At 63.8% G+C, this 57,274-nt stretch carries 48 protein-coding genes and 1 riboswitch (2 of these 49 only partly in view); of the genes, 19 read left to right on the top strand and 29 right to left on the bottom strand.

Annotated elements, in window-relative coordinates:
• Positions 1-717, bottom strand: partial view of a DMT family transporter gene (locus IF10I1_RS08810; RefSeq protein ID WP_186392509.1) — the 5' portion only. The gene continues 192 nt to the left of window position 1, outside the view; only the first 717 of its 909 coding nucleotides appear in the window; it begins with the start codon at positions 715-717; its stop codon lies beyond the left edge, outside the window.
• Between the two features lie 131 nt (positions 718-848).
• Here IF10I1_RS08810 and IF10I1_RS08815 point away from each other — a divergent pair, with 131 nt between their 5' ends.
• Entirely contained in the window at positions 849-1,286 is a 438-nt protein-coding gene (locus IF10I1_RS08815; RefSeq protein ID WP_050471022.1) for an Lrp/AsnC family transcriptional regulator, read from the top strand.
• 141 nt (positions 1,287-1,427) lie between these two features.
• Here the strand turns inward: IF10I1_RS08815 and IF10I1_RS22835 are convergent, their stop codons facing one another.
• A complete protein-coding gene (locus IF10I1_RS22835; RefSeq protein ID WP_208977212.1) occupies positions 1,428-3,860 on the bottom strand; it encodes a methyl-accepting chemotaxis protein in 2,433 nt (810 codons plus the stop codon).
• Positions 3,861-4,134: 274 nt separating this feature from the next.
• Positions 4,135-4,650, bottom strand: a complete 516-nt coding sequence (locus IF10I1_RS08825; RefSeq protein ID WP_050471020.1) for a hypothetical protein — start codon at positions 4,648-4,650, stop codon at positions 4,135-4,137.
• A gap of 274 nt (positions 4,651-4,924) precedes the next feature.
• Between IF10I1_RS08825 and IF10I1_RS08830 the strand changes: the two genes are divergently transcribed.
• The gene (locus IF10I1_RS08830; protein ID WP_208977680.1) at positions 4,925-5,176 is read left to right on the top strand and encodes a hypothetical protein; all 252 of its coding nucleotides are present in this window, start codon (positions 4,925-4,927) and stop codon (positions 5,174-5,176) included.
• Positions 5,177-5,325: 149 nt separating this feature from the next.
• Positions 5,326-7,359 (top strand): methyl-accepting chemotaxis protein, encoded by a 2,034-nt coding sequence (locus tag IF10I1_RS08835; RefSeq protein ID WP_186392511.1) that lies wholly within the window; start codon positions 5,326-5,328, stop codon positions 7,357-7,359.
• A gap of 96 nt (positions 7,360-7,455) precedes the next feature.
• Here the strand turns inward: IF10I1_RS08835 and IF10I1_RS08840 are convergent, their stop codons facing one another.
• The 8 genes from IF10I1_RS08840 to IF10I1_RS08875 all read right to left on the bottom strand — a co-directional run bounded on the left by IF10I1_RS08840 (position 7,456) and on the right by IF10I1_RS08875 (position 18,797).
• On the bottom strand, positions 7,456-8,943 hold the full coding sequence (locus IF10I1_RS08840) for an ATP-binding protein (RefSeq protein ID WP_050471017.1): 1,488 nt from the start codon (positions 8,941-8,943) through the stop codon (positions 7,456-7,458).
• Between the two features lie 243 nt (positions 8,944-9,186).
• On the bottom strand, positions 9,187-10,986 hold the full coding sequence (gene atzF, locus IF10I1_RS08845) for an allophanate hydrolase (protein ID WP_186415069.1): 1,800 nt from the start codon (positions 10,984-10,986) through the stop codon (positions 9,187-9,189).
• The gene (uca, locus tag IF10I1_RS08850) at positions 10,983-14,522 is read right to left on the bottom strand and encodes an urea carboxylase (RefSeq protein WP_186415070.1); all 3,540 of its coding nucleotides are present in this window, start codon (positions 14,520-14,522) and stop codon (positions 10,983-10,985) included. Before uca ends, atzF begins: the two co-directional genes overlap by 4 nt.
• Positions 14,522-15,175, bottom strand: coding sequence for an urea amidolyase associated protein UAAP2 (locus IF10I1_RS08855; protein WP_186392514.1), 654 nt, complete (start codon positions 15,173-15,175; stop codon positions 14,522-14,524). Before IF10I1_RS08855 ends, uca begins: the two co-directional genes overlap by 1 nt.
• 14 nt (positions 15,176-15,189) lie before the next feature.
• On the bottom strand, positions 15,190-16,020 hold the full coding sequence (locus IF10I1_RS08860) for an urea amidolyase associated protein UAAP1 (RefSeq protein WP_186415085.1): 831 nt from the start codon (positions 16,018-16,020) through the stop codon (positions 15,190-15,192).
• Positions 16,021-16,056: 36 nt separating this feature from the next.
• Positions 16,057-16,845 (bottom strand): ABC transporter ATP-binding protein, encoded by a 789-nt coding sequence (locus IF10I1_RS08865; RefSeq protein ID WP_186415071.1) that lies wholly within the window; start codon positions 16,843-16,845, stop codon positions 16,057-16,059.
• Positions 16,842-17,660: an ABC transporter permease gene (locus IF10I1_RS08870; protein ID WP_094462176.1), complete on the bottom strand. Its 819-nt coding sequence runs from the start codon at positions 17,658-17,660 to the stop codon at positions 16,842-16,844. The genes IF10I1_RS08865 and IF10I1_RS08870 overlap by 4 nt, the downstream gene beginning before the upstream one ends.
• A 66-nt stretch (positions 17,661-17,726) precedes the next feature.
• Complete coding sequence (locus IF10I1_RS08875) at positions 17,727-18,797, bottom strand: putative urea ABC transporter substrate-binding protein (protein WP_186415072.1); 1,071 nt, start codon at positions 18,795-18,797, stop codon at positions 17,727-17,729.
• Positions 18,798-18,871: 74 nt separating this feature from the next.
• A riboswitch (guanidine-I (ykkC/yxkD leader) is annotated at positions 18,872-18,979 on the bottom strand.
• A gap of 227 nt (positions 18,980-19,206) precedes the next feature.
• On the opposite strand from IF10I1_RS08875, the gene IF10I1_RS08880 reads away from it, so the two are divergent.
• Positions 19,207-19,860 (top strand): hemolysin III family protein, encoded by a 654-nt coding sequence (locus IF10I1_RS08880; protein ID WP_186415073.1) that lies wholly within the window; start codon positions 19,207-19,209, stop codon positions 19,858-19,860.
• A gap of 67 nt (positions 19,861-19,927) precedes the next feature.
• On the opposite strand, the gene IF10I1_RS08885 is transcribed toward IF10I1_RS08880, so the two are convergent.
• Positions 19,928-20,698 (bottom strand): L,D-transpeptidase, encoded by a 771-nt coding sequence (locus IF10I1_RS08885; protein ID WP_123195607.1) that lies wholly within the window; start codon positions 20,696-20,698, stop codon positions 19,928-19,930.
• 226 nt (positions 20,699-20,924) lie between these two features.
• Here IF10I1_RS08885 and IF10I1_RS08890 point away from each other — a divergent pair, with 226 nt between their 5' ends.
• Positions 20,925-21,995, top strand: a complete 1,071-nt coding sequence (locus IF10I1_RS08890; protein ID WP_256387626.1) for a dipeptidase — start codon at positions 20,925-20,927, stop codon at positions 21,993-21,995.
• A 350-nt stretch (positions 21,996-22,345) separates the two neighbouring features.
• A complete protein-coding gene (locus IF10I1_RS08895) occupies positions 22,346-23,044 on the top strand; it encodes a GntR family transcriptional regulator (RefSeq protein ID WP_160318725.1) in 699 nt (232 codons plus the stop codon).
• A gap of 7 nt (positions 23,045-23,051) precedes the next feature.
• On the opposite strand, the gene IF10I1_RS08900 is transcribed toward IF10I1_RS08895, so the two are convergent.
• The 4 genes from IF10I1_RS08900 to IF10I1_RS08915 all read right to left on the bottom strand — a co-directional run bounded on the left by IF10I1_RS08900 (position 23,052) and on the right by IF10I1_RS08915 (position 26,958).
• Positions 23,052-24,437 carry a TIGR03808 family TAT-translocated repetitive protein gene (locus IF10I1_RS08900; protein ID WP_244284682.1) on the bottom strand — a complete coding sequence of 462 codons (1,386 nt, stop codon included), beginning with the start codon at positions 24,435-24,437 and terminating at the stop codon, positions 23,052-23,054.
• Between the two features lie 92 nt (positions 24,438-24,529).
• Positions 24,530-25,528 carry a methylmalonyl Co-A mutase-associated GTPase MeaB gene (gene meaB / locus IF10I1_RS08905; RefSeq protein WP_186392518.1) on the bottom strand — a complete coding sequence of 333 codons (999 nt, stop codon included), beginning with the start codon at positions 25,526-25,528 and terminating at the stop codon, positions 24,530-24,532.
• A gap of 56 nt (positions 25,529-25,584) precedes the next feature.
• On the bottom strand, positions 25,585-26,208 hold the full coding sequence (locus IF10I1_RS08910) for a DUF1131 family protein (protein WP_019962872.1): 624 nt from the start codon (positions 26,206-26,208) through the stop codon (positions 25,585-25,587).
• 168 nt (positions 26,209-26,376) lie between these two features.
• Positions 26,377-26,958 carry a TIGR00730 family Rossman fold protein gene (locus IF10I1_RS08915; protein ID WP_050471004.1) on the bottom strand — a complete coding sequence of 194 codons (582 nt, stop codon included), beginning with the start codon at positions 26,956-26,958 and terminating at the stop codon, positions 26,377-26,379.
• Positions 26,959-27,152: 194 nt separating this feature from the next.
• Here IF10I1_RS08915 and IF10I1_RS08920 point away from each other — a divergent pair, with 194 nt between their 5' ends.
• The 4 genes from IF10I1_RS08920 to IF10I1_RS08935 all read left to right on the top strand — a co-directional run bounded on the left by IF10I1_RS08920 (position 27,153) and on the right by IF10I1_RS08935 (position 32,009).
• The gene (locus IF10I1_RS08920) at positions 27,153-27,839 is read left to right on the top strand and encodes a hypothetical protein (protein ID WP_058900449.1); all 687 of its coding nucleotides are present in this window, start codon (positions 27,153-27,155) and stop codon (positions 27,837-27,839) included.
• An 89-nt stretch (positions 27,840-27,928) separates the two neighbouring features.
• Positions 27,929-28,954 (top strand): hypothetical protein, encoded by a 1,026-nt coding sequence (locus IF10I1_RS08925; protein ID WP_050471002.1) that lies wholly within the window; start codon positions 27,929-27,931, stop codon positions 28,952-28,954.
• Between the two features lie 26 nt (positions 28,955-28,980).
• On the top strand, positions 28,981-30,597 hold the full coding sequence (locus IF10I1_RS08930; protein WP_122519571.1) for a hypothetical protein: 1,617 nt from the start codon (positions 28,981-28,983) through the stop codon (positions 30,595-30,597).
• A gap of 53 nt (positions 30,598-30,650) precedes the next feature.
• The gene (locus IF10I1_RS08935; protein WP_186392519.1) at positions 30,651-32,009 is read left to right on the top strand and encodes a cytochrome P450; all 1,359 of its coding nucleotides are present in this window, start codon (positions 30,651-30,653) and stop codon (positions 32,007-32,009) included.
• Positions 32,010-32,044: 35 nt separating this feature from the next.
• Here IF10I1_RS08935 and IF10I1_RS08940 read toward each other — a convergent pair whose 3' ends face one another.
• Together IF10I1_RS08940 and IF10I1_RS08945 are read right to left on the bottom strand one after the other, a co-directional pair.
• The gene (locus tag IF10I1_RS08940; RefSeq protein WP_122519570.1) at positions 32,045-33,082 is read right to left on the bottom strand and encodes an asparaginase; all 1,038 of its coding nucleotides are present in this window, start codon (positions 33,080-33,082) and stop codon (positions 32,045-32,047) included.
• Between the two features lie 38 nt (positions 33,083-33,120).
• On the bottom strand, positions 33,121-34,302 hold the full coding sequence (locus tag IF10I1_RS08945; RefSeq protein ID WP_019962875.1) for an aminotransferase: 1,182 nt from the start codon (positions 34,300-34,302) through the stop codon (positions 33,121-33,123).
• Between the two features lie 561 nt (positions 34,303-34,863).
• On the opposite strand from IF10I1_RS08945, the gene IF10I1_RS08950 reads away from it, so the two are divergent.
• The 3 genes from IF10I1_RS08950 to IF10I1_RS08960 all read left to right on the top strand — a co-directional run bounded on the left by IF10I1_RS08950 (position 34,864) and on the right by IF10I1_RS08960 (position 38,368).
• Positions 34,864-35,262, top strand: coding sequence for a hypothetical protein (locus tag IF10I1_RS08950; protein WP_186392607.1), 399 nt, complete (start codon positions 34,864-34,866; stop codon positions 35,260-35,262).
• Between the two features lie 187 nt (positions 35,263-35,449).
• On the top strand, positions 35,450-37,282 hold the full coding sequence (locus IF10I1_RS08955) for an adenylate/guanylate cyclase domain-containing protein (RefSeq protein WP_186392520.1): 1,833 nt from the start codon (positions 35,450-35,452) through the stop codon (positions 37,280-37,282).
• A 69-nt stretch (positions 37,283-37,351) separates the two neighbouring features.
• On the top strand, positions 37,352-38,368 hold the full coding sequence (locus IF10I1_RS08960; protein ID WP_186392521.1) for an Ldh family oxidoreductase: 1,017 nt from the start codon (positions 37,352-37,354) through the stop codon (positions 38,366-38,368).
• A 39-nt stretch (positions 38,369-38,407) separates the two neighbouring features.
• On the opposite strand, the gene IF10I1_RS08965 is transcribed toward IF10I1_RS08960, so the two are convergent.
• The 3 genes from IF10I1_RS08965 to IF10I1_RS08975 all read right to left on the bottom strand — a co-directional run bounded on the left by IF10I1_RS08965 (position 38,408) and on the right by IF10I1_RS08975 (position 41,811).
• Positions 38,408-38,965 (bottom strand): GNAT family N-acetyltransferase, encoded by a 558-nt coding sequence (locus IF10I1_RS08965; protein WP_186392522.1) that lies wholly within the window; start codon positions 38,963-38,965, stop codon positions 38,408-38,410.
• 13 nt (positions 38,966-38,978) lie between these two features.
• A complete protein-coding gene (locus IF10I1_RS08970) occupies positions 38,979-40,109 on the bottom strand; it encodes a type III PLP-dependent enzyme (RefSeq protein ID WP_186392523.1) in 1,131 nt (376 codons plus the stop codon).
• A gap of 706 nt (positions 40,110-40,815) precedes the next feature.
• Positions 40,816-41,811, bottom strand: a complete 996-nt coding sequence (locus IF10I1_RS08975; RefSeq protein ID WP_186392524.1) for an EF-hand domain-containing protein — start codon at positions 41,809-41,811, stop codon at positions 40,816-40,818.
• Positions 41,812-42,113: 302 nt separating this feature from the next.
• Between IF10I1_RS08975 and IF10I1_RS08980 the strand changes: the two genes are divergently transcribed.
• Complete coding sequence (locus tag IF10I1_RS08980; RefSeq protein WP_050470991.1) at positions 42,114-42,842, top strand: response regulator; 729 nt, start codon at positions 42,114-42,116, stop codon at positions 42,840-42,842.
• Complete coding sequence (locus IF10I1_RS08985) at positions 42,839-44,338, top strand: ATP-binding protein (protein WP_186392525.1); 1,500 nt, start codon at positions 42,839-42,841, stop codon at positions 44,336-44,338. Before IF10I1_RS08980 ends, IF10I1_RS08985 begins: the two co-directional genes overlap by 4 nt.
• Positions 44,339-44,342: 4 nt before the next feature.
• Here IF10I1_RS08985 and IF10I1_RS08990 read toward each other — a convergent pair whose 3' ends face one another.
• The 4 genes from IF10I1_RS08990 to IF10I1_RS09005 all read right to left on the bottom strand — a co-directional run bounded on the left by IF10I1_RS08990 (position 44,343) and on the right by IF10I1_RS09005 (position 49,653).
• Positions 44,343-45,047 (bottom strand): pseudouridine synthase, encoded by a 705-nt coding sequence (locus IF10I1_RS08990; protein ID WP_094462190.1) that lies wholly within the window; start codon positions 45,045-45,047, stop codon positions 44,343-44,345.
• A complete protein-coding gene (locus IF10I1_RS08995; protein WP_186392526.1) occupies positions 45,044-46,087 on the bottom strand; it encodes a class I SAM-dependent methyltransferase in 1,044 nt (347 codons plus the stop codon). The genes IF10I1_RS08990 and IF10I1_RS08995 overlap by 4 nt, the downstream gene beginning before the upstream one ends.
• A 118-nt stretch (positions 46,088-46,205) precedes the next feature.
• Complete coding sequence (locus IF10I1_RS09000; RefSeq protein WP_186392527.1) at positions 46,206-47,819, bottom strand: methyl-accepting chemotaxis protein; 1,614 nt, start codon at positions 47,817-47,819, stop codon at positions 46,206-46,208.
• A gap of 244 nt (positions 47,820-48,063) precedes the next feature.
• A complete protein-coding gene (locus IF10I1_RS09005) occupies positions 48,064-49,653 on the bottom strand; it encodes a peptide chain release factor 3 (protein ID WP_186392528.1) in 1,590 nt (529 codons plus the stop codon).
• Between the two features lie 260 nt (positions 49,654-49,913).
• Between IF10I1_RS09005 and IF10I1_RS09010 the strand changes: the two genes are divergently transcribed.
• Entirely contained in the window at positions 49,914-50,471 is a 558-nt protein-coding gene (locus tag IF10I1_RS09010) for a DUF2585 domain-containing protein (RefSeq protein WP_050470985.1), read from the top strand.
• 8 nt (positions 50,472-50,479) lie between these two features.
• Here IF10I1_RS09010 and IF10I1_RS09015 read toward each other — a convergent pair whose 3' ends face one another.
• Positions 50,480-51,382, bottom strand: a complete 903-nt coding sequence (locus tag IF10I1_RS09015) for a LysR family transcriptional regulator (RefSeq protein WP_186392529.1) — start codon at positions 51,380-51,382, stop codon at positions 50,480-50,482.
• A 93-nt stretch (positions 51,383-51,475) separates the two neighbouring features.
• On the opposite strand from IF10I1_RS09015, the gene IF10I1_RS09020 reads away from it, so the two are divergent.
• Positions 51,476-52,108 carry a class I SAM-dependent methyltransferase gene (locus tag IF10I1_RS09020; RefSeq protein WP_186392530.1) on the top strand — a complete coding sequence of 211 codons (633 nt, stop codon included), beginning with the start codon at positions 51,476-51,478 and terminating at the stop codon, positions 52,106-52,108.
• A gap of 87 nt (positions 52,109-52,195) precedes the next feature.
• Here IF10I1_RS09020 and IF10I1_RS09025 read toward each other — a convergent pair whose 3' ends face one another.
• A complete protein-coding gene (locus IF10I1_RS09025; RefSeq protein ID WP_050470982.1) occupies positions 52,196-52,900 on the bottom strand; it encodes a ParA family protein in 705 nt (234 codons plus the stop codon).
• Between the two features lie 410 nt (positions 52,901-53,310).
• On the opposite strand from IF10I1_RS09025, the gene IF10I1_RS09030 reads away from it, so the two are divergent.
• Entirely contained in the window at positions 53,311-54,216 is a 906-nt protein-coding gene (locus tag IF10I1_RS09030) for a S9 family peptidase (protein WP_186392531.1), read from the top strand.
• On the opposite strand, the gene IF10I1_RS09035 is transcribed toward IF10I1_RS09030, so the two are convergent.
• On the bottom strand, positions 54,205-55,209 hold the full coding sequence (locus IF10I1_RS09035) for a GlxA family transcriptional regulator (RefSeq protein ID WP_186392602.1): 1,005 nt from the start codon (positions 55,207-55,209) through the stop codon (positions 54,205-54,207). The two genes, IF10I1_RS09030 and IF10I1_RS09035, sit on opposite strands and share 12 nt — an antisense overlap.
• Before the next feature lie 203 nt (positions 55,210-55,412).
• On the opposite strand from IF10I1_RS09035, the gene IF10I1_RS09040 reads away from it, so the two are divergent.
• A complete protein-coding gene (locus tag IF10I1_RS09040; protein ID WP_122521135.1) occupies positions 55,413-56,243 on the top strand; it encodes an alpha/beta fold hydrolase in 831 nt (276 codons plus the stop codon).
• Positions 56,244-56,301: 58 nt separating this feature from the next.
• Here IF10I1_RS09040 and IF10I1_RS09045 read toward each other — a convergent pair whose 3' ends face one another.
• Positions 56,302-57,274, bottom strand: partial view of an ABC transporter ATP-binding protein gene (locus tag IF10I1_RS09045; protein ID WP_186392533.1) — the 3' portion only. The gene runs 89 nt beyond the window's last position; 973 of the gene's 1,062 nt are visible here — the last part of the coding sequence; its start codon lies off the right edge, out of view; the stop codon is at positions 56,302-56,304.

Below are 57,274 nucleotides of genomic sequence, written 5' to 3' on the forward strand. Positions count from 1 at the left end.
CAGTTTCTGAATGGCACCATACAGCAGCACATACATGAACCCGGTATGGATGACGCCCAGCGTGACGATAAGCGCCCAGGCATGAAGGTCCGCCGGCATCTGGCCGAAGTCCGCCAGCGGCGCCAGCGTCAGCAGGCCCGTGGCCAGTTGAATGAATGCAATCAGATGCGGCGGGATGCCCTTGAGCTTCTTGGCAATGATGGCGGCGGCCGCATAAAAGAACGCCGCTCCCAATGACAACCCCACTCCCGCCAGATAGCCGCCTGCCCCGGCCCCGGTCACCGCTCCGGGGCGCCCCTGAATGATTGCGAGCATGCCTGCGAAGGCCATGACCATCCAGCCGAGCCGGGATGCCGTCAGCTTCTCCCCGAAAATGACGGCCGCCATGACCGCCAGCATGAAAGGCTGGGTGTTGTAGACAGCCGTGGCAACGGAAATCGAGGCCCGCGGATAGGCGGCAAACAGCAGGATCCAGTTGATGGCAATGGCCACCCCGCCAAGAGCCGCCAGTCCTGCCTGTGGCAGGCTGATCCGCCTGCGCCGGAACAGCCCCAGGCCCGCGCAAACCGCCAGAAGAACGCCCGCGCCAAAGACGCAGCGCCAGAAGACAATGTTGAGAACCGGCTGACCGGAGAGAACGACGAAGAGGCCGACCGTTCCTGAGATGATCATTGCGGCGGTCATTTCGGCCGTTCCGCGGGCATGAGTGCTTGTCATTGTGGCGCTCCATCCTGAAGGCCATCATGATAAGGGCAGACAGAAGCGCAAAACATGATCTAGAGTAGGCGATATCTCTCCGAAGCCTTATTTACGAAGGTGAAATAGGCAAAAAACCTGATAGAGAACCAATGCTTGACGACACAGACCGCCGGATCATTGACATCCTCACCCGGGACGCACGCGTTTCACTGAAGGAACTGGCGCAGGCCGCCGGTCTGTCATCGCCCAGCACATCGGAGCGTTTGCGCCGTCTTGAGGAGCGCGGCATCATCCGCGCCTTCACGGTAGATCTCTCCCACGAGGCGTTGGGCTATACCTTGCAGGCCATCGCCCGCATCCGCCCCCTGCCGGGCAAGCTGCATATCGTGCAGCAGATGATTGCCGATCTGCCTCAGGTGCTTGAATGCGACAAGGTGACGGGTGACGACTGCTACATTGCCCGCATTGCCGTGCGGTCGATTGATGAACTGGACAAGCTGCTGGACCGGATCGCCGACAAGGCAGAGACCAACACCTCGATCGTCAAGTCACAGCCCGTCAAGCGCCGGAATCCGCCCCTCGGCTGACGCCACCTCTCGATGAGAACGACACATCGAAAGGTGGCTAAGCCCGTGCAGCGCTTGAGCAGTTTCAAGGCATGATGCGTCAGCACCATAGGACTTGGTATGACGCCAGCGCTTGCGGTAGCCGCGCATCACGCCTTGGCATCAGGCCGCCGCGATACCGTTGAGGAACCGCTCCACTTCACTGCGCAGGTCCGAGGTGCGGGCGGCGAGCTTTTCGCTGGCTTCCAGCACCTGGCCTGAAACTTCGCTGGCCTGTTCCACGGTGGCAGACAGGGCGTTCATGTTGCCGCGCACGGCCTGCGTGCTTTCGGCGGCCTTCTGGACGTTGCCGGAGATTTCGCCCGTTGCCGCCCCCTGCTGCGTCACGGCCCCTGCAATGGCCGTGGTGTAGCTGTTGACGTCCGACATGGTGCGGGCAATTCCCGCGATGGCATCGACGGCAGCCCGGGTGGAATCCTGAATGGCGGAAATCTGTCCTGAGATTTCCTCGGTTGCCTTGGACGTCTGCGTCGCCAGTTCCTTCACCTCGGAGGCAACCACCGCAAAGCCGCGGCCGGCTTCACCGGCACGGGCCGCTTCGATGGTGGCATTCAGCGCCAGAAGGTTGGTCTGCTCGGCAATGGCGCGGATCAGGGTCACGACCTCGCCAATGCGGTCGGCCGCTTGCGACAGGCTTTCGACCTTGCGGTTGGTGTCGTCCACGGAGGCGGCTGCCATTTCAACAACCTGGCTGGTGCGCTGAACCTGGGAGCCGATCTCGCCGATGGAGGCGGCCAGTTCCTCGGCAGCGCCTGCAACGCTTTCGACACTGTGGGCCGCAACGCCGCTGACATCCAGCGTATCGCCGGCCTGGCGCGCGCTTTCGCCTGCGATCCCGGCCAGCGCCTGCGCAGTGCCTTCCATGCCGGACGCGGTTTCACCCACAGCCGCCAGCGTTTCCTGCACCCGGTCCCGGAAGCTGGCAATCAGGGCCGTCATCCGTTCCTGCCGCTCCACCTGAGCGCGGGCCTCTTCTTCATTGGCTGCTTCAAGCCGCTGACGCTCGAGAATATTGTCACGGAAGACGCGGATGGTGCGCATCATTCCGCCGAATTCATCCCGGCGCGCCTCCTGCGACAGGTCAATGTCCGTGCGCCCTTCCGCCAGCCGCTCCATCTGCACGCCAATGGCACGCAGCGGCCGGGTGATGAGCATGGCCAGCAGGACCGCAAGGCCGATGCCTGCGGCAATGGCAAGCGCGACCGCACCACCAATGGTGCCCAGAGCGCCGTTGGCGGCGGAAAACGCAGCCTGGGACTGGGCGCTGGCGAGCTGGCTGATCTGCTGGCGCACATCTGCCGACAAGGCATCCAGCGCCGTGGCCGTTTCGGCCAGTTGCTGCAGGGCGCTGGTCAGGCTGGCAAATTCGGCGGCATAGACATCCACCTCGGCCGTAATCGCTTCCACGGCGGGCTTGATTTCGGGAAAGGCACCTGCATCCGCGGCCAGCGTGTTGGCCAGGGTCCGCAGGGATTCCATCCGGTTCAGCACCGGATCGGGCTTGAACGGCCCATCTGCGGCCAGCGTTTCCATCGTGGCCGAGCGCAGCTCCAGCACGGCGCGGGTCAGCTTGTCCACGTTGCTCTTGACCAGATCCACGATCCCTGCCCGGCTCTGGGCAGAGGCTGCCGACTTGCGGGCGTCATCCTGAACTGCGTAAAGGCTCTGCTGCAGGCCGGAGGCCTGCTTGCGCACGCCCTCCAGTTCACCCGCCAGCACAGCCACCGCGGCGCGGCGGCCCCAGGGGTTGTCCATGGCACCCAGCGGCTGCAGACGGGTGGCAAAGGCCGTCAGGCCTTCGGTCAGTGCAGTCAGGCTGGCAGGCTCAATGCCGCTGCCCTTGACCTTGGCAATCGCCCCGGCAGCATCCGTGAGATGTCCACTGAGGGAGACGGCCTCGCCGATCAGAGTGAGATTTCCGTCGCGCCCTGCCCGCAGCAGCGTGATCTCGACCATCAGCAGGTTTTCCAGCATGCCGGACAAGGGCCGCACCACGCGGTCGGCCCGGTCACGTGTGCCGCCAGCCTTCTTGCTTTCGTCAATGGCGGCGCGCTGCGCCTGCTGCATCTGGTCACTGATGGAGGTCACCAGTGTGTCGAGCTTGCCTGCAGAAGCCGTCAGCCGCTCAAGCTGAGCCTGACGGGCAGCGATGGTGCCGACCACTTCGGTGAAATTCACCTGCAGCTCCGCGACAGCGCCCGATGCCGCCTGAGTCGCGGCGCGGGCCTGGCCGTCAGTAAGACGGGACTGGAGCTGGGTGAGCTGGCCCGCCAGTGCCGAAAGCCTGTCTTCTGCCGTTTGCGCAGCTTCCGCGGCAGGCGCTGCCAGATAGGCCTGACTGGCTGCCGACGCCTCCTGAAGCGCGGCAATCGACTCCGTTGCCAGACCGCTGACCGCCTGTTTGTCCTTGAGGTCCAGCACGGCCAGCGTGCCTGCCCCGCCCGCTAGACCCGTCAGGAGGATCATGGCGGCGAAACCGCCCGCCAGCTTGGTGGAAACTTTCAGATGGGAAAAAACCCCGCGCAGCCCCGGCATACTCAACTCCCGTTACCCTTGCAGGAATTACGGGGTATCGGAATAAAAATTCAGTAAATTCCTCCAGGTTAAATAAATCAGGCCTTATGCGCAGCAGAGGGCACAGCTTAAAAACCGCACTCTTCAGCGGATTGACTCTGCTCCGAGCCCGGGGCGGCACAGCCTCGACTCAAGAGAAGGCGCTTGCCCGAAATAAATAACGCAACAGGATTCTGACGGCGGAAGGTTAGGAAGGCCTGCCGCCTGCCATTTCATGACCTCCCGCAAGGGAAGCTTACTGACCTGCGGCAGCGCCCAGTTCCGCCTTGATCGAGAAGGGCGTGCCATCCATCGACAGCACGATGTCATCGACCACCGGCTTGCCGTTCTCGACGATGACCTTGAACAGCGTCTCGTTATAGGCCTGATATTCGGCCTCCTGACCGAAGCAGGTCACGGCCTGAAAACGGGCCTTCACATCTGTCACGGCGCCCTGCGGCGGCGCGGCGGTGATCGTGACATTCTTCAGAGGACAGCCATCCTGACCGTTGACGATCACATCATAATCAAAGGGCGAGCCGCTCTCGCGGGCATATTCGCCCTGCATCGCCTTCTCGTAGCGGGCAGCAAAATCGGAGCTGAACAGCACCTTCAGCCGGCTGGCGTCAAAGATGTCCTGATACTCGGCCCCGCTCTCGGACCAATTCGCTTCCGTCATCCTCATGATCTCGCGCACCGGCGCGGTGGCATCGGCGGCAAGAACGGCCCCCGGCAGGACAAGCCCAATTGCGAACACGGCTGTCTTCAGCATTTCCGGCACTCACCCCATCTGGCGCACCCGGCCTCGCCGGGACTGCAGCATGTTTTAAAGCGGCAGAATCCCTGCCATGCCGCTTTCTCTCTCAGGCGATCATGTCAGCCTTGCGGCAAAGCGCAAGCCGGGAATGGACAGGCATTGATACTGATCCGGCAGGAGCTGATCGGGTGGATCCAGACAGGAGCGGAGACTCCTCTTGCCTGCCTTGAAGGAACGGAGTATAGGAACAAAAAGAGAACGAACCAGAGTCACTGCCATGGACGGACAGATGGATATCAGCATCACCCGCTTCGAAGTGGAAGACGTTGCGCGCTATCTGCGGGCAACGCTCAATCAGGCCAGCCGCATCCGCAGCAACGCCCCGGCCGGAAGCTACCTCGACACAGTGCTCGCCCGCACCATTGAGGGGTTGGAGCTGGAACTGGCACAACTGAAATTTTTACTGGCGGACCCGGAGTTTCCGGTCCCATCGGTGCAGCCATCCTCTCCCCCCATGACACGGATGCGCCGTGCGCAATAAACTGTGGCAGCCCCGTCTTACGCTGAGGAATACTGGACTATATATTCAATAGTCGGCTATCGAATTTATATTTATTCCTGAAGGGTTACACTTTTTTCACCGCACACACGCAGAATTCTGGCACTTGTTCAAGATGTCTGGAGCATTCCATGTCGCTGAAGGGCCGCATCTTCATTTCGGCGAGTGCCGTATTCATCATCGGGTTTGTCGTGGTCATCGCGGTGATCTCGGCAATGATGCAATCGTCTGCCCGCAGGTCAGGCGAAGAGCAGGTTGAACAGGCAACGCTGTCGCTTGCCACACAGGTCAGCAAGACCGTGGCCGAAGCTCAGCTGGCCGCACGCTCTGCCGCAGATGCGATGGAAGGCCTGCTCCATGCCGGAATCACGGACCGCAATGCCTATGGCGCGGTCATGCAGCAGATCATTGCCCGCAACCCGCAGTTTGTCGGCGGCGGCGCCATCCTGGAACCCGATCTCGCCGGCCTTGATGCGGACAACAAGGGAACCGGCTTCTCGGACGGGAACGGCCGTTTCATTCCCTATTTCTATCATGCGGACGGCAAGGTGGCGATGGAGCCGCTGATCTTCGGCGGCGACAGCGGATCGGAGGACTGGTACGACAAGCCCCGCCAGCTGCGGCAGGACACGGTGACCGAGCCCTATCTCTACCCGGTCAACAACGTTGATGTCCTCATGGCCACCGCGTCTTCTCCCATCATCGATGTCAGGGGCAGCGGCGCAGGCGGCGCCACCATCGACGTGTCTCTGGAAGGACTGCAGAAGCAGGTCGCCTCCTTCGATCCCTACAAGACAGGCTACGTCGGCCTGATCAGCGAGGGCGGCGTCTGGGTTTCCCATCCCGACAGCCGCCTGCTGGGCAAGACGGCGGACCAGAGCCTGATCTCCCGCCTTTCGCAGGCTCAGGACGGCATCAGCATGAAGGAGACGGATGGCGTCTATGAAGCAATCCGCGCCATTCCGCTGGTCAACACCAGCCAGAAGTGGTTCGTCATCCTCACCGTTGAGGAAAGCGAGTTGCTGGCAGCCGCCATCACCACCCGCAACACCGCCATCATCCTGGCTCTGGTCATTCTGGCGGCGGGCACGGCATTGATGTGGCTGCTGGGCGGGAATATCTCCCGGCCCATTTCCCAGCTCACCCAGCGCATGCGTGCCCTTGCGGCCGGGGATGTGGACAGCCCCGTTGCACACCGGGAGCGGAAAGACGAGATCGGCATGATGGCCGGCGCCCTCGGCGTTTTCGTGGAAAATGCGATCGAACGGGTGAAGCTCCAGGGCGAAAGCGAGGCAGCGCAGCAGGCGCGCCTTGCCCGGCAGGAGCATGTCGAGGCGCTGATCCAGGACTTTGAGGCAGAGGTCCGCCAGGCCATTTCCGAGGTATCGGCCAACTCGGGCCGGATGGAACAAACGGCAGGTGCACTGACCTCGATTGCCCAGGCGACCTCCAGCAAGGTTTCCACCGTGGCTACCTCCTCTGAAACGGCCCAGATCAGCGTGCAGACGGTTGCCTCTGCGGCGGAGGAACTGTCCGCTTCCATCGGCGAAATCAGCCGCCAGGTGGAGCAGACCAAGGGCGTGGTGGAAGCTGCGGCCCGTGCCGCCGCCCTCTCCAACGAGCGGGTCGGGAGCCTTGATACCGCGGCCCAGAAGATCGGCGAAGTGGTGCAGCTCATTCAGGCCATTGCCGAGCAGACCAATCTTCTAGCCCTCAACGCCACCATCGAGGCGGCCCGTGCGGGCGAAGCCGGACGGGGCTTTGCAGTTGTGGCGGCGGAGGTGAAGGAACTCGCCAACCAGACCGCGAAGGCGACCGAGGAAATCTCGTCGCAGATCAGCGGCATCCAGTCCTCCACCCGCGAGGCGGTTGGCTCGATCCAGGAAATTGCCGAGACCATGGGTGAGGTGAACCAGTTCACCACCACCATCGCCGATGCCATTTCCCAGCAGGGAGAGGCAACGCGTGAAATCACGGTCAACGTTCAGCGCGCCGCAGATTGCACCAGCGACATGAGCGGCAGCGTCGGCAATGTGATGCAGTCGGCCCAGGAGACCAGCGGTTCGGCCAGCGATGTTCTGCAGGCCTCGCAGGATGTGACCCGTCAGGCGGCAAAGCTGGAAGAGACAATCGCGAGCTTCCTGCAGCGCGTGCGCGCCGCCTGACAGGCAACAACCGTCACAAGGAACCGAAGGGGCGCTGCGGCGCCCCTTTTCAAGTCAGGGGAGCGAGGTCTGGCGCGTCAGGCCTTGAGAATGCTCTCAGGCTGCCGCTTCGGCATCGCCCGGGGCTGTCTGCCAGCCCAGGTCCGTCAGCGTGACAATGCGGTTGCCGCGCATGTCGGTGGCGCAGAGCAGGAAGCCCCGCTCCTCCATATGGGCCAGCAGCCAGCGGGCACGGCCCGGCGAGCGGGTGCCATAGGCCTTGGCGATTTCCGCATTCGGCGGGCACGGCGCCTTGGCGAGCGCCGCTTTGGCCAGCAGCAGATAGACCCCGCGCATGTCCTCCGGCAGCTCGGCGGCAATCAGTGCCGCCCGCTCCCAGTCATTGGTGTCCACCTCACCACTGTCGACGCCGGCACGGGCCACCGACAGCTTCTCGCGGAAGACCGACAGATCCGGCACGCCGCCGGGCACCTTGGCGATACGGCAGCGGACCTGAAAGTCCTGATAAAGCGCTGCCACCGGCTGGAAGGCCGCCTCGGGCTCCGCCAGAATTGCCGTCATGATTTCGTCGATTGCCGCATCCCGCTCGGCCGTGTCCACCGGCGGTTCGTCCGGCTGCGGTGCGGGCTGGTTGCGGGCGCTTTCCATGCGGCCCGCAGCCGACAGCTGCGTCAGGATTTCCGCCGTCGAAACCGGCTCCGGCGCACGCGGGCGGATACGCAAGGCCTCATCCGGCATGGGCGTGAAGATCAGGTCCTTGGCATCTTCCGCCGGCTTGTCCGGCAGCGGCGTCAGCTTCGGTCCGCCGCCGCGGCCGGAGGTCTCCACCGGCCCGATGCGCACCGGCACCGGACGGCGCGACATGGCAGGTCCCAGCGCAATGAAATGGCCGCGGTCGAGATTGCGGAAAGCTTCCGCCTGCCGCCGCTCCATGCCGAGGAGATCGGCCGCGCGGGCCATGTCGATGTCCAGGAAGGTGCGGCCCATCAGGAAGTTGGAAGCCTCCGCCGCCACGTTCTTGGCAAGCTTGGCGAGGCGCTGCGTGGCGATGATGCCGGCCAGCCCGCGCTTGCGGCCGCGGCACATGAGGTTCGTCATCGCGGTCAGCGAGCGGCGGCGCGCCTCTTCACTCACTTCACCGGCAGCCGCAGGGGCAAAAAGCTGTGCCTCGTCCACCACCACCAGCATCGGATACCACTGGTCACGATCCGCATCGAACAGGCCGTCAAGGAACGTTGCAGCCGCCTTCATCTGCCGGTCCGCATCCAGACCTTCCAGATTGAGCACGACGGAAACCCGGTGCGCACGCACGCGGGCAGCGATCATCTGCAGGTCACGCTCGGTTCCGGCGGCATCCACGACAACATGGCCGAACTTCTCGGCGAGGCTGACGAAGTCGCCCTCCGGATCGATGATCGCCTGCTGCACCCAGCTGGCGGACTGTTCGAGAAGACGGCGCAGAAGATGCGATTTGCCAGAGCCGGAGTTGCCCTGCACCAGCAGGCGCGTTGCGAGCAGTTCTTCCAGATCCATCAGCGCCTTTGCGCCGCCTGACATTTCGCCGATATCGATGCTGACCGTCATTCCCCGTCCCGTGCCGCTGAAATCCGGTTAGGTCTAAAGACCTCGGGCATGGCATTGCCGCCGCCTGAGACTTGCCGGTCAAACCCGGCCGTCCGGCGGTACTCCCTCAAGGTGGGCAAGGTCAATGCTCTGCGCCGCAAACATAGCGATTTTCAGGCGGGGGTGAAGCCGATTCCCCCGCTCTTCTGCGATCGCCTTGTGGACGAGCGGCAGCAAGGCCCTGCCCTGCCGCCGCCCCTGCGCTCAATTCCTCTGCGCGATATAGGCGCGCCAGCCGCCGAGGCTGGTGATCTCCTGCGCTCCGGCCACGGCATGGCTCTCGCACAGGAAGCCGGAGACGGCACTGCCGTCATCCAGCGTCACCTTGCCGATGCCGAGCGGTGCCGGGATCTTCTGGACGAACCGGCCGAAAGCCTCCGGCGTCACCTTCCACACTTCCACCTCAAGCCCGCTTCCTGCAAAGCCCGGCTCACGGATGAGGCCCGGCTTCGGCGGCGTAGTGCCCGGCAGCACGAAGAGGCGGTAGTCGCCCGCCGTGCGGCAGGTTTTCACCAGCTTGCCGCCCGGCCCGGTCAGCTCGTGATTGAGCGGCATGCCGGTCAGATGCGCGCCAACCACCACAACCGGGACCAGCCCGTCATCGGGCTCCGGCACGCGGCTGGCCTGAGGCAGCTCTGCCGTCTTGTCCTTGCCCATGCCGCAGGCCGCTGCCCGGTGCAGGGCATCGGCGAAGGGAGCGAGCGCATCATCGCTGAAGGCAGGACCGAACAGGGTCACCCCGCCCGGCAGGCCATCCGGGCCGAATCCGGCCGGCACGGCAATGGCGGCATAGCCGAAGAGATTGGCAAAGTTGGTGTAACGGCCAAAGTGGCTGTTTCTGGTGACAGGATCAGCCAGCATCTCCTCGACCGTATAGATCGTGGGCGAGGTTGGCAGCATCAGCACATCCACCTTCGCCCACTCGGCCAGCGTCTTCTGGCGCAGGTGGCCCAGCCTGTACTGGCCCTCGAAAGCGGCAACCGCATCATAGGCCTTCGCCCCTTCGATGATGGCGCGCACCGTGGGGTCGAAGTCTGCCGCATTCGTGGCGATGAAATCCTTCACCGCCGCCAAGCGCTCCGCCACCCAGGGGCCGTTGTAAAGCAGCTCCGCTGCCTGCCGGAACGGCGCATAATCGAAAGGCACGATGACGGCCCCCAGCCCCCGCGCCCGCTCGATGGCTGCATCATAAAGGGCTTCGACGCTGGCATTGCCGAAAAACTCCCGCTCTGGACCTGCCAGCACCCCGACTCTTAACCCGGAGACGGGCAGGCTCACCGGCTCTTCCTTGCGGGAATAAGGATCGCCCGCGTCAAAGCCATCCATCACCTTGCGGATGGCAACGCCATCGCCCACAGTCGCGGCGAACACCGTCACCACATCCACGCTGCGGCAGGCGGGCACGACGCCCGTGTTGGGCACCAGTCCCGGCGTCGGCTTGATGCCGGCGAGATTGTTGAAGGCCGCAGGCACGCGGCCAGACCCTGCCGTATCCGTGCCCAGCGCAAAACTGACAAGCCCCGCCGCCGTAGCAACCGCCGAACCGGAGGAAGAGCCGCCGGAGACATAGTCCTTGTTGAAGACGCAGCGCGGTGCCCCATGCGGAGAGCGGGTGCCGTTGAGCCCGGTGGCAAACTGGTCAAGATTGGTCTTGCCCACCACCAGAGCCCCGGCAGCCTTCAGCCGCGCCACCACCGCCGCATCCGCCTCCGGCTGATAGGCATAGGCCGGGCAGCCTGCGGTCGTCGGCAGGCCCGCCACATCGATATTGTCCTTCACCGCGAAGGGAATTCCCCAGAGCGGCAGGCTGTTGGGCTCCGGCGCCCGCGCCATCAGCGCCATGGCGGCGGCCCGAAGATCCTCGTCCTTCGCACGCGTGATGAAGACCGCCGGATCATCACAGGCATTGCACCGGGCAATCACCTCTTCCACCAGAGCAAGCGGCGTCAGGCCATTCTGGTAGGCCGCCCGCAGGGAGGCAAGGTCAAGCATCACCGGGATCATAGTGCATCCTCCAGTACCACCAGCACGTCACCGGCCCGGATGCTGCGGCCGGGGGCGGCACGCAGCTCGCTGACCCGTCCGGCCACATGGGCGGTGACCGTGATTTCCATCTTCATTGACTCGATGATGGCGAGCGTTTCGCCAGCTTCCACTTTCTGGCCGGCCTCCACCAGCACTTTCCAGACATTGCCAGGCACGGCGCTTTCGACACCCGTGCAGCCTTGCGGAATGTCACCGCCAAGGCCCGGCCCGCCCCCCTCGTCCGCCACGAAGCTGTCCAGCCCCGCGTCCTTCCAGCGCTGGCGCTCTGCCTCGAAGGCAGCCTGCTGGCCCTGCTTGAAGGCGGAGATACTGGCCGCATTGGCCGCGAGGCCAGCCTCATACTCTGCCTGCGAGAAGATGCCCTCCTCGATCCTCACCGGATAACCGCCATGGGGAAAGGCGGCCCGCGCTTCGGTCAGTTCCTGATGCGAGACAGGGAAGAAGCGGATCTGGTCGAAGAAATCGAGCAGCCACGGCTTGTCCTTGCCGAACACATCCGTCTGCCGCCATGTGTTCCACATCTGGATGGTGCGCCCGAACAGTTGATAGCCCCCAGGCCCTTCCATGCCATAGATGCACATATAAGCCCCGCCGATGCCCACTGCGTTCTCCGGCGTCCAGGTGCGGGCCGGATTGTACTTGGTCGTCACCAGCCGGTGGCGCGGGTCGACAGGCGTTGCCACAGGTGCGCCGAGATACACATCCCCCAGCCCCATCACCAGATAAGCTGCGTCGAAGATGGTGTCCTTCACCGCCTGCTCATCCGCAAGGCCGTTGATACGGCGGATGAACTCGATGTTGGACGGGCACCAGGGCGCATTGGGGCGCACCAGTTCCTGATACTTGCGCATCGCCAGTTCCGCATCCGGATCGTTCCAGGACAGCGGCAGCCAGACGGTGCGGCTTGGCACCTTCACCTGCGAGGCCGGCGGCAGAGTCTCCTCGATCTCCGCCAGAAGACCCAGCAGGCGGCTGCGGGTCAGGCTCGTGCCGTCATAATGGATCTGCAGCGAGCGGATGCCCGGTGTCAGGTCGATCAATCCGGGCAGCTTCGCCGCTTTCACCGCTTCCATCAGCAGGTGGACACGCATGCGGATGCCGATGTCGAGCTGCATCGCGCCATATTCGACCAGCAGGTTGTCATCGCCCTGACGGCGGTAGACAACGGGCACTGTCCCGGCCATGCCCGTTGCCAGCACAGGCGACCCCGCCTCCTCACCCAGCTTGCGGACAGCAGGCCCCGCCAGCGGATCGCCCTCGCGCCCGGCCGCATAGAAACGGATCCGGTCGCCGGGCTTGAACTGCCCCATCTTCCACTGCTCGTCCCGGACGATCACCGCCGGGCAGACGAAGCCGCCAAGGCTGGGGCCATCCGGCCCCAGGATGATCGGCATGTCGCCGGTGAAGTCGATGGCCCCGATGGCATAGGCATTGTCATGCAGGTTGGAAGGGTGCAGCCCCGCCTCCCCGCCATCAGCCCGTGCCCACTTCGGTGCAGGGCCAATCAGCCGCACGCCCGTGCGGGCCGAGTTGTAATGCACCTCGTAAGCGGCGGAAAACAGCGTCTCGATGTCTTCCTCAAGGAAGAAATCCGGCGCGCCATGCGGGCCATAGAGCACGCCCACATGCCACTCCCGCGTCAGCTCCGCAGGCGCACCGGCAGGCTTGACCGGAGCCTGCTCCGCCCGCGCCAGCCGCAGCACATGGCCAGCCCGCAGGGTGCCGGTGGCATTGCCGCCGAACTGTCCCAGCCCGAAGGTGGCACGTGAGCCCAGCACCACCGGCGCATCAAGCCCGCCTGCAACAGCAAGATAGGTCCGCTGTCCAGCCCCCTTGATGGCTCCGATGGAGAGCGTCTGGCCTGCCAGCACCTCGAAGGCTTCGTTGTGCGGCACCGGCGTGCCGTCCAGCGAAGCAGGCATCAGGGCGCCAGCCAGCGCCACGCGGACGTCCGAGAAGAACCGCAGCACCGGGCCGGCAACGGTCAGTTCCAGCGCCGCCGTCTCATCCGCATTGCCCACCAGCCGGTTGGCATGGCGGAAGGAGCGTTCATCCATCGGTCCCGACGGCGGCACGCCCACATGCCAGAGGCCGAGACGGCCCGGCAACTCCTGCAGGCTCGACTGAGCCCCCGGCGCGATCACCTCGATGACATCCGGCACAAAGGCAAAATTCCTGAGCGCCGTCGTCGCCACCTGACCGCTGCGGAACAGGTCCGAGGCGGCAATCGCCTTCAGATAGCCGAGATTGGTCTCGATCCCGCACAGGGATGTCTGTGACAGTGCTGTAGAAAGGGCTTCAATGGCCGAGGCCCTGTCCTTGCCGCTGACGATGATCTTGGCCAGCATCGGATCATAGAAGGCAGTCACCTCCGTGCCCGTCTCCACCCAGCCATCCACGCGCACGTCTTCAGGAAAGCGCACCTCCGTCAGAAGGCCCGCGCTGGGGCGGAAGCCCGCGTGAGGCATTTCCGCATAGACGCGCGCCTCGATGGCCGCCCCCCTGGGTGTCAGTTGCCCGGCACCGGCCAGCACATCCTCTCCCGCTGCCTGACGGATCATCCACTCCACCAGATCGACGCCGAAGACGGCTTCCGTCACCGGATGTTCCACCTGCAGGCGGGTGTTCACCTCAAGGAAGTAGAACTCTTCCCGCGCCGGATCGTAGATGAATTCCACGGTACCGGCCGAGGCGTAGTTCACCTGACGGCCCAGCGCCACGGCTGCCGCATGCAGCTTCTGCCGTACCGCGGCGGAAAGACCCGGCGCCGGTGTCTCCTCGATCACCTTCTGGTTCCGCCGCTGCAGCGAGCAGTCCCGCTCGCCCAGCGCCACCACGTTGCCATTGCCGTCTCCAAAGATCTGCACCTCCACGTGGCGGGCTCTGGCAACGAAGCGCTCCAGATAGACACGGGCATCGCCGAAGCTGGCCTGTGCCGTCCGCTGCACCGTCTCGAAGGCGGCACCCAGCGCTTCGGGCGTCTCGCACAGCTGCATGCCGATGCCCCCGCCCCCGGCGGTGGACTTCAGCATCACCGGATAGCCGATGGCCTCCGCCGCTGCGAGAGCTTCAGTCCCGCTGGCAATGAGGCCGGAGCCCGGCAGCAGCGGCACGCCGCTGGCCTTCGCCAGTTCCCGCGCCGTATGCTTGAGGCCGAAGGCCGCGATATTGTCCGGCGAGGGGCCGATGAAGGTGATCCCCTCCGCCGTCAGCCTTTCGGCAAAGCCGATGTTCTCCGACAGGAAGCCATAGCCCGGGTGGACAGCCTCTGCCCCCGTCTCACGGCAGGCGGCGATGACGGCCTCCACCTTGAGATAGCTTTCAGCCGCCGGGGCGGGGCCCAGCCGCACAGCCTCATCGGCCATCAGCACCGCTTTGGAAAACCGGTCGGCATCGGAATAGACCGCAACGCTTGCGATCCCCATCTTGCGCAGCGTCTTGATGACGCGCACGGCGATTTCGCCGCGGTTGGCGATCAGAACCTTCTGGAACATCACGCCGCCCCGTCATCCCAGACCAGCACCCGGATGGGTGTCGGGTCAAAGCCATTGCAGGGATTGTTGATCTGCGGGCAGTTGGAGATGACCAGCAGCACATCCATCTCCGCCTTCATCTCCACGTAGTCGCCGGGCGAGGAAATGCCATCCACGATGGTCATCTTGCCGGACGGTTCGATCGGCACGTTCATGAAGAAGTTGATGTTCGGCACCACATCCCGCTTGCTCATGCCGTGCTTCGATACCTCGATGACGAAATTGTCGCGGCAGGCGTGGAGATATTTCGTGTAGGCGCCAAAGCGCACCGTGTTGCTCTCGCAGGAGCAGGCCCCTGCGGAGGTGTCATGGCGGCCGCAGCTGTCCGCCGTTACCGTCAGCATCACCCGGCCTTCGCTGGACATGATCTTCGTGCCGGTGGAGACATAGGCCGCCCCCTGCTCGCGCATGGTGTCCTGGCTGGAATAGCGCTCGGAGAAGTCATGGGCGTTGTAGAACAGCGTGTCGACGGCCTGCTGGCCATAGCTGTCCTCAATGCGCAGCACCTGCCCCTTGCGGACAAAGGTGGAGAACGGCGCTTCGGCAGGAATGTAATGGTCCTGCACTGCTGTTTCAGGCGTGCGGGCGACAGAAGTCTGAATGAATGCGGTCATCGGTCTGTCTCCCCTCACAGTGCTGCCAGCGAATAGTTTTCAAAGCCGCGCACGGCTTCGGCGGTTGCCGTGCGGCACAGGTCGTCCGCAGCGGGCAAACTGGCCGCAATGCGGGTGATGGTGACGGGGTTGGGCGCATAGACCGGGCTTGGGTCGAGCGGATGCGGGCAGTTGGAAAAGGCGGCGGTCATGTCCATCTCGGCGCGCAGCTCCACGTAGTCGCCAGCCGAGACCATATCCGCCACCCAGCTGAACCGGCCTTCTGCATCAACACGCACGGGGGCAAAGAGGGCAAGGGCAGCGGGAATGTCGCGCTTGTCCAACCCGGCCTTGGTGGCGGCCAGCACGAAGTTGTCGCGGGTGTTGCGCAAGGAAGCTCCGTTTGCGCCGGCATATTTGCGTGCATTGGACGCCGCAGTGGACCCGCCCATCAGGCAGTCATGGGCACCGCAGCTGTCCCCGGTGATGGAGAACATCACCTTGCCCATGTCCGAGAAGATCACCCGCCCCATGGCAAGGGCGGTGGTCCACTGAACCTTCACCGTATCGGGCAGGTTCAGCCGCTCGCTCGGATCCGCTGCGCTCCAGGCGACCAGAGACACGGTGGACAGGCCCTCATCCAGCGCAACACGCAGGGTTTCTCCGGTCTTGACGCGGGTTGCCCAGTACCAGCCGCCGGGAATGACCTCCCGGTGGATGATCCTGTCTGCGGCGATGGCAGGCGCGGGCTTCACGCTCTTGCCCGGCAGGGCCTTGGGGGCAAACTCAAGACCCTTCTTCTGATGTTCCTCATAGCGCGCCCTGTTGGCGGCGATCTCTTCGGGAGAACGGCGGATGTGCACGATTGCAGCTCCTGTGGATGGATGGCCGGGCCGTCCCGGCTATTGCCCGTCCAGAGAGACCGGGCCGTCCCGGTCAGGGCGAAAGAGTGAGGGCTGTCCCGCCTTGCGGGGCGGCCAGATGCCGATATCGCGGGTGATGGTGGCCCCGTAGCGCAGCTTCTCCTCGGGCCGGTCGCGCGGGCGCTCGAAGGCGACAACACGGGTGGCGAGGGTAAAGGCCTCCCGCATGTCATGGGTGACCATGACCACGGTCATCGGCGCCTCGTGCCAGAGCTTCTTCATCAACGTATGGATCTCGGCGCGGATGCCGGGATCGAGCGCGCCAAAGGGCTCGTCCAGCAGCAGCACCTTGGGCCGCATGATCAGCGCCTGCGCCAGGGCAAGCCGCTGCTGCATGCCGCCGGAAAGCTGGGCAGGATACTTGGCCTCGGCACCGGTAAGGCCAACCGCCGCAATCATCGCCCGCGCCTCATCTGCACAGGTGCGGCGGGCCGCGCCGAACAGCCGCCCGGCAATGCGCGAGGCTTGCAGTTCCTTGCCCAGCATGACATTGCCCAGCACCGTCAGATGCGGAAACACCGAATAACGCTGAAAGACAACACCCCGGTCCGGGCCTGGCTCCTTCGGCAGTGGCATCCCGTCGAGCAGGATTTCGCCCCTTGTGGGCACCTCCTGCCCAAGCAGCATGCGCAGGAAGGTGGATTTGCCGCAGCCGGAAGGGCCGACCAGCGCAACGAAGGCACGGGACTCGATCTCGATGGAGACATTCTCCAGCACGATCTGGTCGCCATATTCCTTCCAGAGGTGCCTGACGGACAGCGCGCTCATTTGCCCTTCTCCAGTTCAGACCAGGGAAAGACGGCGATGCGCAGCCGGTCGAGCAGGATGTCCGTCACGACAGCCAGCAGGGTGATCCACACCACATAGGGAAAGATCACATCCATGGAGAGATAGCGGCGCACCAGAAAGATGCGGTACCCGAGGCCAGCATCCGCCGAGATGGCCTCCGCCGCGATCAGGAACAGCCAGGCAGGCCCAAGCTGCAGCCGAAGGCAGGTGATCAGGCGGGGCAGCACCTGCGGCAGCACCACACGCAAGGCAATCAGCCAGGAGGAGGCGGAGAGAGTTTCCGCCTTGACGATCATCTCGCGCGGCAATTCGATGGCCTTGAGCGCCAGGTCCCGGATCATGACCGGAGCAACGCCGATGACGATCAGCGCAATCTTGGAAGCTTCCCCCAGCCCCATGACGATGAACAGCACCGGCAGCAGCGCCAGCGGCGGCACCATGGAAAAGGCTCCGACGAAGGGCGAAAGCAACGTCCGCGCATAGGGCAGGATGCCGATGACAAGACCGGTCAGCAGCGCGATGACCGTGGCAATCCCAAGACCCGCAAACAGCCGTTTCAGGCTCGCCAGGGTGTCGGACCAGAGGAGATAGTCCCCCGTCCGCACATCGGGCTCAAGCGCCATGCGGCTGATGGCATCACCAAGTGCCGCAAGGCCCGGCAAGAGCTTGTCATTGGGGTTTTCCGCCAGCCTTGCAGCTGAGCCCAGCATGTAGGCCGCCAGCAGCAGCACGAAGGGCAGCATCACCAGCGTCAGGCTGGCGCCTTTTCCCGGGCGTGAATTGATCCAGCGCATAGGTACCTCTCGGGACAGCGGGAGAGGGAATGGAGGCTCTCCCCCATTCCCGGACCGGGCAGGAAATCAGAGGTCGCCTTTGGCGGCTGCTTCCATGAAGGTGCCGGTGAAGCGGAACTTGATGTTCTCCTTGTCGCCCAGCACGCTGCCGTCCGGCATCTCGATACCGATCACGTCCGCAGAGGCGGCACCGCTGCCCAAGAGCCCCTTTTCGAAAAGGAAGTTGCGCACCAGGTCCATGGTCTTGGGCAGGCTTTCCGAGAGGGTGAAGGCCAGGGCCTCATCCGGCTTGCCGAAGAGCATCGTCGCCGCCATCTGCGCCTCAAAGCCGGCCAGATCCGTGCCTGACGCCGCGCCCATCGCCTCGCGCGCAGCCTTGCCCTCGGGGCTATCGGCCAGCATGATGCCCATGGTCTCGTACCAGATACCGGCCAGGGCCTTGCCGAACTCCGGATTGTCCTTCAGCACTTCGGTTTTGGCCACCATGAGGTCAATGATCTCACCGGGAATCTGTGAGCTGTCGAAGACCTTGCGGGCCGAGGGATCTTCCATGATCGAGGATACGAGAGGGTTCCAGGTCACCACCGCCGTCACGTCCGGCGTCTGGAAGGCGGCCACCATGTCCGCATCGGAGGTATTCACCACCTTCACGTCACGCTCGGACGATCCGATGGTCTCGAGCGCCCGGGCCAGCAGATAGTGGGAGACAGAAAACTCGACCAGATTGACGTTCTGGCCCTTGATGTCCTCCAGACTGTCCTTGCCCTTCAGGATCACCGCATCATTGCCATTGGAGAAGTCGCCGGTGATCACTGCTGTCGTATCAACGCCGCCGGCGGCCGGGATGGACAGGCCATCCATATTCGTCAGCGTCACCGCGTCATAAGCACCGGCGGTATACTGGTTCATGGACTCCACATAGTCGTTGAACTGGGTGACCTCGATGGTGATGCCGTATTTGTCAGCCCACTTCTTCACGATCCCCTGATCAGCCGCATAGCCCCAGGGCATCCAGCCCACATAGATGGACCAGGCAACCTTGAAGTCCTTCTTGGGAGCAGCATGGGCGGCAAATGGAGCGCCCGCCACGAGGGCTGCAACCGCAATGGACGCCAGGAATTTGGAAATGGTCTGCATTGGTGTTCCCCTTCTTGCATCTTCAGAAAGGGATCGGCATGGACCTTCGCGCCGCCAATCCCTTGGCTTACGAGGTCTCCCGGGCTTTTATCCCGCCGTGCACCCGGCGGACTGTCCCCCCGCCGGTAGCAGCTCTCGGACCAGCCGCGTCATGAAACGCCGGAACCCTAGCCGCTAAACTCTGCGTGATGTTTTGCAAGTGCCGTGCCAAGGCGCAATGACTACCGGAACGGCAGAAAACCGGCATTTCCCGCAGACACCTTGCGGCAAGACTGCACAAGACGCAGGGGAAATGCCCACAAATCAGGCATCAGCCGCCATCAAATCTGACAAGAACGGATCTATCTTTGCGCTTGGCCGGACGATACATTACGTTGACGTAACCGGAAGACAACCAGACGAGGGGCGCATGCGGGAGCAGACAAGAGCAGAGCGGATTGCAGACGGAACGGTGCATGTCATCGGCATAGCACTGGGGGTGGCGGCCACCATCATTCTTCTGACACTGGTTATCCCGCAGGAAGACGCGGCCGGGCGCATTGCCAGCATTTCCGTCTATACAGCCTGCCTGATGGCCATGCTGATCTGTTCGGCGCTCTACAACATGCTGGCCAAGAACAACCATGCCAGCTGGTTCCGCCGTTTTGACCATGCCGCCATTTTCCTGATGATTGCAGGCACCTACACCCCCTTTGCCGCCATGGTCATCGGCGGCTGGCCGGGCATGCTGGTGCTTGCGGTCGTCTGGACGGGGGCAATCACGGGCGCCACCATCAAGCTGGTGCGCCTGCAGCGCTTTGACAAATACACCGTCCCGATCTGCCTGGCGCTCGGCTGGGTCATTGTCTTTGCCTATCAGCCGCTGCTGCAAAACGCGTCTCCGCTGGGCTTCTGGCTGCTGGTGGCGGGCGGTGCGCTCTATTCGGCGGGCACGGCCTTCTACGCCTGGAAGTCCCTGCCCTTCCAGAATGCCATCTGGCACAGCTTCGTGCTGGCCGCTGCCATCTGCCACTTCGGCGCCATTCTTTCCGACGTGGCCCTGACACCCGCCCTGACGACCTGAGCCGGAACGGAAAAGGCCCCGCACATGGCGGGGCCCGATCGTCTCGAAAGGCAGGAATGAAAGCGGCTCAGCCGGCCTTCTTCTTTTCCGCCTCGGCCATCTGCTTCTTCACGCTGTCCGGGATGGCATCCCCCAGAACGACGACCTTGGTGTTCATCGGAACGCGCTCGTACAGGTCGATCACGTCCTGATGCCACATGCGGATGCAGCCGCTCGATACGCTGCGGCCGATGCTCTGCGGCTCGGTGGTGCCGTGAATCCGGTACAGCGTGTCGACATTGCCCTGCCACAGATAGAGCGCGCGGGCACCCAGCGGGTTGTCGATGCCGCCATCCATCTTGCCGTCCTTGTACTTCTTCAGCTCAGGGCGGCGTTCGATCATTTCCTTCGGCGGGAACCAGGCGGGCCATTCCTGCTTCATGCGGATCGTCGCAGCGCCGGACCAGCCGAAACCGGCCTTGCCGACGCCGATGCCGTAACGCAGGGCCTTCTTGCGGGAGATGGTCCAGTACAGGAAGTGATTATAGGGATCGACGATGATCGTTCCCGGGGCTTCCTTGGTCTCGTAGTCCACAACCTGACGCCAGAACTGCCGGTCGAAGTTCTTGTACTTGATCGCCGGAATGTTCCAGTCGCCATCCTTGCGGGCCGCATAGGCCAGATCATAGTCGAACTTTTCGTCCGGCAGCGGCGGCTGGTTCGGCAGCCCGACAGGCTGCTCGAGCGTCTGGCACCCAGCGGCCGACAGCACCATGAGCGCCGCACCTGAGAAAAGAAAACCACGCCGGCTCAAACCGCGCGACTCACGTTCAAATTCCGAAGCAACATCCGCTGCCATTTTGGGCTCACCCTTGACCTGACGAACCGTCATAAACGCCATCTTTTGCGCCGGTTCTTCAGGAGAAGGCAATATTCGGGAAGAATGGACAAATGAAATCCCCGCGAGCGCGGCAATTCCGCCACAGATGCGTGCTCCGGCTTGCCATATGGGGTGCCGGAATGGCTAAATGGACGCCATTCCAGCCTGCCCTCCGCCAGTTCCCGGCTCCCTTCACGAGGTTCCCTTGAGCGAATCACAGTCCGGCCATCCGCCCGTGCCCGTTTTCGATGGCCACAATGACACTCTCCTCAAGCTGGAGATGCGCGAGCGTGCCGGGCGCGGCAAGTCCTTCTTCGACCATTCCTCAGAGGACCACATAGACCTGCCCCGCGCCCGGGCGGGCGGTTTCGCCGGCGGGCTCTTCGCCATGTTCGTGCCCGGCGTGCAGGACATGCAGCTGATGCGCTCGCTTGGCTCCGCCGATCCGCGCCACTATCAGCGGCTGGGTCAGGAAGAAGCCCTGAGCTGGACCCTTTCCATGACATCGCGTGCCCTGAAGCTGGAAGCCGCTTCGCAAGGCGCCTGCCGCATCGCCCGCAGCGCCCGCGAAATCGAGGCGGCAATGGCAGCCGGACAGATAGCGATGGTACTGCATATCGAAGGGGCGGAGTGCATCGGCCCGGACCTTGCTGCGCTGGATGTTCTCCATGCCGCGGGCCTGCGTTCCCTCGGCCCTGTCTGGAGCCGCCGCAACATCTTTGGCGACGGCGTGCCCATGGCCTTTCCCTCCTCGCCCGATACCGGCGAGGGGCTGACAGACCTTGGCCGCCAGCTTGTGCGCCGCTGCAGTGCTCTCGGCATCATGGTGGACCTGTCGCACATCACCGAAAAAGGCTTCTGGGATGTGGCAGCCATCTCGGACAGGCCGCTCATCGCGTCCCACTCCAACGCCCATGCCCTGTGCCCCAGCGCCCGGAATCTGACGGACCGCCAGCTGGCTGTCATCGCAGAAAGCAAGGGGCTTGCCGGCGTCAATTTCCACTGCGCCTTCCTGCGCGAGGATGGACGCCCCGACAGCAATACGCCGCTCGAAACAGTCGTGCGCCATGCCGCCTATCTCATTGACAAGCTGGGCGAGGATCACGTTGGCCTTGGTTCCGACTTCGACGGATGCCTTGTGCCCCGCGATATCGGCGATGTCTCGGGCCTGCCGCGTCTGATCGCCGCCTTCCGGGACCACGGGTTTGGTGAAAATCTGATCGAAAAGCTGGCCTGGAAGAACTGGATCTCCGTCATCTCGCGCAGCGGAATTTGAAGCCGGCTCATGTAGACCGGACCAATCGGGCGTAAACTTGTTTACAATATTATACAAATTTCATGATAAATTATGATACATGTCCGGATAAGCGTGACTGTAAGCTGATCTACATGCATCGCAGGCCGTTTGCTTCAGAATGAGACAATTCCAGCTGCCGAAGTGGCGCGGCAGGCTTGTTCCCGCCAGAAGGTTCTTCCAAAAGACCGCTTCAATCAGCATTCTGCTGTCAGCGGCACGCTTCAGCCTCCGGTGCCATTTGGGTCTGGTTTGCTGTTTCCTGCCGGGCCGCTGCCCGGAATGTGCATGTGAGAAGGTGGGGGCACAGCCGCATGTCAGTGGCGATGCAGATGAAGTTTCCGACGCTTCCGAAGGAGAACGGGCGTAAATCGAATGCGGTTTACGGCAGCTTGAGACGGCTCATCATGCTGTCGGAGCTGAATGGCGGCAGCATTCTGACCGAACAGTCCCTGGCGCACGAGTTCGCCTGCTCGCAAGGCACCATCCGAGAGGCGCTGCTGCGGCTCGAACAGGATGGGCTTGTCGAACGCAGGGGCTATCAAGGCACCTTCGTCACAAGCATCAGTGAGGCCGAGGCAGAGATCCTCATCCACCAGCGTATTGCCCTCGAAAGCGCCGGTATCGCCCGGGCCTGCCTGAACATTGATACGGCCACCCGTGAGTTCCTGCTCCAGTCGGTCGAGGACTACCGCAAGGTCCGCGATCTGGGGGATGGCTATCTCCTCAGCCGTGTCGATCTCGCTTTTCACTTGAAACTGTTCGAGCGCGCGGATTTGCCAAACCTGATGCCGGTTCTGGCGCGGACACTTCTGCTGGTTCACCGTTTCATGATCGCCCAGCGCGTGGGTGAAACCTTCTGGCTGGATCTGTTCCCGGATCAGCATGTGGCCATCATCGAGGCACTTGGTCAGCGGGACCCGGAGCTCTGCCGCAAGCTGATGGCACGGCATGTGGCCTCCAATATCGAGGCTTTCCATCCCATCATGTTCAGGCGCCTGTTTGGCGGCATGGATCAGCCCTCCGCCTGAGGGGCTGTCAGCCGCTCACCGTGTTCCCCGAAATTGTTAGATGCTGCGGGACGGTGCGGGCTCCGGCAAGGTCGCCGGTCACCGCCTCGCGCCAGCGGTGGCCGACAATGGCGCCGCGGCGGGCGCCGGAAATGATATTGCCCTGGATGACGGCCGTGCCCGCGCCCTCCACCACGGTCACGGCAATGCCGAGCGGGCAGTCTCTCAGAATGTTCTGGGCAATCAGCAGGTCGCGCATGTAAGGACCCCAGCCCGCAAGGATGCCGTATTTGGGCGCGCCTTCGACCACATTGCCGCTGACCACCGTATCGGCCTCCACCGCGATGCCGATGCCAAAGCCCGCCACTTCTTCCGGATAGGGGCCATCCAGACGGATGTTGCGCACGATGTTCCCTGTCACGGACGCCAGCCGCCCGCCCTGCTGGAAGTTGGCCACGGAAATGCCCATGGTGCCGCCATCCACCAGATTGCCGGAGATGATGGCCCCTTCAAAGCTGAACTCGCTGTAGACCGCCGTCTCGCCCGAGCGCAGGCAGGTGTTGCCGCTGATCTGCACATTGGAAGCCGAGTTGGCCCGGATCGCCGAGAAGGCGCAGTCCGACACGTGGTTACTGGCGATGATGACGCCGCCCGCGCGAAAGACATTGATGCCATTGCCGTGCTGACCGGTGCCGCCCGCCTTGGCTGCAATCGCGCTGATCCGGTTGCCCGTGATCAGCGTGCCGTCCTCGCCCTGGGTCCAGCGCAGCACCAGCAGCCCGCCATTGGCGCATCCTGTAATGGTGTTGCCGGAGAAGGTCAGCCCCGCACCCTCGACGGAGCGGATGCCGGCTTCCGCCGCGCCGGAAATCACGCAGCGCTCCACATGGCCGCTGCAGCGGTCCAGCGCCAGTCCCGATCGGCTGGAACCGGTGATCTCGCAGTCCGTCATGCCGAGATTGGTGACCCCGGTAAAATGCAGCAGGCCGAAACTGCCCTCCCCCAGCGTCTTGTTGCCGCCGTCAAAGGAGAGGCCCTCCAGACGGATGCGGCTGGCGCCATTGGCCCCCATCAGCACACCGCCGCCACCCAGATGCACCAGCTGTGTGCGCCCCGGTACGCCAACGATCATGGCACCGGAGGGAAGATCGAGGTTGGAAACGGGATAGCTGCCAGCGGGCAGAAACAGCGCCTTGCCGCGGGCCACGGCCCGGTTGATGGCCTTCTGCATGGCGGCGCTCTGGTCTTCGGGCCGGTCCGGCACAAGGCCCAGATCCTGCCCGTCAATGCTGCCGCGCAGATCCGCCACCTGTGTCAGCGCCAGAACGGGTGTGCCGGAAAGGGACAGGCCCAGCCCGGCCAGAAAGCCCCTGCGGCCCATCTTCAGCCTGTCTGACCTGCAAATCCCGCTCATCGCCTCACCGCACGTTTCAATCTGGCGCAGCAGACGCAGCCATTGTGCAGCAGGGAGCAAGAACCATGCCCGCTAACTGGGGCAAGCGAGGGTCAGATGCCGGTAAGCCTGGCGATGTCCTCCACGGCGGCGGAAGCGGGAACCTCGCCGGAGCGCACCTTGTCCTCAAGCGCGCGAATATGGGCGGCCCGGCCGGGATCGCGGGTCAGGGCCTCCATCAGCCGCTGTTGCAGCATGTCCCACATCCAGGACACCTGCTGGCGGGCACGGCGGTCCTGCCATTCACCGGTCGCCTGCATCTTGTCACGGTGCAGTTCCACCTGCGCCCACATCTCGCGCAGGCCCTCGTTGGCAAGGCCGGAGACCGTCACCACCGGCGGCGACCATGTGGGCGAGCGAGGCGCCATGATATGCAGCGCACTGCGGTAATCGGCCGCCGCCGCCCGCGCCCGCATGGCCCCCTCGCCGTCTGCCTTGTTGACGGCGATGAGGTCGGCGATTTCCAGGACGCCTTTCTTGATGCCCTGCAACTCATCGCCGGCGCCCGGCAGCATGAGCACGAGGAAGAAATCGACCATCTCCGCGACGGCTGTTTCCGACTGGCCGATGCCGACCGTCTCTACAAGGATCACGTCGAAACCGGCTGCTTCACACAGAAGCATCGTCTCGCGTGTGCGCGCCGTCACGCCGCCCAGCGTTCCGGCGGAGGGGGATGGACGGATGAAGGCCTTCGGATCGACAGCCAGCCGCGCCATGCGGGTCTTGTCGCCCAGAATGGACCCGCCGGTGCGGGTGGAGGATGGATCAACCGCCAGCACCGCCACCTTGTGGCCATCTGCGGTCAGGTTGCTGCCCAGGGTGTCGATGGTGGTGGATTTGCCGACGCCCGGCACACCGGTGATGCCGACGCGCTGTGCCTTGCCCGTGTGAGGCATCAGCAGGGTAAGAAGCTCCCGCGCGGACTGCCGGTGCTCGGCCTTGCGCGATTCCACCAGCGTGATCGCACGGGCCAGCATCGCCCGGTTCCCGGCAAGGATCTGCCGGGCGAGATCGTCGACGGACGGTGTGCGGACAACGGATTCGGCGCTCATGCCTTCAGGCTTAGCCGATCAGGCCCGCCCCGTCACCATCGCCGAATGTCTGGGTGTCAGCCCTGAGCGGTAGGTGTCCAGACGATGCGCTGCAGGGCGGCGCCGCGCAGCTGGCCTTCATCCGGCAGGGCATCCCAAGGGCCCTGATACTGCGGAATGGCGAAGACAAGCTCCACATTCGGCGCGCCCTTGGAACGGCAGATAGCCATTCCACGCCACAGGTTCTGGCCGACGCGGCAATCGGACCGGCGCATGCCGGCCTCGGCAAAGGTCATGCCGATGCGCTCGCCGTTGGGGCCGGCCAGATGGTGAGTCACCCCATGCACGGCGCGGACATTGCCATCCCGCCCACGGAAGATCTGCAACACCTGAAAGCCATCCGAATTGAACGCGCCCAGTGCGTTTTCGGTGGTGGTTTCTTCCGCTGTCTGGATCGTGTCAGTGGTAAAGCCCGGAAGGGCGGCCTGGATGGCCTTGGAGGAATAGGCCGTTCCGGCACGGATGCCGCCAACACCGGCCCCCGTGATCTGCACCAGCGTCACATTCGACGTCCGCGCGGCAGGCACCGCTGCATAGGACATGGTGCTGACCGAAGACGTGGTCTCCGCATAGTCCGACGTTCGCGAGCATGCGGGCAGAAGCAGGGCAAGACCAAGTGCAGCGGCAAGCGGAAGACGCATGTGAGAATTACTCCGGACACTAGAATGATGCTTCGGCAAATCGGCAGGCAGCCGGGCCAGACGGCATTCCTTTGCCAGCCAATTGGGGCAGCCCTGCGGCAAGCCTGCCCCCTGTTGCGCGGGACAATGGTTGATCCGGGTTAACCAGCCGTTTCGATCAGCGGACTGTCAGGTATCCTGTTTCTTGATCCACTTGGAAATCACCGGCGGCACATAGGCTTCAAAGCCTGCGATCAGATGCGCCGGGTCTTCCGATACAAGCAGCATACTGCGCATCTCCGCCCGCACAAAGCCCTTGGAAACCTGCTCATCGAGGAAAGTCAGCAGCGCATCGTAAAAATGCGCCGTATTGAGCAGGCCGAAGGGCTTGGAGTGATAGCCAAGCTGCCCCCAGGTCCAGACCTCGAAGATCTCTTCCATGGTGCCCGTGCCGCCCGGCAGGGTGATGAAGCCATCGGAGAGTTCGGCAAACATCGCCTTGCGCTCATGCATGGACCGGACGATGTGAATTTCGCTGAGGCCCTTGTGCTCCATCTCCTTGGCCTTGAGGGCTTCGGGAAGAATACCGATCACCTTGCCGCCCGCAGCAATCGCACCATCGGCCACCGCGCCCATCAGGCCCACCGCGGCCCCGCCATAGACCAGCGTCTTGCCCGCCTCGGCAATCACCCGCCCCGTCTCGCGGGCGGCCTGTTCAAATGCCGGGTCCGTGCCGAAATTCGACCCGCAGAAAACGCAAATGGACTTCATGTTCTTCCTCGCCCGTACAGCCGTTCGAAGCAGCTTGTTAAAGCAAGCCTCTGGGCAGGTCCATCCATCAGCGGCACACACACCCTACAACCCATGATTGAATTTGCGGTTGCACACCCGCTCTGCGGATTTTTATGTGGTTTCACGGATACGCGAGTGCTACCTTAACGCGAAATGTCTGAGGGGGCGTTGAAATGTCGAATGTTGCGGGCAAAGCCTATGGCATGAACGTGATCACGCCGGTTCCGCCGAAATGGTCCTGGCTCAATGCCCTGATCTTCATGGTCGCCCGCGTGCTGCCATCGACGCTTTCCGGTCTGCTTGGCCTGTCGATCATCCATTTTGCCCGCTGGGTCATCATCCGGCGCGACCAGTGGCCCGATCTGGGGCAAGGAAAACAGACGCTCCAGAACGATTACATGCTCTTCTGCAGCAATTTCAACGGCACCTGGGACCAGTATATCGACGCCTTTTCCGATGGCATTCCCGGCGGCCTCGATCTCTTCTGGTACTGCTCCACCAAATACCCTCATTCCATTTCGATCTCACCCTTCAAACGCTACATCCGGGCGAACCAGATCGACACGGACTACTATTACAATGCGACCCCCGGGTCCTCGCAGCGTGAAATCAAGATGGCGCTCAGGGTCTACAGCCAGCTTCTGCCGCTGGCGGAAGCTCATGGCCGGATGACGCCGGAACAGTTTTCCGAGGCGTACCGCAAGGCCTGCATCGCGGCCCAGAACAACCTGGGCGTTCCCGGCTTTGCCCCGGTCGCCAGTAACGACACCGAAAACGCCGACCGTAACCGCGAGCCTTATGTCCGCGCCCGCTGGGGCAGCCCACCGCTGCCCAGCGGCCCCGCATCTCCGGGCGCCTGATAGCGGCGCCTGATGCCGGCCCCTTCACCGGTCCCGCTTTCCTGCTGCTCGCGGCACCGCAACGGCCCAACCTGATCCGGAGGAACCCAATGCCCAGTTTCGATGGTGGCCACTATTTTCTCACCGTTCTGGTGCCGGTCCGCACTGACCTTCTGCCGCAAACGAAAGTGACGGACGAGTTGCTGGAACGGGATGACAACACGCCTGTTTCCTATGCCGACCAGTTGCGCAGCACCCTCTCCACCTTGCCGGTGGCGCTGCAATCGCCTGCGACCATTCACACAGGCATCCAGAGTTTCTTCGCACGTAACCTGCGCACGCATCTCACACGCTTCGTGGTCATTGAGACCCCGATGTACAACGGCCGGAATCCGCAGGATTCCATTTATGCGTCCATCGCCGCAACGGACCTGACGCAGCCTCAGCCGCAGGATCAGCTTTCCTGCCCCTTCCTGCTCTGGGCCGTGGATTTTGATCCCGTCGACCCCAAAGCTCCGCCCTCCGAGGAACCCGCTGCCTACCTGCGCGAACTCTGGGCCCAGATGCAGCCGATGCTGCATGATGTTTTCATCAACTGCTATGGCTTTGCCGACCGGGTGAAGGACGCGGACAGCTTCGCCCGCTACATCCTCGACTGTCAGGTCGAGACGACCATGCCCTTCAACGACTACTGGATCACGCCGCCGCCCCTGCCTTCCCTCGGTGGCTTCTTCAGCTTCTACGCGTTTCCGGCCATTCTTGCCGGCGCTGCCTTCGTGCTCGGCCTCATAGGCTGGCTGATCAGCGGTCTCTTTGGCGTTGATCCCTTCCTCTGGATGGCAGCCTCCACCTGGGGCTGGATCACCTGCGGCGGTTTCATCAGCCTGCTGCTTCTGGCGGTTTTCGCATACGTCCTGGTCCTGCGGAGGGGCGCCGTTCCCTTCCCTCCGGCGCCCAATTCCGATCTGCGCTCCGTTCTCAAGGCTATCTATCTGCAGCGCCATTTCACGCGCTTCATGATCGCCAACCAGGGGCTGGATGACGAAACGCTCTACCGGAACTTTGGCGAGTTCATCACCCAGCATCAGCCCGCAAATGTGTCCGCGCCCACCCAACCGCCCGGTGTCATCGGCTGAGCCGCCGACGACGAGGAGACTTCTTCATGACCGTGAAACTCGATCTCGCCGACATTCAGGGCAACATTCTGGCGCCCTATGGCAAGCAGGGCTATCCGAAAGCACGCTACTTCACGCTGCGGATCAATGACCCCGCCGAAGGGCGGCGTTTTGTCGAGACGATCCGCCGCAAGGTCACGACGGCCGCATCCCTGCCGGGCAGCAAAGGCACTGCCGTCACCCCTCCCGAAATCGCCATCAACATCGCCTTCACCTTCTCCGGCCTGTTCATGCTGGACGTGCCGACACGCACCCTGCAGGGCTTCCCGGACGAGTTCATCGACGGCATGCCCAAGCGCTGCATGATCCTGGGGGATGATGGCCCCGCCGGTTCGATCAAGGACTGGGATCCAGTCTGGCGCACCAATGGCGAGCCCAATCTCGCCATCGCCCGGCGCATCCACATGCTCGTCACCCTGAATGCCCGGATGACGGTCCCCGATGCCCTGGAAAAGGCCACGGCGAACCTGCGCGCCCTTTGTGCGGAACATCGCGTCGAGATACTTGCCGGACACGGCGGCCCCAATCCGGATTTCCAGGAAGTCACCGTCATCTACGACCGCTCGTCAGGCCACCCCATTCCGACGCCAAAGGAGCATTTCGGCTTCACCGACGGCATCAGTGACCCGGTGTTCCATGGCCAGTACGGGCCTGAAACGGAAAAGACCGTTGTGGTTGGCAACGGCAAGCTGACGCCGGACCAGACATGGGAGCCGCTGGCGACGGGCGAGTTCCTGCTCGGCTATCCGGACGAGGCGCAGGAAGTGCCCGGCGCGGCCATGCCGCTGGAGTTCTCGCGCAATGGCACCTTCATCGCCTACCGCAAGCTTCACGAGAACGTCGCCACCTTCAAATCCTACATGAGCGAACAGGCAGAACTCTACGCCCGCATCATGGGCGTTCCGCAGGACGAAGCCTATGAGACGCTGATGGCCAAGTTCGCCGGGCGCTGGTCCGACGGCATCCCGCTCATCCTCGCCCCAACCTATCAGGACTGGATCAGCGAGCGCTGGAACACGTGGCGGTCGGATCTTCTGAAGGCGCAGATTGCAGGCGATGATGCCAAGGTGCTGGCTCTGTCGCAGGTGATCACCGACTATGACTTCAAGGGCGACCCCAACGGCACGGCCTGTCCCATCACCGCCCATACCCGCCGTATGAACACCCGTGACAATCTCGATCCCGGCTACGGCTCGGCTGAAACGCGCAAGAGGGCGTCATCGGTCCTGAACAACCGGCGCCGCATCCTGCGCCGGGGCCTGCCCTATGGCGCCAGTGATCCGGCAGCGCCCACCGACGACGGTGACCATGGCGTCCTGATGCTGATCATGTGCGCCAGCCTGTTCCGCCAGTTCGAGTTCGTGCAGCAGCAGTGGATCAACTACGGCCTCGATTTCAACGCCGGAAACGACACCTGCCCGATACTCGGCCGTCACGATGCAGAGGCCAAATTCGTCATTGCAGTGGGTAAGGACAGCGGCAAGCCGCCGTTCATCGCCGCCCGCCTGCCTCAGTTCGTCACCATGCGCGGCGGCGATTACTTCTTCGTCCCCAGCATGACGGCGCTGCGCATGCTGGGCATGGGCATCATTGATCCGACCTGATCCGCCGCGGGGACGCAAGCCGCGCCGGAACAGAACGAGGGAGACGAACGGGCATGGCAGTCATCGGCAATCTGATCAGGGCGGTTCTGGTCCGCCTCGCCATGCTGTGGGACGCACTGGCGGCCATTGTCCAGCTGGCCGTGGCGCTCATCCGGGGCGGCGGCCTGTCAGCGCTGACACAACCTGCGAATCTGCGCGCCGTCATGGCCATCGCCCGGGCCTTCCTGCCCAATCTGGCCATTTCGAAAAGGGTGGTGACGGCCTACGATAACACCGGCACCGTCTTCGTCACCCGCAACGCCGATGTGCGCGAGGTGCTGGACAGGGAGAGCGATTTCGGCGTCGTCTACGAACCGAAGATGCGGGCGCTGACAGGCGGTGGCAACTTCTTCCTCGGCATGCAGGACACGCCGGACTACACCCGGGATGTCTCCAACATGCGCCTCGCCATCCGGCGGGAGGATATTCCCGGGCTCGTCCAGCCGCTGGCACATCAGACGGCGCAAGCCGCCGTGGATTCTGCTGTCAGGCGCATTGACGTGCCGCAGGATCTGTCCCTGCTGGTGTCCTGGGCCATCGCCGCCCGCTATCTCGGTTTACCGGGACCGGACCGGGAGACGATGACCGCCTGGACCACCATCATGTTCTGGTACCTTTTCATCGATCTGGCAGGGGACAAACAGGTTGAGCAGCAGGCGCTTGCCGCAGGAAAAGCCTGCTGTGACTACATTGATCAGGTCATCGCCGCCCGCAAGGCCGCCGCTGCAGGTGATCCGCAGGGCTTTGCCGGGGAGGATGTCATCAGCCGCTGCCTGACCATGCAGGCCGCAGGCATGCCGGGCATGAGCGATGTGGAGATCCGCAACAATCTCTTCGGCATGCTCATCGGCTGCATTCCGACCATCAGCAAGGCCGCCGTGCAGGCGCTGGATGTGCTGCTGGACCGGCCCTCAGACCTCGCCCGCGCGCAAGGCGCCGCCCGCGCCGGAGACGAGACCCTGGTGGCGCAATGCATGTTCGAGGCGCTGCGCTTCAACCCGGTCAATCCGGTCATCTACCGGCGGGCCAACCGGGATACCCGCATCGCACGCGGCACACTGCGCTCGGTCAGGGTAAAAGAGGGCGCCATGGTGATGGCCGCCAATCTTTCCGCCATGTTCGACCGGTTCCTGATGGAGGCGCCGGGGGACTTCCGCCCCGGACGGCCCTGGAGCAGCTACATCCTCTGGGGCTATGGCATGCACACCTGCTTCGGCGCCCACATCAATCAGGTGGCCATTCCTGCCGTTGCCATGCCGCTGCTGCAAAAGCAGAACCTGCGCCGTGCGCCGGGGCCTGCCGGCACGGTGGACACCACAGCGGGCGGCAAGGCAACGCCTTTCCCCGTCCACTGGACGCTGGAATTCGACTGAAGCCGGGCAACCGTCCGGTGGCATCCGGCCCGCCGTCAGGCACTGACGCTGGCGGCGCGGCGCAGGTCCGTCAGGAAGTCCTGCGCGGGGCGGATCAGCCCCACCTCTGCATTATTCCGGCTTTTCAGCACCGGCTGACGCAGGTCAGCCAGCAGGCGGGCTTCGTCGTCATTGAGATCCAGGAAGGCCTCCAGCACGGCAGCCATCATCACTTCCGAGGCCCGCGACGCGCCGTCATCGCATTTCAGCGCGATGCCGAGCCCCAGTTCGGGGATCGCGGCACAGAACACGCCCTCCGCCCCGGTCTTGACGAAGACTCGCTGGCGCAGGCCTTCCATGGCGCGGGTGCAGAAGCGGCCGGTGCCAGCCACCATGAAGGGATTTTCGACGCAGGCCCTGAACAGTCGCTGCGCCGCCTCCGCCCGTTTCGGCTCCAGCCCCTCGCCGGTGCCGAAGGCCGCAAAGGCGCGGGCAAAGCCGTCCAGCGGGCTGGCATAGGTGGGGATGGAGCAGCCGTCCGTGCCGCAGACATCCGCCGTCAGGCTGTCCCCGGTCATGGATTCCAGCACGAGGCGGATTTCCTGCTGCACCGGGTGGTCCGCTTCCACGTAGCCCTTGGTCTTCAGACCCATCGCCTTGGCAAGGCCGAGAAAACCGGCATGCTTGCCCGAGCAGTTGTTGTGCAGGGCGCAAGGGGTTTCGTCGGCGCGCACGAGACTGGCGACATCCTCCAGCCGCGACGGCCACTGAACGCCACATTCAAGGGCATCCTCGTCCAGACCCGCCTTGATCAGCATGACGCGGGCAGCATTCACATGCCGCTCTTCGCCGTTGTGGGAGGAGCAGGCCAGCGCCAGTTCCGGCGCCTCATAGCCCAGCGCATCGGCGGCGCCGGATTCAATCAGCGGCAGCGCCTGCAGTGCCTTGATGGCCGAGCGCGGAAAGACGCGGGCGCCCGTATCGCCGATCCGCAGCACCGGATCACCATTGGCATCGAAGATGGCAATCGCGCCCCGGTGGCGGCTCTCGGTCATCTGCCCGCGTGTCACTTCCACAAGGACGGGATTGCTCATGTTTGCCAGTCTCCTCAAGGATTTCCGTTTGCGGCCTGTCAGCCGTTGCTCGCGGCCTTCATCGGCAGCAGCCAGGCCCGCAGCCTGTCCAGCGCCTCGCTCAGCACCTCATCACGCTTGCAGAAGCAGAAGCGAACATAATTGGGCGGCGCGTCGGTGATGTAGAAGGCAGACACCGGCACTGCCGCAACGCCCGCTTCCGTCACCATGCGGCGGCAGATGTCCACATCCGTGCCCTTGAGGCCCAGCGGCGCCACGTCACAGGTGAGGAAATACGTTCCCTCGCAGGGCAGCACGCCAAAACCGAGTTCCGAAAGACCGGCGGCAAAGAAGTCGCGCTTGGCCTGCAGTTCGGCGGCAAGGCCGGTGAAATAGCTGTCATCCTTCTGCAACCCATAGGCCACGGCCTTCTGCAGCCCCGGCGGGGTGGTGAAGGTGACATACTGGTGCGCCTTGGCGATGGGGTCGAGCAGCTTGGCCGCGCCCGTAACATAGCCCACCTTCCAGCCGGTGAAGGAGAAGGTCTTGCCGGCAGAGCCGATCCGCACCGTGCGCTCGCGCATGCCCGGAAAGCTCATCAGCGGGCGGTGCTTCACCCCGTCGAACAGCAGGTGCTCATAGACCTCGTCGCAGATAGCGAAGACGTCATGCTCCACGCAAAGCTCGGCAATGCGGGCAAGCTCCGCCTCGGTAAACACCTTGCCGGCTGGGTTCATCGGATTGTTTATGAGGATGGCCTTGGTGTTCTCGGTAAAGGCCTTTTCCAGCGCTTCAAGGTCGAGGCTCCAGGTCGGCGGTGTCACCCGCACGCGCACGGGAATGCCACCTGTCCGGCGCACCATCGGCAGATAGCAATCATAAAGCGGCTCGATCAGGATCACCTCGTCACCCGGCTCCATCAGCGCCAGCAGGCAGTCCGCAAGCGCTTCCGTCGCGCCGGAGGTGACCATGACCTCGCTCTTCCAGTCCACGTCAAGACCGTAGAAGCGGCTGGCAGTGTCCGCCACCGCCTGCCGCAATTCCGGCAGGCCGAGCATGGGCGGATACTGGTTGGGGCCGGAAATGAAAGCCTCGGCGGCCACGCGCCGCACATCCTCCGGACCGTCCACATCCGGAAAGCCCTGGCCGAGATTGACCGCCCCATGCTCGTTGGCAAGGCGGGACATGGTCTCGAAAATCGTGGTCTCAAGCCCGGTGAACACCAGGTTTGTCGGCTTCATCGAAAAGCACCTCCTGCCCCGTCCAAAGCATCAGGCCCGGCGGACACATCCGCACAGGCCTCCAGTTGCGGCAGAAGACTCACCCCCTGCCACTTCCCCTCACCTTTACCCCCCACCCCGCCCCCCGCCAAGCGCGAAAGAAGGGCAGGCGCTGAGCGGTGGTGAAGCTTTATTTTCCATCGTCAAAAGCACCAGTAGATAAACACACTGGATGCCGTAAACTTGCCTCAATTGATAATTGCGGGAGGATACGTCATGAGGATTGTTCTGATCATCGCAGCAGCTCTGTCCCTGTCTGCATTTGCCTTCCAGCCGCCCGCTTCCGCCCATGGTGGAGGATGCCGTAAGGATAGTCCTCCGGGTAAATGCTGCCATGCAGGCTCTAAACCCTATCACTGCCATTGAGGCGGCCGTCTGCGGGGAAGGATTCCTGCCCTCTGTGATTGCCATCACTTCGCCGCGATCCGGGTTCAGATAATTTGGGCTTGGTCCGGAGCCCCTGTTTCGCCCTCTTGAGAATGGGCACGAGGCGGTGGGGCCGGTTCCTTCGGAGACGAAGTCATGATGACTGTATCGAACATGAATTTCGCGGCTCTCGCCCGCAAAGCCGGCGCCACCGCGCTGGCGCTGGTGATGGCCGGTGCGCTGACGCTGGGCGCCGCCACGGGCTCTGCCGAAGCGCGGGATGGGCGCAACGGCGCGCTGGCAGCCGGTGCTGTCGTCGGCCTTGCCGCCGGCGCCCTTTTGGGAACGGCCATGGCCAACAGCGGCCCGGACTATATCGACGCCCCCCCGGCCTATTATGCACCGCCGCCCCCGCCGCCGGTCGTCTATGGTGGTCCGGTCTATTACGCGCCGCCGCCTCCCCCACCGGTCCGCTGCTACCTGAGCCCGGTGCAGCGCTGGGATGGCTATATCGGCCAGTATGTTGTCGTCGGCCATCAGGAAGTCTGCAACTGATCTGTTGCTGCCCTGACGCGATGGTTTTGCCCCCGCCGGTTCGCCCGGCGGGGTTTTTCTTTGTGCTGTCTTGCCACTTTCCGGGGCAAACGGACAGAGGCCGCCAATGCGGGTTAGGATGAGCCTTCAGCGAATCTGTGCGGATCAGCCCTGCCGCCGGATGAAACGACAAGGCCAGCGACAGCCCATGCCCTTTACCCTGCGCCTCACGCCCACGCTCGCCACCGTGATCGGCACCTTCGTCTTTCTCACCACCGCTTCCGTCCTCTATGTGGAAAGCACGGCCTCCCGGCGGATCGTGGCCGGGCTCGGCAGCCGGCTCGTCGATCTTGGCATGGATGCCTATGAGCAGAAATTCGAAAGCAAGATCAACGTCCTGCGCAATCAGGCAGGGTTCATAGCCGCCGCCTTCGCGCGCGGCGCCTCGCCCATCGCGCTGGATGAGGATGTGGCGCGCCTTGCCTTTGGCGGGCTGGCCGCCGCGCCGGAGGGCACCCGCATCACCGTTGCCCGTGCAGCGCAGGGCGATGCGCTGGAAGTCGGCCAGATGCCCGGCGGCGGCATGATGCTGCGCCGGATCCCGCACACGGAGGATGCGGCGCTGACAACCCGCCTCACAGAGGCGGAGACCGCAGATGTCCCCTTCTGGCTGCCGCCGGACTACGATGCGCAGCGCCAGGAAACGCTGCTCTCCTACGTGGTCCCGGTCAGGCGGGAAGGCACCTATCTGGGCTACACCGCCGTCTCCATCCCCTCTTCCGGCCTGTCCCGCATTGCGCAAACCCTGTCTGACGAGACTTTGAAGGTGTTTCTTCTTTACGGAGAGGCCGACATTCTCGCCCACCCGGATCTCGACCCGCTGGATGCCACCCTGTCCGAAGAAAATGACCTTGTGGACATAGAGGACGCGCCCGACCCGCTGCTCGCCCGCCTTGCCAGCCTGAAGCCCGTTGATCCGCTCCGGTTCGACCTCAATGAAGCCCACGCCATGTTTGAGGGCGAGACGGAGGAGCATGGCCGCTACTATGTGGTGCTGGAGCGCACGGCGACGAAATTCGGCGAGCTGCCGGTCATCACCGGGGCGATCATGCCTGCCTCCGTTCTGGAGCAGCCGCTGGAGGAGCTTTACGTCTCCATTCTCATTGCCCTGGCCATTCTGGCCGCAGCCCTTGCGGGCAGCGCCGTCATGGCCTACCGCATCGCCCAGCCCATCCGCCGGGCTGCGGCAGGCGCGCGGGCCATCGCGCGGCTGGATATTGCCGGGCTGAAGCCCCTGCCCTCCAGCCGCATCGAGGAGCTGAAGGATCTGGCCAGCGGCTTCAACGCCATGACGACGGCGCTGACTGCCTTCGTGCGCTACGTGCCGCGCAGCCTCGTTCTCAAGCTGCTGCGTGAAGGCAGCGGCAGCGCCGCCCCGCAGGAACGCCAGGTGGCGGTGCTCTTCACCGATGTGGTGGGCTTTACCAGCATCTGTGAAGGCATGGACGCACGGGAGACGGCGGATTTCGTCAATCACCACCTCACGCTCATCGGCAGCGTCGTCGAGCGCCACGGCGGCACCATCGACAAATATATCGGCGACAGCGTCATGGCCTTCTGGGGCGCGCCCGATCACATGGACAATCCCGCAGCCGCCGCTGCAGCCGCAGCACTCGATATCGAACGGGCGCTCAAGGCCGACAATGCCGTCAGGCGCGAACAAGGCCTTGCCCCCGTGCGCATCCGGGCAGGCCTTCATGTGGGGCCCCTGATCGTCGGGGACATCGGCGCACCGGGCCGGGTCAATTACACCGTCATCGGCGATACGGTGAACATCGCCGCAAGGCTGGAGAGGCTCGGCCACACGGCAGAGCCCGGCGCGGAAGCCATCATCCTTGCCTCCGCCGAAGTAGCCGGCGCCCTTGCCGCACAGCAAGGCTCCGCCCGCCCCGTCGTCACACCGCTCGGCGAGCAGACCGTCAAGGGCAAGACCCAGCCGGTCACGGTGGTGAGGCTGTCGCTGCCGGGGGAGGAAACCTGACACTACGTTTGTCCGGATGAGCTCCGGCATGCTAGGCAGACATATCAGACACCCTGCCGCGAGCCCGCCATGTCCGCCACCGAGACACTCACCCTTGCCGAAGCCCACGAACTGGCCGTTGCGGCCCTTGTCGCCAGCAATACGGCACCGGATGTGGCCGAAAGCGTTGCGCAGGCGCTGGTGGCGGCAGAGGCAGATGGCCAGAGCGGCCACGGTCTGTCGCGGGTTCCCTCCTATGCAGGACAGGCGCGCAGCGGCAAGGTGAACGGGCATGCGGTGCCCAAGCTGGAGGATGTGACGCCGGCCCTCTTCAGGGTGGATGCCTGCGACGGCTTTGCCTATCCCGCCTTTGACATGGTCATCCAGCATCTGCCCGGCCGGGCGCACAAGCTGGGCATTGCCATGGCCGCCGTGCGCCGCTCACATCACTACGGCCAGGCCGGGGCGCATTGCGAAAAGCTGGCGGAACATGGGCTGGCAGCCTTCGTCTATGGCAACGCGCCGAAATCCATCGCGCCCTGGGGTGGGCGGACGCCGCTGTTCGGCACCAACCCGATTGCCTTCGCCGCCCCCGCCGGAAAGGGCCGCGCGCCGCTTATCATCGATCTGGCTGTCTCGCGCGTCGCCAAGGGCAAGATCATGGCAGCCGAAAAGGCGGGCAAATCCATTCCCGAAGGCTGGGCGCTTGATCCCGATGGCAATCCGACGACCGATGCCAGCGCAGCCATGGCCGGAACCATGATCCCGATCGGAGAGGCCAAGGGCGCGGCATTGGCGATGATGGTGGAAGTGATGTCCGCCGCCATGGTGGGCGCCAGCCTTGCCTTTGAGGCACCCAGCCTGTTCACGTCCGAGGGGCCGGTGCTCAATCTCGGCCAGACGATCATTGCCATTGACCCGGAACTGGTGTCCGGCGGCCTGTTTGGCGAAAGAATGGATACCCTGCTGGATACGGTGGAGTCTGAAGACGGCGCGCGCCTGCCCGGCTCCCGCCGCCTCGCGGCAAGGCAGAAAGCCACCGCCGAAGGTCTGGCAATCCCGGTTCCGATTCTGGACGAAATCCGGCAGATCATCGCAGCTGCGTGAACCCTGCGCCATCGCAGGCACAGGGCTCATGCATTTGGTTCAGGCCGCGCGGGAGGTGACGCTGCGCAGTCCGGTGAAAGGCATCATCTGCTCATAGACCGGATCTTCCGCACCGCTTGCCTCGACGAGGCCATAAGCTCCGGCGAGTGCGCCTTCCTTCAGCTCGAGGCCGAGGAAGCGCTGACGCTCCACCGGTCCCGGCAGATCAAGGCCAAGCGTCAGGTCCGGCGAAAAGCCGAACCTTGCATAATAGGCATGATCGCCCACCAGCATGACGCCGCCAAAGCCGGCAATGGCGGCCTGATTGAGCGCGGCACGCATCAGACGCGCGCCAAGCCCTTCGCTGCGGCAGGTGGCCTCCACCGCAAGCGGTCCGAGCAGCAGCAAGCCCTGGCCGCCTTCGGCCGTGACATGCCACAGGCGCAGGGTGCCCACGAGCACACCGGTTTCATCCAGCGCAGTCAGGGCGATGGCCGGCACACGGCCTTCGCGCAGGCGTTCGGAGGTTTTCTGATGCCGGTCCGGACCAAACGCCCGGTCGAGCAGCAGCTCGCGGGCGCCGGTGTGCTCCGGCGCCTCGTCCAGGATTTCGATCATCTCACCTGATCCTTCAGATCACGTAGGATGCGAGAGCGGCGAAGCCGTTGAAGCCGACCGTGGAATAGGTCGTCGTATAGGCACCGCAGGACTCGATCAGCACCTTGTCGCCGATCGACAGGGAGACCGGCAGCTCGTAGGGCGTCTTTTCGTAAAGAACGTCCACGCTGTCGCAGGTCGGGCCAGCCAGCACGCAGGGCGCGGTGGCATCGCCATCCTTCGGCGTGCGGATCGGGTAACGGATCGCCTCGTCCATGGTCTCGGCGAGGCCATGGAACTTGCCGATGTCCAGATAGACCCAGCGCACGGTGTCGTCAGCCGACTTGCGGGAAATCAGCACGACTTCCGCTTCAATCAGGCCGGCATCGCCCACCATGCCACGGCCCGGCTCGATGATCGTCTGCGGCAGGTTGTTGCCGAAGTGATCGGTCAGAGCCTGGAAAATGGCATTGCCATAGGCCGGAACGCCCGGGACATCCTTGAGGTAACGGGCCGGGAAGCCACCGCCCATGTTGACCATCTTCAGCGGGATGCCGCGGGTGGCGCATTCACGGAACACACCGGCTGCGGTTGCCAGCGCGCTGTCCCATGCGCCCAGGTTTGCCTGCTGCGAGCCGACGTGGAAGGACACGCCATAGGCCTCGAGGCCGGCACGGTGCGCAGCTTCCAGCACGTCCGGAGCCATTTCCGGGGCGCAGCCGAACTTGCGCGACAGCGGCCATTCGGCGCCTGCGCCATCGCACAGGATGCGGCAGAACACGCGCACGCCCGGTGCGGCACGGACGATCTTCTCGACTTCGGCTTCGCAGTCGACGGCATAGAGGCGCACGCCCAGCTCGAAGGCGCGGGCGATGTCGCGCTCCTTCTTGATGGTGTTGCCATAGGAAATGCGGTCGGCGCTGGCACCGGCGGCCAGAGCCATTTCGATTTCGCCGACAGAGGCGCAATCGAAGGAGGAGCCGAGTTCAGCCAGCAGGCTGAGGATCTCGGGGGCCGGGTTAGCCTTCACCGCATAGAAGACGGAGGTGTCGGGCAGCGAACGGGCAAAAGCCTCGTAGTTCGACCGCACAACGTCAAGGTCGACAACAACGCAAGGACCATCTTCGGTGCGCTGGCGGAGGAATTCACGGATGCGATCGGTCATCGGGGTTCTCCCGTTCATCAAGTCTTGGCGCGAGGTCGTCCGCCCGCTCGCCGCAGAGCCCTCCGGTATGGACAGGGAGGCTCGGCAAGAGGTGACGATCGGTCGAGCGCACAGCAGGGGCTGCACACTGTCCCTTTATGGGATGCCTTGGCTTGGAACGGGGATCGCTCCGCACGGCCGGCAATGAAGTAACAAGTGCCTCTTCAGTAACCCCGGGATGTGGAAACCCGGCAGAGACCAAAAAAGCCCTCTTACGTCGTTGCTTTAAGCCGTCCGGTTTTGTCAGACCCCAAGAGTCGTAGTGGGGCTTGTCTGACTGCCACTGGAATTCATGGACGACCACGGGCACGTGCGAATTTGGGCAAGGGTTATTTGCGCTCATTCGCTGTCATGTTCAAGGGATTTTTTGAATGAGGCGCAGATTTTTTTCGTGAAGCCGGACACCTGAAAAAGTCAGGGTAACCGCCGGGTTTTCGCCACTTTTTTAGACGTGCAAACATCACGCGCAGAAGCCCGCCGCACAGCGGCCGCAGAGTGGGCAGGAGCATGCTGCTGCATGCGGCCGTCAGAGGCTTTTCTTCAAAAGCACGAAGGGCCGCACTGAGGCGGCCCTTCGGCTGAGATCTGCCCGCCGTTCGGGGGCGAAGCTTGGCGGCTTTTGACGGACAGATCTGATTCTGTTCAGGTTTGTGCCTGCAGATCAGCCCTAGCGGCCATGCGGACCCTTGTCTTTGCCACCGCCATGGCGGTCACCGTGGCGCTCGCCATGCGGGCCCTTGCGGCCTTCCTTGCCGCCCTTGCGGAAGTCGGCCTTGGTCAGCACGCCATCTCCGTTACGGTCCATGCGGGCCACGAGATCAGCAGTCCGTGCCGCGTTTTCTTCGGCGGTGATGGCAAGGTCGCCGTCCGTGTCGAGGCGCTGGAACATGCGCACCAGGCGCGGCTCGGCCATGCTGGCGAACAGCGCATCAAAGCCCTGCAGGTCGAAGCTGCCGGCATTGCCCGTGTCCGCAAGGGCAAAGAGCTGGCCCCGCACCTCGTCGAACTCAGCGCGTGTCACCGTGCCGTCGCCGTTCACATCGAAGCGCTCGAACATCTCCATCATCATCATGCCGTGGCGGCCATGCGGACCCTTGGGGCCATGGCCCATCTTCCAGCCCTCACGGTCCTTCCCTTCCGGACCCCGGCCTTCCGGTCCCTTACCTTCCGGACCCTTGCCACCGGGGCCACGTGCCTCGGCACCACGGCCTTCAGGGCCGCGCGGCGGCACCGGCATCGCCTTCAGTTCCCCGTCACCATCCCGGTCGAGCCGGGCGAACATGCGGTCAGAGATCCGGTCGAACTCGGCGCGGGTGACCTTGCCGTCGCCATCGCGGTCCAGCCGCTGGAAGGCACGCACCTTCATCGGCTGCATTTCAGCAAGGCGGTAAGCCTTGAATTCTTCCAGAGTGACGCGCCCGTCCTTGTCGGCGTCAGCGGCTGCGAAGCGCTCCGCGACAACGGCGTTCACTTCATCCTGGGTGACGGCGCCGTCCTTGTTCTGATCGAACATTTCGATCATCCGTCCGCCGTGGCGGCCGCCTTCGCGGTCCATGCCGCCCCAGCCCTTGGGGCCGAAGCTGTCAGCCAGCGCGATCCCGGCCACGGAGGTGGCAAGCGCGGCAGCAAGCGTGCCAATGGCGATGGTCTTGAGTGCGGTCATCAATCTTCTCCTTTTCCGGCCTATCCGGATGTCTGCAGCGGCAAGGCGTACCTTGCGGTCTGTGCCTGGCGGTCTTTGGCGAAACCGCCGTGCCGTCCTGCGATGACCTGAACATAGGCGAAGGATCCGCGCCGGATTAGGGCGGGCAGGAGGCCCAAGTGTCGTGACCTGTGACAGGTCTGGCCTCCTGCGACAGACTGTTACACTTTCCCCTGCCCCGGCGCGGAAAATGGCGCTACCTAGAAGATGAAGGACGGCGGCATCAGCCCGCCGGCAGAGAACAGTGAACCGGAATCAGTGTGATGAGTGAGCCAAGCCCCCATATTCTTGTGGTCGACGACCACCGCGATATCCGGGAAACGCTGGCCCGCTATCTGGTGAAGAACGGCTATCGGGCCACCGCTGCCGAAAGTGCAGCTTCTGCCCGCAAGGCGCTGAAGGCGGCCGTCATCGATCTGGTCGTGCTGGATGTCATGATGCCCGGCGAAGATGGCCTCAGCCTCTGCCGCAGCCTGGTCGATTCAGATGGCCCGCCCATCATCCTGCTCACCGCCATGGCGGAGGACACCGACCGGATCATCGGCCTGGAAATCGGTGCGGATGATTATGTCACCAAGCCTTTCAACCCGCGCGAGCTGCTGGCCCGCATCAAGGCCGTCCTGCGCCGCACCGCGAGCGTGCCCAAGCCCCGCGATCCGATCACGCAGGAGCGCCTCGTCTTTGAAGGCTTCACCGTGGATACGGCGCGGCGTGAGCTCTTTGACCCGCAAGGTGCGCCCATCGCGCTGTCCAGCGGCGAATTCCAGCTGCTGCTCGCCTTCCTCAAGCGGCCGCGCATGGTGCTGACCCGTGACCAGCTGATGGACCTGACGAGCGGGCGCACGCCCGGTGTTTTCGACCGGTCGATCGACAATCAGGTCAGCCGCCTGCGCCGCAAGATCGAGGAGGACCCGAAGGAGCCGCGCATCATCAAAACCGTCTGGGGCGGCGGCTACATGTTCACCGCTGCCGTGGAGGAGCTTGACGCATGACCGCGCCCGCCTTCTTCCGCAAATCCGCCGCCTTTCTCCGGCGCCTATGGCCGCGCAGCCTTGGCGGCCAGCTCATCGCGCTGCTCCTGATCGCCCTCATCGGCAGTCAGGCGGTTTCCATCTGGCTCTTTGCCGGGGAGCGGCGGCTTGCGGTCTATGAGGCCATCGGCGACGGGGTGATTGTCCGCACCGCCTCTCTGGTGCCGCTGCTGGAGACCTCCGGCGAAACGACCCGCACCCAGCTGCTGCAGGCCACCAGCTCTGCCATCACCCGCTTCTGGCTGGACCAGAAGCCCTCGGTGGCCAACGTGCCCCAGTCCGGCGCGGAGCGGCGGCTTGCCGCAGCACTGGCCGACGAGCTCGGACAGGACCCCGGCATCCGTGCCTCGCTCAGCGCAGCGGGCAAAGGCCCGGAAAGAGGCGCTGAAAGAGGCTCCAGCAGGCCGCCGCGCGAAGAACGGAAGAAGCGCGAAGAGGCAGGCGATACCAATCTTGAAAAGCTGGAGGAGCGGGAGCGCCGCCGCGAGGAGCGGCTGCGCCACCGGCTGATTGCGATCGAGTTTTCCGTGCCTCTGGCCGATGGGCAATGGCTGAACGTGGTGACCAGCCAGCGCCCGCCGCCACCCGGCGCCTTCTACACGCTGGTCCTGCAGATGGGCCTGATGGCTCTGGCCATCATCGCCATCGTTGCCTTCACCATCCGGCAGGTCTCCCGCCCCCTGCGCCAGCTGGCCGATGCAGCCGACCGGCTGGGCCGGGGCGAAGACGTGCCGCCGGTGCCGGAAGCAGGCCCGCGCGAGTTGCGCAGCACCATCTCCGCCTTCAACGCCATGCAGGACCGGCTGAGCCGCTTCGTGGCAGACCGCACGCGCATGCTGGCCGCCATCAGCCACGACCTGCGCACCCCCATCACCTCCCTGCGCCTCAGGGCCGAGTTCATCGACGATGACGAGAACCGGGAGAAGATGATCGCCACGCTGGATGAAATGGCCGCGATGACGGAAGCAACCCTCGCTTTCGCCCGGGACGAAGCCGTCAGCGAGCCGCGTGAAGCGGTGGACCTCATCGCCGTTCTGGAAAGCCTTGCAGGGGACCAGTCCGACATGGGCCACGATGTGCGCCTGATGGCACCCGGGGCAGATGCGGAGACAGCGCCTGTCACCCTGCCCTGCCGCCCGATGGCGCTGAAGCGTGCCCTGCGCAACCTGATCGAAAACGCCGTCCGCTACGGCGGCGCAGCCCGCATTTCGGTGGAGACGGACCAGCGTGAAGTCATCATCCGCGTGGAAGATGACGGCCCCGGCATTCCGGAAGACCGGATGGGCGACGTGTTCGAGCCCTTCGTCCGCCTCGAAACTTCGCGCAGCGGCGAAACGGGCGGCATCGGCCTCGGCCTTGCCATAGCCCGTTCCCTCATCCACGCCCACGGCGGCACCGTCACCCTCACCAACCGCCCCGAAGGCGGCCTCACCGCCACGGTGACGCTGCCGCTCTGACGGATCAAACCGTTCCGAACACCTTGTCCACGTCAGTGGCATCCAGCAGGCGCCACTTGCCTTCTGCGACGCCGTCCAGCCCCAGATGGCCGATGCGGATGCGGGAGAGGGTGTTCACGTGGTTGCCGGTGGCGGCGAACATGCGGCGGACTTGGTGGTAACGGCCCTCGTGCAGCGTCAGCCGTACCTTTTGCGGGGTCAGGACTTCCAGTTCGGCAGGCTTCAGCGGCTTGTCCTCGCTCTCCAGCATCATCGTGCCGGAGGCAAAAAGCTCAGCCTCATTGCCCTGCAAGGGCCTGTCCAGCTCGGCCTCATAGACCTTGGGCACCCCGGCCTTGGGCGAGATGATCTTGTGCAGCAAGGTGCCATCATCGGTGAAGAGCAGCGCGCCGGTTGTCTCGCGGTCGAGGCGGCCAACGGTGGACAGCACCGGCTTGCGGTAGCGGAACCGGTCCGGCAGCAGGTCATAGACGAGGCGCCCCTGATCCTTGGTCGAACAGGTGTAGCCCACCGGCTTGTTGAGCAGCAGGATCATGCCCTGCGGCGGATCCAGAGGCTCATCATCAAACAGGATGTCCTCATGAGCGGTCCTGGAATCGGCCTTGAGCCGCTGCCCGGCCCGGTCGGTCACCCAGCCGTTGCGAATGGCGATCTGCACTTCCTTGCGGGTGCCATAGCCGAGGTTGGCAAGAAGCTTGACCAGTCTCATCGGCCGCGCGCCTTGCGTGCGTGGATCACCTTGTAGCCGCCCTCGTCCGCCACCATGATGGCCTCGGCAAAGACTTCATTGATGACGCCCTCGTAGGGCAAATGCCGGTTGGCGACGAGCCACAGATGCCCGCCCGGCTTCAGGGACCGCGCAGCTGCCCGCACGAAACCCTGGCCGATATCCGTCCGTCCGGCCTTGCCGGTCTGGTGGAACGGCGGATTGGTGACGATGAAGTCATAGGTCTTGTTCAGCCCCTTGGTCACGTCCACCCAGTGGAAGCCGAGACGGCGGCCGGTGGCCAGCGGCGTCACATTCTCACGCGCCAGATCCAGCGCCCGCTGTTCGGCCTCGTAAAGGTCGAGCCCCGTCACCTTGGCACAGCGCTTGAGAACCTCGGTGGAGAGATAGCCGAAGCCCGCGCCCAGATCCGCACCTTCGCCGGAAAGGCCCGACGGCAGATTGGCCGCCAGCAGCGCGGAAGCGGCATCGATATGATCCCAGGCAAAAACGCCCGGACGGCTGACGAACTGCCCGTCAAGGATCGGGCGCACCGCGTCCAGTTCCACCCATTCGGCCACCAGCGCGCCGTTGACGCGGGCCTCGTCCTTGATGGCCCAGGCAACGCGGCACTTGGCCTTGGAGAGTTTGCCGTCCAGTCCGGCAAGGCTTTCGAGATCGCCTTCCAGCGCCTTGCCGCCCTCGGCATTCGTGGCACAGACCACGATCAGCCCGCCCGGCGCTGCACGGCGCACGGCATCGGCCAGCAGGGCACGGGCTTCCTGCTTCTGGCGCGGCGGCAGCACCAGCACCAGCGGATAGCCCTCGCCCTCGGCCTGATGCAGCACCGTGTGGCCCAGTGCGGCCAGCGCATCCCGGTCGGGCGCAAAGCTCTGCACCGGCACCAGCGCGCCCTCAGGCAGCTCCTTCAGATCCGCGCCCGCACGGGCGCGCAGAAACAGGATGCTGCCCCGCGCCTTGGGCAGGTCCAGCGTGCCGTTCAGAAAGGGAAGGAGGAGCGTTTCAAGGACAGGATCGGACATGGCGGCGCTTTCAATGCAGGCGGGCGGCAGTTCTGCACTGCCGCCCGGCCGGTTCATCCGCACTCATACAAGCCGCAGCGGGCAAGGTCAAAGCCGCCTTGCGCCGCCTGCAGGCAGATCACGCGGCGGCAAGCCTGCGCACGAAGTCATCCACCGCACGGCGCAGGGCATCCGTCTGGCTGCCCACCGCATGCGAGGAAGTCATGAGCCGGGCCGCAGTCTCATTCGTCTGCGCCACCGCGCTGCGCATCTGCTCCATGTTGCCGGTAACTTCGGAGGTGCGGGCAGAGGTGACCTGTGCGTTGGACGCAATTTCCGCTGTCGCCTGCCCCTGCTGCTCGACGGAGCGGCTGACGGATTCGGCGTGCTCATCAATGGTACGCATGATCTCGGTGATCTTCTCGATCGCCAGCACCGCGTCATCCGTCGAGGCCTGAATGGCCGAAATCTGGCTGGAGATCTCGTCCGTGGCCTTGGCCGTCTGGGAGGCAAGCTGCTTCACCTCGGATGCCACGACCGCAAAGCCCTTGCCCATCTCGCCGGCCCGCGCCGCCTCGATGGTGGCATTGAGCGCCAGAAGGTTGGTCTGGGCGGCAATCTCCTGGATGAGCGTTACCACCTGGCCGATCTTGTCGGCCGCGACCGCAAGGCTGGTCACCTTCTGGTTCGTGGCCTCTGCCTGACGGGAGGCATCATCCACCACCTGTGCCGTGGTCGTCACCTGCCGGGTGATTTCACCAATCGAGGCAGAAAGCTCCTCGGAGGCCGCGGCAACCGTTTCCACATTGGAGGATGCCTGCAGCGCGGCGTCGGCGGCCGCACTCACCATGCCGCTGCTCTGGCGTGCGGTCGCGTCCATCGCCGAAACATCACGCCCGAGTTCCACCGCCGCATTCTGCAGGGCATCGAAGTAGCTGCCTGTCGTGGCGCGGAAGTCCTCGGCAAGGCGGCGCATGAGTTCGGCCTTCTCGGCCTGCGCCTCGTCCTCACGCCTGCGCACGGTCTCGGCAAGCTCATTCTGCTCGATCAGCGACTGGCGGAATCCGGCAAGAGCATCGCGCAGATCGCCCAATTCATCCGCACTGGACCATTCCGGCAGCCGGTGGGACAGTTCCCCTCGCGACAGGGCACCGGCGGTTGCCGCCAGTTCATCCGCCCGCACCGCGATGCGCGAGCGCAGGAACAGCCAGCCGCCAATGGCCGCAACAAGGGTCGCGCCAATCGAGATCATCTGCACCAGCGCCACAACGCTGGCGGTGGCACGCAGCCCGGCAATGCCTTCGGCCATCTCTTCCTTGATCAGCTCTTCCGCCACATCGGCCTCGGCGATCAGCATGTCGAACGCCTTGTCAAACGTTTCGTCAGCCGTGCTGCCGGCTACGTCGGTGCCCACATTCCTGTAACGCTCGCGGGCGACACCCTCAAAGGTATCGAGTTCTTTCAAAACACCCTGCATCACCCGGCGCACTTCCGCCGATTCCGTGGGAAAGAACCTGCCCTCATCATTGGTGCCGCCATTCAGGATGGCCCCGGCGAAGAAGCGCGCTTCCTTCAGCAGGTCCCAGACTTCGTTGATGTCCTCGCCCTCGTCCCCGGTCATGATTTCTTCGAAGACCAGATGGGCGCGGGTGGCCGTCAGCTTGATTTCCATCGCAGCGTCAGCGAGCGGCGCCAGCCTCTCTCCGACGTGGAGGCCCTCATCGGCCAGTCTCGCACTCTGAACAAAGGTCAACACACCCGTCACAACAACGACGGCAGCCATTGCGGAGAAAATACTCAGCAGCTTCCCTGAAACACGCATCCCGCAATCCCTCTTTGGTGCATGTGGTGAACGTACCAAACCATGTGGGATGATGCGGGATAGATGTTACGACAATCTTAGCCTCTCAAGTCATTCAGACAGATCCCTGTCAAAACAACTAAGAGGCAGCCAGTTTCTCCATGCCATTCAATCGTTCCGGCAAACGGATCAACAATCAGGCACTGTGCACAATCTCACGGGTTTCACGGAAACCGATATCCGGGTTCTTTTCCCCTACGTAATTGACTTCCCAGCCGCTTTTGAACAGGAAGACCGGCTTGTCGTCACGGTCGAGGGCGACGCTCATGCGGTTGGCCTCGATGAATTTCTGCAACTTGACCGGATCATTGCACTCGATCCAGCGCGCCGTCGTGTAGGGCACGGTCTCGAAGCCGATTTCGGTGCTGTATTCGTTCTTCAGGCGGTCCACCACCACGTCAAGCTGCAGCATGCCGACGACGCCGACGATCCAGTTGGAGCCAAGGTCGGGCTTGAAGATCTGCACCAGTCCCTCTTCCGCCAGATCCGAAAGGCCCTGCCGCATCTGCTTGACGCGCATGGTGTCGGACAGGCGCACGCGGCGCAGCACTTCCGGCGCGAAGGCCGGCAGGCCGGTGACGTGGATTTCCTCGCCCTCCGTCAGCGTATCGCCTACCCGCAGCTGGCCGTGGTTCGGCACGCCGATCACGTCGCCGGGATAGGCCTCATCGGCAATTTCGCGCTCTTCGGCGAAGAACAGGATCGGCGCCGAGACGGCAATGCTCTTGCCCGCGCGCACGTGCTTCAGCCGCATGCCGCGCTTGAAAGTGCCCGAACACAGGCGCACGAAGGCGATGCGGTCACGGTGTTTGGGGTCCATGTTGGCCTGCACCTTGAAGACGAAACCCGTCACATCCGGCTCGTCCGGGCTGATCGTCCGCCCGCCCGTTGCCGCCTGCGAGTGGGGGGCTGGCGCATATTCGGCAATGAAATCCAGCAGATCGTTGATGCCGTAGTCGCGCAGGGCCGAGCCGAAGAACACCGGCGTCAGATGCCCTTCGAGGAAGCTCTCCCGGTCGAACGGAGTGTAGCCTTCCGCGCCCAGTTCCACATTCTCCGTCAGTTCGCCCATGATGCGGTCAAACACCCAGTCCGTCAGCACCGGATCTTCCAGACCGGAGACCTCCAGCGTGCGGGCATAGGGGGCGCCGCGTTCGCCGGACGAAGTCTGGAACGTCTTGCGATGCCAGTCATAGATGCCGAAGAAGTCCGAGCCCATGCCCACCGGCCAGGTCATCGGTGACACGTCCAGCGCCAGCGCCTCCTGCACCTCGTCGAGGATCTCCAGCGCGTGGCGGCCTTCACGGTCGATCTTGTTGACGAAGGTGATGATCGGAATGTCGCGCAGGCGGCAGACCTCGAACAGCTTGCGCGTCTGGGTTTCGATGCCCTTCGCCGCGTCGATCACCATGATGGCCGCATCCACCGCCGTCAGCGTGCGGTAGGTGTCTTCCGAGAAGTCCTCGTGGCCCGGCGTGTCGAGAAGATTGTAGATGATGCCGCAGCGCTCGAAGGTCATCACGGAGGAGGACACCGAGATGCCGCGCTCCTGCTCGATCTTCATCCAGTCCGACCGGGCGCGGCGCCGCTCGCCGCGGGCACGCACCTGACCGGCAGCCCGGATAGCGCCGCCCGAAAGCAGCAGCTTTTCCGTCAGCGTCGTCTTGCCGGCGTCCGGATGCGAGATGATCGCAAAGGTACGGCGGGTCAGATAGGGGGCGGTCATGGTCGGCTCCTTGGCGAGAGGCGGGGCACAGGCGAAGCGTGGGCGGGCAAGGCAGCGCGGGCGCGCCAGGCCGCAGGCTTCAGCCGGCAGGGTCTGTCATTGGCGCAAGGTCATAGAGCCAGCAGCGCCAGAATGCCAGCACAGAATAAGGCTTTCCCGCCGCTTCCCGGCCCCCTGCCCCGAGCCGTCACGCAGCGCCTCTGGCCAGCGCAGGCGCCTGCGGCTAAGGATGATATGGGCAGTTTCAACAGGAGACCCATTTGTCCGCACGTGCTTCCTTCATCACCGGCCTCGTTCTTCTGGCCGCCACCGCCGCAATCCTGCTCGCCATGGGCCGCATTCCCATCTGCGAATGCGGCTACGTCAAGTTCTGGACCCCGGCGAGCGATGTCTCCGGCTCCTCCCAGCATATTGCCGACTGGTACACCCCTTCACACATCATCCACGGCTTCCTGTTCTTTGGACTGGCCTGGCTCGTAATGCGCGCCCGTCCGCTGGGCGAAAAGGCACTGCTTGCCATCGTCATCGAAGCGGCCTGGGAAATCGTCGAGAACAGCCCTTGGGTCATCGACCGCTACCGCGAGGCAACCATTGCCGTGGGCTACACCGGCGACAGCGTGCTGAATTCGATCGCCGATATCCTCTGGATGCTCGCCGGCTTCTGGTTCGCTGCCCGCATGCCGGTTTGGGTCACGGTTGCCGTCGCCATCGCCTTCGAGCTGATCGCCCTCTGGGTCATCCGCGACAACCTGACCCTCAACGTGATCATGCTGCTTTATCCGCTGGAGGCCATCAAGGTCTGGCAGGGAGGGGCTTGAGGGAGCTGTCAGCGCAGCTCTGGCTGGGCTGACAGTGCCTTTGCCAGGACGTCGAACACGAGCCGGATGCGCGGGCTGGTGTGGAGCTCCCGGTGCGTGACCAGCCAGACCGGAAAGCTGATGCTGATTTCACCGGGCAGCACCACCTCGACCTCCGGAGCGAAAGGAATGAAGTCAACGGCCATGAAGCCGTAGCCGAACCCATGCCGCACCGCTTCCCAGGCGGCCGTGCCGCTGGCCGAACTGAAACGAAGGTCCCGTTCAGCCGCCTGGATGCCAAACATCTTCAGATATTTGATCATTTCAGCCTTGTTGCCGAAAGCGACGAAGGGCTGACCGGTCAGATCAGCGGCCGTTTCAGGACGTCCGGCCTGATCAAGAAAGCTGCGTGCGGCATACAGATGGGCGTCCGTGTGCCGTAACAGGCGCCCGATCAGGTCTCCCCCCTCCGGCCGGACATGACGCACGGCGATATCTGCCTCACGCCGCTTCAGATCGCTGATTTCGTTGGAGCAGATCAGCTCGATTTCCAGGCCGGGCGCAATGGCATGCAGGTGGCGCAGGACCGGTGGCAGCAAATAATGCGCAAACATGTCAGAAGCCGAAATGCTGACCGGCCCGGCCACGGCCTGCGCCTGACCTGAGGCCACGAGACTGAGCCGCAGGCCCGCTTCCGCCATTGACCGGGCCGCTTCCACGAGTTGCCTGCCCGTTTCCGTCAGGACGAGCGTGCGCCCCGTCCGCTCCACCAGAACAAGGCCAAGCTCCTGCTCCAAGGCGGCAATCTGACGGCCGACAGTCGGCTGGGTAAGTCCGAGCGCCTTGCCCGCAGCCGAAAGGGAGCCGAGATCCGCCACCGCGGCCAGCGCACGGGCATGGTTCCAGTCAAAGGCGAGCTTTGGCCAATTCATGCATTTTTGCATATCATGATTACATGAATCCGCAATTTCAAATTTTCCCGCATGGATCTACCAAGGAGTTCGGCAAAGACGCAGGGACAGCAGATGAACAGTGACGCGAAGTTCTGGGACAGGGCGGCTGAGAAATATGCGCGCTCCCCCATCAAGGACATAAAGTCCTACGAATACACTCTCGAAAGAACGCGCAGTTTTCTGCCGCCTCATGCCGATGTTCTGGAAGCTGGCTGCGGCACCGGAACGACTGCCTTGCGCCTTGCGGGATCAACGGCTCACATTCTGGGCACGGATATCTCCGCCGCAATGATCGCGATCGCAAGACAAAAGCTCCTGGAGCCAGATGCGCCGGTCAACGTCACATTCGAGGTTGCCGCACTCGATGATGCAAGCCTGCCGGAGGGGCCCTTCGATGCGGTCATGGCCTTCAACATCCTGCACCTGTCGCGCAATCTCGATGCAGCTCTGGCAGCGCTTGCCAGGCGGGTCCGTCCTGGCGGGCTGTTCATCTCCAAGACCGTCTGTCTGTCCGATTCACCCTACCGTCTGCTCCGGCCCGTGCTTGGCCTGATGAAGCTCGCCGGCAAGGCCCCGCATGTGCTTTTTCTGTCCCGGAAAGACCTTGAGGACCGGGTCAAGGCACATGGATTTGAAATCCTGGAGACAGGCGATTTTCCGGCCAGTCCGCCCTGCCACTTCATCGTGGCGCGCCGCATGGCATGAGGTTTTTGCCATCCCTGTCAAAGGGCATCCAATCTGCGGAGCGGCCCGGCTGTTCCAGCCGGGCGTCGCGTTGCAATCGGGAAACGGTCAGGACGCCTTGCGGAACCAGTCGTACCAGCGGCGCTGCTGGCGGGCCTGGATGCGTTCCAGCACCTCAGCTGCAAACAGGGCAGCATTGTCCCGCGCCTTGTCGAGATTGGTCACCAGCTTGGGATCAAGCGTTGCCAGGCTGCCGCCGAATTCGAACATGTCGCGATAGGCAGCACGCTCCACAATCGCGGTCATCAGCACATCGATGCCGCTGACGGCGAGATGATCCTGCACCGCCTTGAGCGCGCGCGTTGTCACGGCGGCATTGGTGCGGGTCAGCACGACGCAATGGCGGATTTCGTGACGGACGATTTCTTCCAGCTTGGTGATGAGACGCAGGATCTTTGCCCCGCCCCTTGCATCCATGGACGAGCCCTGGATCGGCACCACCACCAGATCGGACACGGAAAGGGCGTTGGCGACGAGCAGATTCTCCGTCCCCTCCAGATCAACGATCACGTAATCACTGACGGCAGATGCCTCGATGATCTGTTCCGTGATGGTGGCAGGCGTCAGCTGGCTCTGGACTGAAATATTCGCCGGCCGGCCCGGCAGGTCCGACCAGGTGGAGATCCAGCGCTGTGGGTCCGCGTCAAAAATGGTGACGGTCATCCCCCTTTCGGCAATTTCCGTTGCCAGCAGCAATGCCGCTGTCGTCTTGCCGGCCCCGCCTTTGGCATTTGCGAAGGAAATAACGGGCATCTGGTCTCTCCTGGATCTGCGGCAGGTGGCGCTTTGCTGACTGCCTCTCCCGGGAGTGATTACAATACTCCATGGTTAACAAATTCATAACCGGTCTGCAAAATGCAATTTCCTGTCATTAATACCTACTTAATTCCACAGTATTGGCAGTCTACGGGCACCATCATCATGGCAGAGCCAAGCAAAAACCGCAGAAGCGAACGAGAATCAATCAGCCACTCTGGAAGAGGCAGAACAAATTCACAGGTGTTCCTTGGCCAGGAGACTGTGTGTTCAAAAGTGCCATTAATCGTTTGTCAGGCCCCTCCCCCGCCGTTATCTCTTGGCACCATGAGCTGCATGTCCGGCCCCTCTGCGCAATTTCGTGAGGCGGGTGACGGATACAGCGCCGATTTCAACCGGATGCCGCAATGACCGCAAGACCTTCCCGCTTCTTTGCCGGACTGAGTGCCCTTCTTGTGGCCACAAGCCTTTCCCTTGCCCCCGCGGCCGCCCGGTCTCTGGCCCCCTACAAGGATGACCTTTTCGCCTATCCGGGCCTGCTCAACAGCTACCATGATGGTGATTTTGAAGTGGTCGCCTATGACAAGGCCCGTGACATTCACCAGCGGGACAAGGAGCCGGAGCGCGAGGTCTGGGGCAACTATGTCTCCTACCATCCGCGTGGAAGCCAGGAAGATCTGGAGCTGAAGGCCAACGGCCGGACAGTGAAATACATGGCGGCCGGCAAGACCAGGGGCGGTGCAGCCTATGTGGTGATCTATGTTCACGGTCAGGGCGGCAACCGCTTTCAGGGCATGAATGACGTCACCTTCGGCGGCAACTTCAACCGCATCAAGAACCTGATGTCGCGCAACGGCGGTGTCTACATCACCCCGGACTTCACCAATTTCGGCGCTGAAGGCACGAAGGACGTGGAAGCCATCATCGATGCCTATGCCGCCAACTCGCCGGGCGCAAAGATCTTCGTTGCCTGCGGCTCCATGGGCGGCATCCTGTGCTGGAATTTCGCCAAATCCCCGGCCACCGCGCGCAAGCTCTCAGGCCTGCTGTTCTTCGGCTCGCCCAAGGACGAGGGCATTTTCGCCAGCCGCACCCTGAAGGATCCGGCCCTGCGCGTGCCCATCTACATGGGCCACGGCAGCTGGGACAAGGTCTACAACTGGGAAGAACAGGTGCAGTTCTTCGAGCAGTTCCGCGCCAGGGCCCCCGGCTACCCGGTCCGCTTCACCCTGTTCGAGACCGGCACCCACGGCACCCCGATCCGCATGACCGACTGGCGCCTCATTCTCAACTGGATGATTTCAAAGGGCTGAGATCTCACTCTGGCGCCCTTCCTGGGCTCCCTCTGAGGTGATGCCGAACTGCTGGCGATAAGCGGCAGGTGGCAGGCCTGTCAGTTTCTGGAACAGCTTGCGAAAGGCTGCCGGGTCAGAATAGCCGACATCCCACGCAATCCGGTCGACCGGGGTCAATGTGCGCTCCAGCGCCTCCCGGGCCTTGGCGATACGGACCTGCTGCAGATATTCGACGGGTGTCAGCCCTGTGGCCGCGCTAAAGCGGCGCAGAAAGGTCCGTGCGGTCATGCCTGCAGCAGCGGCAAGACCGGTAACGCCCTGCAGGCTGGCTGCCTCGGCATGGATCCGGTGCTGGCATTGCCGGATCGCATCGTCGCCATGGTCCAGCCGCGGAATGAACTGCGCAAACGGGCGCTGGCTTTGGCGCGGCGGCTCGATCAGCAGAAAGCGCGCCGTGGCCAGCATGGTTGCCGGCCCCAGCAGCCGCCCCACCAGCGTCAGCCCCAGATCGGCCCAGGCCAGGATGCCGCCAGCCGTCATGATGTCCCCTTCGTCGACCACCATCTTCTCGTCGGCCAGATGCACCTTGGGAAACCGTTGCGCCAGCTGCTGTGCGAAGGCCCAATGCGTCGTGGCACGGCGGCCGTCAATCAGCCCGGTCTCAGCCAGCACGAATGCACCGGCACAGACTGAGCAGAGCGTGGTCCCGGACCTGTGCTGATCCTTCATCCAGTGCGCAGCCGCTGGCATCGGCGCCATGCGGTCCGGCATGATCAGGCTCGGCGGGGCAATGACGTGGCTCAACCGGTGGGGCCCGCCAGGATGGCTGTCCCAAACAGGCTCCACGCCCGCATCGCTTGCCTGCCAATGCGAGACACGGATGGCGCGCGGCGGTTCTCCGGTCCACTCGCCCGCAATACGGAACAGGTCCGTCAGCCCGTAGACCGCCGCAAGCTGGCAGTCCGGATAGATCAGAAGGCCGATTTCGGCCACGAGTGCTGGCGCCTGCATCACTGTCCGTTTTACCCCGGTTATTGTCTTTTTCGCCACGCCCTTTCCTACGGGCTACGGCGTAGCTTGTCCATGCCAAACAGAAAGGGATCGCAATGACCTTCGACCTCACACGGCGAACTCTTCTTTCCACCGGGGCGGCCGCCGCCGCCCTTCTCATACTGAACCGGGCCACGAGTGCCCAAGCGCAAGGAGAAATCACCATGGCTACGATCAAGACGCAGGACGGAACCAACATCTTCTACAAGGACTGGGGCCCCAAGGACGCCCAGCCGGTTGTCTTCCATCACGGCTGGCCGCTGTCCGGCGACGACTGGGACAATCAGATGCTGTATTTCCTGGAGCAGGGATACCGCGTCATTGCCCACGACCGGCGTGGCCACGGACGTTCGGATCAGACGGACACCGGCAATGACATGGACACCTACGCCAATGACGTGGCCGAACTCGCTCGCGCCCTGAACCTGAAGAACGCCATCCATATCGGCCATTCGACCGGCGGTGGCGAAGTGGCGCGCTACGCCGCCCGTGCCGAAAAGGGCCGCATCGCAAAGGCTGTCCTGATCGGCGCGGTTCCGCCGGTGATGGTCAGGTCGGAAGCCAATCCCGACGGCATTCCGCTCGAGGTCTTCGACGGCTTCCGCGCGGCCCTCGTCGCCAACCGGGCCCAGTTCTTCCTCGACATTCCGAGCGGGCCGTTCTTCGGCTTCAACCGGGAGGGCGCCAAGGTCAGCCAGGGCCAGATCCAGAACTGGTGGAGACAGGGTATGATGGGCGGTGCCAAGGCCCATTACGATTGCATCAAGGCCTTCTCGGAAACCGATTTCACCGAGGACCTGAAGGCCCTCACCATCCCGGTCCTGTTGATGCATGGCGAGGATGACCAGATCGTCCCGATCTCGAACTCCGCGCACAAGGCCATCAAGCTTCTGAAGAACGGCACGCTGAAGACCTATCCGGGCCTCTCGCATGCCCCCTTCGCGACCCATCCCGAGGTGATCAACCCGGATCTGCTGGCCTTTGCCCGCGCCTGATCACCAGCACGCCAAGAGCACCTGGGGCAGCCATCAGGCAGCCCCAGGTCAATTTCCGTCAGCCCTGCAGCACGATCAGGTCTCGCGGGGCGAAGCCGATTTCGACTGTGGAGCCTGCAGACGGGGGCGGTGCATCGCTGCGGTTGAAGGTGTCGAGCGACACTTTCGTGCCCGCCACATCCAGCTTCAGGCGGATGATCGCACCCATGAAATGCACATCCTCGACCTCGGCGGGCAGAAGAACGTCATCGTCATTTCCACGGCCCAGATGCAGCGCCTCAGGCCGCAGCGCCACGGAAAGCGCCTCATCCTTGCGCGCAGCAAGGCCGCCTTCCGTCAGCGTGACCTGACGCCCGGCAAGGCTGACGATGCCTTTCTCCCCATCCACGGCCTTTGCCTCGAACGTGTTGAGCGTGCCGACGAAATTGGCGACGAACTGCGTTCTCGGGCGACTGTAGATCTCGAAGGGATTGCCAACCTGCTCGGCCACACCGCCATACATGACGACGATGCGGTCGGACATGGACAGCGCCTCTTCCTGGTCGTGGGTCACGAAGATGGTCGTGATGCCCAGTTCCTTCTGGATCTCGCGGATCTCGTTGCGCAGGCTGACGCGGATCTTGGCATCGAGCGCCGACAGCGGCTCATCCAGCAGCAGCACATTGGGGCGCGGCGCCAGCGCACGGGCCAGGGCCACGCGCTGCTGCTGGCCGCCCGACAGCTGGAACGGGTAACGCCCGCCCAGATCCGGCAGGCCGATCAGCTTCAGCATCTCCGCTACACGGGCATCAGTTTCGGCCCTGGACACGCGCTTGATCTTGAGGCCAAAGGCAACGTTCTGCGCCACCGTCATGTTGGGGAACAGGGCGTAAGCCTGAAACACCATGCCGATGTTGCGGGCGTTCGGCTTGGCGTAGGTGACGTTCTGCCCGCCGATCTCGATGACGCCGGTGGTCGGCGTTTCAAAGCCGGCGACCATGCGCAGCACCGTCGTCTTGCCGCAGCCCGAAGGCCCCAGCAGCGAGATGAAT

Source organism: Pannonibacter sp. I15F10I1, assembly GCF_900185665.1.
GTDB lineage: Bacteria > Pseudomonadota > Alphaproteobacteria > Rhizobiales > Stappiaceae > Pannonibacter > Pannonibacter indicus.

Bases quoted from the DNA above. Each gene is read 5' to 3' on its own strand.
- IF10I1_RS08815 (WP_050471022.1), top strand. From the start codon at position 849: ATGCTTGACGACACAGACCGCCGGATCATTGACATCCTCACCCGGGAC.
- IF10I1_RS22835 (WP_208977212.1), bottom strand. From the start codon at position 3,860: ATGCCGGGGCTGCGCGGGGTTTTTTCCCATCTGAAAGTTTCCACCAAG.
- IF10I1_RS08825 (WP_050471020.1), bottom strand. From the start codon at position 4,650: ATGCTGAAGACAGCCGTGTTCGCAATTGGGCTTGTCCTGCCGGGGGCC.
- IF10I1_RS08830 (WP_208977680.1), top strand. From the start codon at position 4,925: ATGGATATCAGCATCACCCGCTTCGAAGTGGAAGACGTTGCGCGCTAT.
- IF10I1_RS08835 (WP_186392511.1), top strand. From the start codon at position 5,326: ATGTCGCTGAAGGGCCGCATCTTCATTTCGGCGAGTGCCGTATTCATC.
- IF10I1_RS08840 (WP_050471017.1), bottom strand. From the start codon at position 8,943: ATGACGGTCAGCATCGATATCGGCGAAATGTCAGGCGGCGCAAAGGCG.
- atzF (WP_186415069.1), bottom strand. From the start codon at position 10,986: ATGATCCCGGTGATGCTTGACCTTGCCTCCCTGCGGGCGGCCTACCAG.
- uca (WP_186415070.1), bottom strand. From the start codon at position 14,522: ATGTTCCAGAAGGTTCTGATCGCCAACCGCGGCGAAATCGCCGTGCGC.
- IF10I1_RS08855 (WP_186392514.1), bottom strand. From the start codon at position 15,175: ATGACCGCATTCATTCAGACTTCTGTCGCCCGCACGCCTGAAACAGCA.
- IF10I1_RS08865 (WP_186415071.1), bottom strand. From the start codon at position 16,845: ATGAGCGCGCTGTCCGTCAGGCACCTCTGGAAGGAATATGGCGACCAG.
- IF10I1_RS08870 (WP_094462176.1), bottom strand. From the start codon at position 17,660: ATGCGCTGGATCAATTCACGCCCGGGAAAAGGCGCCAGCCTGACGCTG.
- IF10I1_RS08875 (WP_186415072.1), bottom strand. From the start codon at position 18,797: ATGCAGACCATTTCCAAATTCCTGGCGTCCATTGCGGTTGCAGCCCTC.
- IF10I1_RS08880 (WP_186415073.1), top strand. From the start codon at position 19,207: ATGCGGGAGCAGACAAGAGCAGAGCGGATTGCAGACGGAACGGTGCAT.
- IF10I1_RS08885 (WP_123195607.1), bottom strand. From the start codon at position 20,698: ATGGCAGCGGATGTTGCTTCGGAATTTGAACGTGAGTCGCGCGGTTTG.
- IF10I1_RS08895 (WP_160318725.1), top strand. From the start codon at position 22,346: ATGAAGTTTCCGACGCTTCCGAAGGAGAACGGGCGTAAATCGAATGCG.
- IF10I1_RS08900 (WP_244284682.1), bottom strand. From the start codon at position 24,437: ATGAGCGGGATTTGCAGGTCAGACAGGCTGAAGATGGGCCGCAGGGGC.
- meaB (WP_186392518.1), bottom strand. From the start codon at position 25,528: ATGAGCGCCGAATCCGTTGTCCGCACACCGTCCGTCGACGATCTCGCC.
- IF10I1_RS08910 (WP_019962872.1), bottom strand. From the start codon at position 26,208: ATGCGTCTTCCGCTTGCCGCTGCACTTGGTCTTGCCCTGCTTCTGCCC.
- IF10I1_RS08915 (WP_050471004.1), bottom strand. From the start codon at position 26,958: ATGAAGTCCATTTGCGTTTTCTGCGGGTCGAATTTCGGCACGGACCCG.
- IF10I1_RS08920 (WP_058900449.1), top strand. From the start codon at position 27,153: ATGTCGAATGTTGCGGGCAAAGCCTATGGCATGAACGTGATCACGCCG.
- IF10I1_RS08925 (WP_050471002.1), top strand. From the start codon at position 27,929: ATGCCCAGTTTCGATGGTGGCCACTATTTTCTCACCGTTCTGGTGCCG.
- IF10I1_RS08930 (WP_122519571.1), top strand. From the start codon at position 28,981: ATGACCGTGAAACTCGATCTCGCCGACATTCAGGGCAACATTCTGGCG.
- IF10I1_RS08935 (WP_186392519.1), top strand. From the start codon at position 30,651: ATGGCAGTCATCGGCAATCTGATCAGGGCGGTTCTGGTCCGCCTCGCC.
- IF10I1_RS08940 (WP_122519570.1), bottom strand. From the start codon at position 33,082: ATGAGCAATCCCGTCCTTGTGGAAGTGACACGCGGGCAGATGACCGAG.
- IF10I1_RS08945 (WP_019962875.1), bottom strand. From the start codon at position 34,302: ATGAAGCCGACAAACCTGGTGTTCACCGGGCTTGAGACCACGATTTTC.
- IF10I1_RS08950 (WP_186392607.1), top strand. From the start codon at position 34,864: ATGATGACTGTATCGAACATGAATTTCGCGGCTCTCGCCCGCAAAGCC.
- IF10I1_RS08955 (WP_186392520.1), top strand. From the start codon at position 35,450: ATGCCCTTTACCCTGCGCCTCACGCCCACGCTCGCCACCGTGATCGGC.
- IF10I1_RS08960 (WP_186392521.1), top strand. From the start codon at position 37,352: ATGTCCGCCACCGAGACACTCACCCTTGCCGAAGCCCACGAACTGGCC.
- IF10I1_RS08965 (WP_186392522.1), bottom strand. From the start codon at position 38,965: ATGATCGAAATCCTGGACGAGGCGCCGGAGCACACCGGCGCCCGCGAG.
- IF10I1_RS08970 (WP_186392523.1), bottom strand. From the start codon at position 40,109: ATGACCGATCGCATCCGTGAATTCCTCCGCCAGCGCACCGAAGATGGT.
- IF10I1_RS08975 (WP_186392524.1), bottom strand. From the start codon at position 41,811: ATGACCGCACTCAAGACCATCGCCATTGGCACGCTTGCTGCCGCGCTT.
- IF10I1_RS08980 (WP_050470991.1), top strand. From the start codon at position 42,114: ATGAGTGAGCCAAGCCCCCATATTCTTGTGGTCGACGACCACCGCGAT.
- IF10I1_RS08985 (WP_186392525.1), top strand. From the start codon at position 42,839: ATGACCGCGCCCGCCTTCTTCCGCAAATCCGCCGCCTTTCTCCGGCGC.
- IF10I1_RS08990 (WP_094462190.1), bottom strand. From the start codon at position 45,047: ATGAGACTGGTCAAGCTTCTTGCCAACCTCGGCTATGGCACCCGCAAG.
- IF10I1_RS08995 (WP_186392526.1), bottom strand. From the start codon at position 46,087: ATGTCCGATCCTGTCCTTGAAACGCTCCTCCTTCCCTTTCTGAACGGC.
- IF10I1_RS09005 (WP_186392528.1), bottom strand. From the start codon at position 49,653: ATGACCGCCCCCTATCTGACCCGCCGTACCTTTGCGATCATCTCGCAT.
- IF10I1_RS09015 (WP_186392529.1), bottom strand. From the start codon at position 51,382: ATGAATTGGCCAAAGCTCGCCTTTGACTGGAACCATGCCCGTGCGCTG.
- IF10I1_RS09020 (WP_186392530.1), top strand. From the start codon at position 51,476: ATGAACAGTGACGCGAAGTTCTGGGACAGGGCGGCTGAGAAATATGCG.
- IF10I1_RS09025 (WP_050470982.1), bottom strand. From the start codon at position 52,900: ATGCCCGTTATTTCCTTCGCAAATGCCAAAGGCGGGGCCGGCAAGACG.
- IF10I1_RS09030 (WP_186392531.1), top strand. From the start codon at position 53,311: ATGACCGCAAGACCTTCCCGCTTCTTTGCCGGACTGAGTGCCCTTCTT.
- IF10I1_RS09035 (WP_186392602.1), bottom strand. From the start codon at position 55,209: ATGCAGGCGCCAGCACTCGTGGCCGAAATCGGCCTTCTGATCTATCCG.
- IF10I1_RS09040 (WP_122521135.1), top strand. From the start codon at position 55,413: ATGGCTACGATCAAGACGCAGGACGGAACCAACATCTTCTACAAGGAC.